General features: G+C 48.0%; 37 protein-coding genes and 1 pseudogene (1 of these 38 running past the window's edge). All 38 read left to right on the top strand.

What is annotated here, in order from left to right; translation table 11 throughout:
* A partial coding sequence (gene spoIID / locus HMPREF9412_RS23480) for a stage II sporulation protein D (RefSeq protein ID WP_139084066.1) occupies positions 1-1,035 on the top strand: 1,035 nt, incomplete at its 5' end.
* A gap of 204 nt (positions 1,036-1,239) precedes the next feature.
* Positions 1,240-1,980, top strand: a complete 741-nt coding sequence (locus HMPREF9412_RS23475) for a M23 family metallopeptidase (RefSeq protein WP_009594239.1) — start codon at positions 1,240-1,242, stop codon at positions 1,978-1,980.
* Positions 1,981-2,241: 261 nt separating this feature from the next.
* The gene (gene spoIIID, locus HMPREF9412_RS23470) at positions 2,242-2,526 is read left to right on the top strand and encodes a sporulation transcriptional regulator SpoIIID (RefSeq protein WP_009594246.1); all 285 of its coding nucleotides are present in this window, start codon (positions 2,242-2,244) and stop codon (positions 2,524-2,526) included.
* A 196-nt stretch (positions 2,527-2,722) separates the two neighbouring features.
* Positions 2,723-3,721: a rod shape-determining protein gene (locus HMPREF9412_RS23465; RefSeq protein ID WP_036673284.1), complete on the top strand. Its 999-nt coding sequence runs from the start codon at positions 2,723-2,725 to the stop codon at positions 3,719-3,721.
* 50 nt (positions 3,722-3,771) lie between these two features.
* Positions 3,772-4,653: a flagellar hook-basal body protein gene (locus tag HMPREF9412_RS23460; protein WP_036660349.1), complete on the top strand. Its 882-nt coding sequence runs from the start codon at positions 3,772-3,774 to the stop codon at positions 4,651-4,653.
* Between the two features lie 68 nt (positions 4,654-4,721).
* Positions 4,722-5,549, top strand: coding sequence for a flagellar hook-basal body protein (locus HMPREF9412_RS23455; protein WP_009594230.1), 828 nt, complete (start codon positions 4,722-4,724; stop codon positions 5,547-5,549).
* 9 nt (positions 5,550-5,558) lie between these two features.
* Complete coding sequence (locus HMPREF9412_RS23450) at positions 5,559-5,759, top strand: DNA-directed RNA polymerase subunit beta (RefSeq protein ID WP_009594210.1); 201 nt, start codon at positions 5,559-5,561, stop codon at positions 5,757-5,759.
* Between the two features lie 495 nt (positions 5,760-6,254).
* Entirely contained in the window at positions 6,255-6,686 is a 432-nt protein-coding gene (fabZ, locus tag HMPREF9412_RS23445) for a 3-hydroxyacyl-ACP dehydratase FabZ (protein ID WP_007133270.1), read from the top strand.
* 45 nt (positions 6,687-6,731) lie between these two features.
* Positions 6,732-8,450 (top strand): phospho-sugar mutase, encoded by a 1,719-nt coding sequence (locus tag HMPREF9412_RS23440; protein ID WP_009594264.1) that lies wholly within the window; start codon positions 6,732-6,734, stop codon positions 8,448-8,450.
* A 121-nt stretch (positions 8,451-8,571) separates the two neighbouring features.
* A complete protein-coding gene (locus HMPREF9412_RS23435) occupies positions 8,572-10,590 on the top strand; it encodes a DUF5693 family protein (RefSeq protein WP_009594256.1) in 2,019 nt (672 codons plus the stop codon).
* A complete protein-coding gene (csaB, locus tag HMPREF9412_RS23430) occupies positions 10,566-11,804 on the top strand; it encodes a polysaccharide pyruvyl transferase CsaB (protein ID WP_009594261.1) in 1,239 nt (412 codons plus the stop codon). Before HMPREF9412_RS23435 ends, csaB begins: the two co-directional genes overlap by 25 nt.
* A 5-nt stretch (positions 11,805-11,809) precedes the next feature.
* Positions 11,810-12,568: a WecB/TagA/CpsF family glycosyltransferase gene (locus tag HMPREF9412_RS23425; RefSeq protein ID WP_009594258.1), complete on the top strand. Its 759-nt coding sequence runs from the start codon at positions 11,810-11,812 to the stop codon at positions 12,566-12,568.
* Positions 12,569-12,682: 114 nt separating this feature from the next.
* On the top strand, positions 12,683-13,807 hold the full coding sequence (locus HMPREF9412_RS23420; RefSeq protein ID WP_009594254.1) for a glycosyltransferase family 4 protein: 1,125 nt from the start codon (positions 12,683-12,685) through the stop codon (positions 13,805-13,807).
* A gap of 216 nt (positions 13,808-14,023) precedes the next feature.
* On the top strand, positions 14,024-17,662 hold the full coding sequence (locus tag HMPREF9412_RS23415) for an S-layer homology domain-containing protein (RefSeq protein ID WP_009594225.1): 3,639 nt from the start codon (positions 14,024-14,026) through the stop codon (positions 17,660-17,662).
* Positions 17,663-17,914: 252 nt separating this feature from the next.
* Positions 17,915-18,259: a hypothetical protein gene (locus tag HMPREF9412_RS23410; protein ID WP_009594240.1), complete on the top strand. Its 345-nt coding sequence runs from the start codon at positions 17,915-17,917 to the stop codon at positions 18,257-18,259.
* A 368-nt stretch (positions 18,260-18,627) separates the two neighbouring features.
* Positions 18,628-21,585 (top strand): S-layer homology domain-containing protein, encoded by a 2,958-nt coding sequence (locus HMPREF9412_RS23405; protein WP_009594231.1) that lies wholly within the window; start codon positions 18,628-18,630, stop codon positions 21,583-21,585.
* A gap of 79 nt (positions 21,586-21,664) precedes the next feature.
* Positions 21,665-22,165 carry a hypothetical protein gene (locus HMPREF9412_RS23400; protein WP_036673258.1) on the top strand — a complete coding sequence of 167 codons (501 nt, stop codon included), beginning with the start codon at positions 21,665-21,667 and terminating at the stop codon, positions 22,163-22,165.
* A 185-nt stretch (positions 22,166-22,350) separates the two neighbouring features.
* Complete coding sequence (locus tag HMPREF9412_RS23395) at positions 22,351-22,638, top strand: alpha/beta-type small acid-soluble spore protein (RefSeq protein ID WP_009594238.1); 288 nt, start codon at positions 22,351-22,353, stop codon at positions 22,636-22,638.
* Between the two features lie 226 nt (positions 22,639-22,864).
* Positions 22,865-24,070, top strand: a complete 1,206-nt coding sequence (metK, locus tag HMPREF9412_RS23390) for a methionine adenosyltransferase (RefSeq protein ID WP_009594211.1) — start codon at positions 22,865-22,867, stop codon at positions 24,068-24,070.
* 450 nt (positions 24,071-24,520) lie between these two features.
* Complete coding sequence (locus tag HMPREF9412_RS23385; RefSeq protein ID WP_009594276.1) at positions 24,521-27,223, top strand: phosphodiester glycosidase family protein; 2,703 nt, start codon at positions 24,521-24,523, stop codon at positions 27,221-27,223.
* A gap of 45 nt (positions 27,224-27,268) precedes the next feature.
* Positions 27,269-28,423, top strand: a complete 1,155-nt coding sequence (locus HMPREF9412_RS23380; protein ID WP_009594214.1) for a sensor histidine kinase — start codon at positions 27,269-27,271, stop codon at positions 28,421-28,423.
* A 4-nt stretch (positions 28,424-28,427) separates the two neighbouring features.
* Positions 28,428-29,150 (top strand): response regulator, encoded by a 723-nt coding sequence (locus HMPREF9412_RS23375; RefSeq protein ID WP_009594205.1) that lies wholly within the window; start codon positions 28,428-28,430, stop codon positions 29,148-29,150.
* A 342-nt stretch (positions 29,151-29,492) separates the two neighbouring features.
* Positions 29,493-29,915 (top strand): hypothetical protein, encoded by a 423-nt coding sequence (locus HMPREF9412_RS23370; RefSeq protein ID WP_009594266.1) that lies wholly within the window; start codon positions 29,493-29,495, stop codon positions 29,913-29,915.
* Between the two features lie 544 nt (positions 29,916-30,459).
* Positions 30,460-32,361, top strand: coding sequence for a DEAD/DEAH box helicase (locus HMPREF9412_RS23365; RefSeq protein ID WP_036673254.1), 1,902 nt, complete (start codon positions 30,460-30,462; stop codon positions 32,359-32,361).
* A gap of 1,514 nt (positions 32,362-33,875) precedes the next feature.
* The gene (locus HMPREF9412_RS23350; RefSeq protein ID WP_009594229.1) at positions 33,876-34,286 is read left to right on the top strand and encodes a TIGR03826 family flagellar region protein; all 411 of its coding nucleotides are present in this window, start codon (positions 33,876-33,878) and stop codon (positions 34,284-34,286) included.
* 87 nt (positions 34,287-34,373) lie between these two features.
* Entirely contained in the window at positions 34,374-34,670 is a 297-nt protein-coding gene (gene flgM, locus HMPREF9412_RS23345) for a flagellar biosynthesis anti-sigma factor FlgM (protein ID WP_009594284.1), read from the top strand.
* Complete coding sequence (locus HMPREF9412_RS23340) at positions 34,667-35,167, top strand: flagellar protein FlgN (protein WP_009594257.1); 501 nt, start codon at positions 34,667-34,669, stop codon at positions 35,165-35,167. The genes flgM and HMPREF9412_RS23340 overlap by 4 nt, the downstream gene beginning before the upstream one ends.
* An 18-nt stretch (positions 35,168-35,185) precedes the next feature.
* Positions 35,186-36,757 (top strand): flagellar hook-associated protein FlgK, encoded by a 1,572-nt coding sequence (gene flgK, locus HMPREF9412_RS23335; protein ID WP_009594236.1) that lies wholly within the window; start codon positions 35,186-35,188, stop codon positions 36,755-36,757.
* Between the two features lie 12 nt (positions 36,758-36,769).
* A complete protein-coding gene (gene flgL / locus HMPREF9412_RS23330; protein WP_009594233.1) occupies positions 36,770-37,663 on the top strand; it encodes a flagellar hook-associated protein FlgL in 894 nt (297 codons plus the stop codon).
* Between the two features lie 12 nt (positions 37,664-37,675).
* On the top strand, positions 37,676-38,251 hold the full coding sequence (locus HMPREF9412_RS23325) for a DUF6470 family protein (protein WP_009594253.1): 576 nt from the start codon (positions 37,676-37,678) through the stop codon (positions 38,249-38,251).
* A gap of 72 nt (positions 38,252-38,323) precedes the next feature.
* Positions 38,324-38,787: pseudogene (gene fliW, locus HMPREF9412_RS33715) on the top strand (flagellar assembly protein FliW).
* Positions 38,765-39,001, top strand: a complete 237-nt coding sequence (gene csrA, locus HMPREF9412_RS23315) for a carbon storage regulator CsrA (RefSeq protein WP_009594272.1) — start codon at positions 38,765-38,767, stop codon at positions 38,999-39,001. Before fliW ends, csrA begins: the two are co-directional and overlap by 23 nt.
* A gap of 165 nt (positions 39,002-39,166) precedes the next feature.
* Entirely contained in the window at positions 39,167-39,991 is an 825-nt protein-coding gene (locus HMPREF9412_RS23310; protein ID WP_009594208.1) for a flagellin N-terminal helical domain-containing protein, read from the top strand.
* A 69-nt stretch (positions 39,992-40,060) separates the two neighbouring features.
* A complete protein-coding gene (locus tag HMPREF9412_RS23305; protein WP_036673250.1) occupies positions 40,061-40,405 on the top strand; it encodes a flagellar protein FlaG in 345 nt (114 codons plus the stop codon).
* 11 nt (positions 40,406-40,416) lie between these two features.
* On the top strand, positions 40,417-41,901 hold the full coding sequence (fliD, locus tag HMPREF9412_RS23300) for a flagellar filament capping protein FliD (protein WP_009594242.1): 1,485 nt from the start codon (positions 40,417-40,419) through the stop codon (positions 41,899-41,901).
* 38 nt (positions 41,902-41,939) lie between these two features.
* Positions 41,940-42,326 carry a flagellar export chaperone FliS gene (gene fliS / locus HMPREF9412_RS23295; RefSeq protein WP_254664104.1) on the top strand — a complete coding sequence of 129 codons (387 nt, stop codon included), beginning with the start codon at positions 41,940-41,942 and terminating at the stop codon, positions 42,324-42,326.
* Entirely contained in the window at positions 42,323-42,652 is a 330-nt protein-coding gene (locus tag HMPREF9412_RS23290) for a hypothetical protein (RefSeq protein WP_009594267.1), read from the top strand. Before fliS ends, HMPREF9412_RS23290 begins: the two co-directional genes overlap by 4 nt.
* A 36-nt stretch (positions 42,653-42,688) precedes the next feature.
* Positions 42,689-44,782, top strand: the 5' portion of a protein-coding gene (locus HMPREF9412_RS23285) for an IPT/TIG domain-containing protein (protein ID WP_009594245.1). 801 nt of this gene lie beyond the right edge of the window; the window shows 2,094 of its 2,895 coding nt (coding positions 1-2,094); it begins with the start codon at positions 42,689-42,691; its stop codon lies off the right edge, out of view.

The following is a 44,782-nucleotide window of genomic DNA, read 5'->3' as shown; positions in this document are numbered from 1 at the left end:
GCCTTGGCGCTGGCGCTCCCTCTGCTGGTGGTTGCCCCCGGCAACAACGCACCAGAGCCGCTGCCGCCCGGGCCGGCCCCGCTGCCTTCCGCCGAGCCGCAGGCGGCGGAAGAGCCCACGGTATCCGTCTATGTAACCAAGACGGATACCGTGGAAGAGCTGCCGCTGGAACAGTACCTCGTCGGCGTCCTGGCCGCCGAGATGCCGGCGGAGTTCCAGCTGGAGGCGCTCAAGGCCCAGGCCATCGCGGCACGAACCTATATCGTGCAGCGGCTGGCGTCCGGCGACCGCAGCGGCGTGCCGGACGGGAAGGCCCTGGTGACCGACACGGTCAGTCACCAGGCTTATATCGCTCAAGACGAGTTGACGAAGGAATGGCGTCGGCTGGGGAAGGAAGCCGAGCTGACGAAGCTGCGGCAGGCCGTTAAGGAAACGGCGGGTGTGGTGATGACGTATGAAGGTAAGCCGATTACGGCTTCTTTTTTCTCCACCAGCAACGGGTATACCGAAAATTCAGAGGATTATTGGAAGAACGAGATTCCCTACCTGCGCAGCGTGGAGAGTCCATGGGATAAACAGATTTCGCCCAAATACAAGACAACGGTCACGATGCCAAGGTCGGAGTTTATCGGGAAGCTTGGCCTGGCGGATGGAGCCGTACCGGTATCGGCAGGCGGGGATGGGGGTTCTTCTTTTTTGAAAGTACTCTCATATACGCAAGGCCATCGCATTGAGAGCGTACGGGTCGGCGGCAAGAAGTTCACCGGTCGCGAGGTGAGAGAGAAGCTGGGGCTCCGGTCCAGCCAATTCACCCTTCATATGAAAGACGGAGAGATTGAGATTACGACCTACGGCAACGGCCACGGAGTCGGCATGAGCCAATACGGAGCAGAGGGCATGGCCCGCGAGGGATATGAAGCGAAAGCGATCCTGGAGCACTATTATACGAATATTTCTTTTGACAAAACTTCAAATCTTCTCTCTTTAAATACAAGTTCAAAAAATCGGTTTTTCAACACCGAGAAGGTTGAATAAAGCTAGGGACTGAGAAGCGGAGCGTACGTTATGGGTACGTGAGCATTGGAAGGACCGGCTGAATTCAAGATTCGATGCCGAGTTGCCCCTTGATTCACTCCGTGATCAAAAGACGACTTTTGGAACAACCTCTCAAAAAAATAATAGTGAGATAACGTATAAAAGAGTTGACCCCGGTAACAATGGTTACTGAGGTGATTGCAAATGAATGAACAGAACAAAAATAGTAAACCCCACGAAGAAACTCCTAAAACTGTGCAAGGAGATTCGGCGGTAACGTCATCTTCGTGGAAGAAAGCATTATCCAAACGGTGGGTGTTCCCGGCAGCATACTTAGCAGCAGCGGCAATTATACTAACCCTCGTGTGGGTCTACCAGGACGCCAGCCAAAAGACGCTGAACCCACAAGAGGAAGCAACAACCGTATCGGAATCGGTTCAAGGCTCGGAGAAGCCTGCTGCAACCGAAGGCAATGACGGAGAGGCTGTAGAAGTGACGGCCAATGCGCAAGCGATGATCTGGCCGGTAGCGGACGACGTGGCGGTGAGCATCGTCAAACCTTACTTTGACGAGACGAACCCGGAGACCCATCAAGAGGCGATGGTGCAATATAACGACACCTTCACGCCGAATCTGGGAATCGACTTGGCTACCGCCGACGACACGATGTTCGAAGTCAGAGCCGCGCTTACGGGTAAAGTGACCCGGGTCGAGAATCATCCGGTCAACGGCAACGTCGTGGAGATTACCTCCGGCGATACGAAAACCGTGTACCAAAGCTTGAACGAAGTGAAAGTGAAGGAAGGCGCCGAAGTGAAGCAGGGCGATTCCATCGCGACGGCCGGACGCAGCGAGCTTGAGAAGGATCTCGGCAACCACGTGCACTTTGAAGTGTATGAGGGCGGGAAACTGGTCAACCCTGTGAGCGTGCTTCCGCAAAAATAATTTCATTTCTTCGTCATATGCGCCCACCGCGCACTTGAAGAGGCAGGATCTTGGGATCCTGTCTTTTTTTTGCTGCGGGTTCGGATGGCAAGTCCAACCCTTGCTGCGCCTTGATTTATGGAGTTTTTCTGCTTGTCCGCGATTGGCATGTCCAGAAAATAAATGGGTCCAAGTAAGCTTGTCAGCACTTGAAACCGCGAATATCCCGTCAGGCCCCTCATATAATGTACCAAACTATCCACACAGTAGGGAGGCGGGAGCGTGCACGATTACATCAAAGAGCGGACCATTAAGATCGGACGCTGTATCGTGGAAACGAGGCATACGGTTCGAACTATAGCCAAAGAATTTGGCGTGTCGAAGAGCACGGTGCATAAGGACTTAACCGAACGTCTGCCGGAGATCAACCCGGACCTGGCGGATCAGGTAAAGCACATTCTCGAATACCACAAATCCATCCGCCATCTGAGAGGCGGAGAAGCTACCAAGATCAAGTACAAAAAAACCGGCAGCAACCGTGAACCGGTGGCCACGGCAAAATCCTGATTTTTTAGGGCTTTGGTCGCTAGATTGGCGTTGAATCCCTCCCCTAAAGTATGATATGTTAAAAGCTGGTATAGGATCGAAATATGGGACCTGTTTTGCCGAAGATCATCATCGATTGCTAGATTATGTCGAAGGGTGGTACGGTACAGCGAACAGACTCTTTTACCATAAAATGACACTTTGGGGGCTTTTCATGATGTTGAGCAAGGATATTGGAATCGATCTCGGAACGGCGAACGTGCTCATTCACGTAAAGGGGAAGGGGGTAGTGTTAGACGAACCTTCCGTTGTCACTATTGAGACCGACACCAAACGAGTCCTTGCCGTCGGTGAGGAAGCACGGCGCATGGTCGGGCGTACTCCCGGCAACATTACGGCGATCCGCCCGCTGAGGGACGGGGTCATCGCCGACTTCGAAATTACGGAAGCGATGCTGAAGTACTTTATTGATCGCGTGGGCGCGCGCAGTTGGCACAGCCGGCCCCGAATCCTGATCTGTGCACCGACGAACATTACTTCGGTGGAGCAGAAAGCGATCCGGGAAGCGGCTGAGCGCAGCGGCGCAAGGGATGTGTTCCTGGAAGAAGAACCGAAGGCGGCGGCAATCGGCGCAGGAATGGATATTTTCCAACCGAGCGGTAACATGGTCGTGGACATCGGGGGCGGCACCACGGATGTGGCCGTCCTGTCCATGGGCGATGTGGTCACCGCTTCTTCGATTAAAATGGCAGGGGACAAGTTCGACGAGGCGATCACGAAGTACGTGAAGCATAAATATAAATTGCTGATCGGGGAACGGACGGCAGAAGATTTGAAGATGGCGATCGGAACGGTTCGTCCGGGCGGCAGACAAGCTGAGATGGACATTCGCGGACGCGATATGGTATCGGGGTTGCCGTTTACCGTAACGGTGTCGTCAGAGGAAGTGCAGGAAGCCCTGTGGGATCCCGTGTCATCGATCGTGCTCGCAGCCAAATCCGTATTGGAGCGCACTCCGCCTGAGCTGTCGGCGGATATCGTCGATCGCGGCGTCATTCTAACGGGCGGCGGCGCGCTGCTTCACGGATTGGACGAGCTGTTGACGGACGAGCTTCGGGTACCGGTGCTTGTCGCTGAAGATCCGATGCACTGTGTGGTTAAAGGAACGGGAATTATGCTGGATAATTTGGACAAGGTCGTTAAGAAAAAGTTCTAACCTTCCGATATAGATGATAGGACAAGGTTAATGGAAGGGAAGTGCCTTCATTGTTAAGAGGTCTTTATACAGCGGCTTCAGGGATGATGACCCAGGAGCAGCGACATAATACGGTGACGCAGAACATCGCCAACGTTAACACGACAGGCTATAAGGCAACGAACAGCGTACAGCGATCGTTCCCTGAAGTGCTGGTCTCGATGATCGGCGGCAACGAGTCGTCGAATGCGGGACGGAAGCTCGGCAAGTTCAACACCGGCGTATACGCGGAGGAGAGCATTTCGCTATATACGGAAGGCGCGCTCCGTGAAACGAACAAGACAACGGACTTTGCGCTGGTATCCTCGTTCACGGTACAGAATCCGGCAACGGGCCAGGCTTATCCGTTTGATGCTTCGGGCAGATACGTGGATGAGAACGGCGAGGTGATTTACCGGCCGGAAGGATTTTTCACGGTTCAGAACGAGAACGGAGATGTCCGGTACACCCGCAACGGCAGCTTCCGGGTCAGCCCCGAAGGCAACCTGCTGAGCGAGAGCGGCTATCAGGTTCTGGATAACAATAACAGACCGATTGTATTGACAGGTCCGGCGAGTGACTTTACAGTGAATGAGCAAGGAGAAATCATGGACGCCGCTGGCAGAGGGACAGGCATCATCCTCGGCGTCAGCATCGTGAGCCAGCCTCATGGACTGATTCGAGAAGGGCATGGCGTGTTCCGCATGGCTGATCCGGACGGTGAAGTGCGTTTTATGACGCCGGCCGATAACGGAGTGGTCCGTCAGGGATTCATCGAAGGATCCAACGTGGATCCAACGCAATCGATGGTGGAATTGACCGCTGCGCTGCGCGCGTATGAAACGAATCAGAAAATCGTTCAATATTACGACAGAACGCTGGAGAAGGCGGTCAATGAGATTGGCCGCGTCTAAGCTAACGTCTGTAAGCAGGTAGGCAGCACACTGCTGCCCGAATAATGGGAGCCCACGGGAGGTAAGTAATGAACAACTCGATGATTAGCGCCATGGTGTCGATGAATGCCCTCCAGCAGCGATTGGATGTCATTGCGGACAATATGGCAAACGTCAACACGGCTGGTTATAAGAAAAAGGAGGCATCCTTTGAGGATGTGCTGACTCAGGTTCAGGGCCATCACAAGGATTTCGACCGGACGGGCCGTGCGACGCCGCTTGGCTATACACTCGGGTACGGCATGAGATTATCTTCCGTTGTGCCAAACATGGAGCAGGGCGCCATGAAGGAAACCGGCAACCCGCTCGATCTGATGATTGACGGGCAAGCCATGTTTGCGGTTCAGGGTGACGGCGCGATCGGATATACCCGCGAAGGCGGATTCCATGTATCCCCGGACGCCCGTAATCCGAACAACCTGCTGCTGGTCAATTCACAAGGCTATCCTGTGCTTGACGTGAACGATAACCCGATCTCTCTTCCGGCCAAAGGGAAAGTTGCCATCAATGAGAGTGGTCAGATTATCGTGGAGACCCCAACGGGTGGCCGTACGGCTCCTTATGCCACCTTGAAGCTGGTTGAGCTTGAGCGTCCGGAGGGACTGGTCGCTGTAGGGGATAACCTGTTTGTCTTAGGGAACGGCTTAGCGGAAGGCGACGTATTCGATACGACGCCGCCTGCTCCGGGCGAGCCTCCTAAATCCAAGGTGCTTTCCGGATTTGTGGAGCAATCCAACGTGAACCTGACCGATGAATTGACCAAGATGATGGAAGTTCAGCGGGCCTACCAGCTGACGGCACGCGCGCTTAGTTCCAGCGATACCATGATGAACCTTGCCAACACAATGCGAGGGTAGGTGGGCATCATGAGTGAATCAAACGCCAAAAAACGCTCCAAGACATCCGGATGGAAAATCGCCGTCCGTATCATGATTCCTGTATTGCTCGTACTGGCATTATTCGGGGGCATGGTCTTCGGATATGTTGTCCTGGGGGATCAGGAGCTTAGTGAAGTGTTTGAATGGGGCACATGGAAGCATGTTTTTGATTTGATTTTCGCACCGTGACGAAGGTCGGGGTGACATACAACGTTGTTGATAAGATGCCAAACTCCCTGCAAGGGAGTTTTCTTTTTTTAGGGTTAAACGGTATAATGGGATGGGACTTGCGTATTAACTTTGTCATTTCATGACATTGGACGGATGTATATAAAATAACCCCACAAAGTGGAGCCTATGCTGCGATGCTTATTCCAAATACTTTGCACCCCAAAAAACTTATAAAAGGGCCCTCTCCTCGTACACGGAATGTCCGAAGGAGAAAGCCCCTTATCTGAAACCTTCACTTCTGCAGCGGTGAAGGATATCCATCATTTTTTCCGCAGATCCCTCTTTTTATGCAAATGATCTGAAATTCGTTAAAGAACCTCGAAGATGAAGCATGATACAACCATCAGCAATACCTTCCGCTGCTGAGAAAGCGGCATAGCGGCGCAACTGGAACGAACTCCCCTTTTCAATCGCTATGCTTGGCGGGTACGTACATAAGGAGGATTTAATACTATGTTGAACATCAAACAGATCCAAGAGATTATTCCGCATCGTCCCCCGTTTTTGCTCGTCGATAAGATCGTGGAGATCGAGGATGGCAAACGGGCGGTCGGTATCAAGAACGTGACGATCAACGAACCGTTTTTTGTCGGGCATTTCCCTGAATATGCCGTTATGCCGGGAGTCCTGATTGTAGAAGCTTTGGCGCAAGTCGGCGCTGTGGCGATTCTCAACGTAGAGAGCAATCGGGGCAAGCTCGGCTTTTTGGCGGGCATTGACGGTTTCCGTTTCCGTGGACAAGTGGTGCCGGGAGACACGCTGCGCCTGGAAGTTGAGATCATTCGCCTGAAGGGCATGATCGGCAAAGGGAAGGCGACCGCAACGGTGGATGGACGCGTAGTGGCCGAGGGAGAAATTATGTTTGCTCTCGCGGATAAGGAGTAATTTTCAGACTATTCTTGTTTGGATGAGGAAGGGAGACTTTTTTTCATGTCAGAGATGAGTCAGAGAACAATCGATACGGTACAGCGTTGGTTGAATGATCCTTATGTAGATGAGGAGACGAAACAGGAGCTGCGTTCACTCGAGCACGATGCCAAAGAGCTGGAGGAGCGTTTTTATCGTGATCTGGAATTTGGAACGGGCGGTCTGCGCGGTGTCATCGGTGCAGGCAGCAACCGGATTAATAAATATACGGTAGGTCGCGCAACGCAAGGCTTTGCGCAATATATTCTGGAGGCTCACGGCGATGCGGAAGGCAAGCCTTCCGTTGTCATTGCCCATGATTCCCGGCATTTCTCGCCGGAGTTTGCGTTGGAGGCTGCTTTGGTTCTGGCCGGCAATGGGATTGTAGCCAAGCTTTATCCTTCCTTGCGTTCTACGCCGCAACTGTCATTCAGCGTGCGCCACTTGGGCGCTACCGGCGGGATTGTCATCACGGCAAGCCATAATCCGCCGGAATATAACGGCTATAAGGTGTACAACCGTGAAGGCGGCCAGCTGGTGCCGGACGAAGCGGAGAACGTGATTGCCCGGATTCAGGAGGTGGATTCTTTCTCCGCCGTGAAAAGGCTGTCGCAGGCGGATGCCGAGGCTCAGGGTCTGCTGGTTTGGCTGGGCGAAGCGGAGGACCAGGCTTTTGTGGATACGGTGACCGATGTCAGCGTGAATCGGGAGCTTATCGCGTCCAAGCTTGGCGAGGATTTTAGAATCGTATTCACGCCGCTGCACGGAACAGGGCAAGCCCCGGTCGAACGGGTGCTTCGGAGCATCGGCTTTAAGCATATCCATGTCGTTCCTGAGCAAGCCCAGCCGGACGGCAACTTCTCCACCGTGAAATCTCCGAATCCGGAGGAACGGGAAGCGTTCACGCTTGCGATGAAGCTTGGCGAGGAAGTGGGAGCCGACATTTTGATCGGGACGGATCCGGACGCAGACCGCATGGGGGCCGTCGTGAAGAACGCTCAGGGCGAATACGTCGTGCTGACAGGCAATCAATCCGGCGCGATTATGATCCACTATTTGCTGGGTCAATTGAAAGCAGCGGGCAAGCTGCCTCATAACGGTGCCGTCATCAAGACCATCGTTACGAGCGAGATGGGAGCGGCGATTGCCGAGCATTATGGTGCCGCCGTGTTGAATACATTGACGGGCTTCAAGTACATTGGCGAGAAAATGACCCAGTTCGAGGAGTCCGGCAGCCATACGTATCTGTTCGGCTACGAGGAGAGTTACGGCTATTTGGCAGGCAACTATGCGCGCGATAAGGATGCCGTGCTGGCCTCGATGCTGATATGCGAAGCCGCCGCCTACTATAAAGGACAAGGCAAGACGCTGTACGATGTGCTACAGGAGCTTTACGAGCAGTTCGGTTATTTCCTCGAGACGCTGGAATCCCGGACGCTCAAAGGCAAGGATGGCGTTGCCCAGATTCAAGCCAAGATGTCCGATTGGCGCGACAATCCGCCCCAGAAGGTCGGAGGCCAATCGGTTAAGCAGGTCCTTGACTATGCAGAGGGCTTGGACGGATTGCCGAATGAAAACGTGTTAAAATATTTGCTGGAAGACGGTTCATGGTTCTGCCTGAGACCTTCGGGCACCGAGCCGAAGATCAAAGTATATTTTGCCGTGCGCGGTGAATCTCTCGCCGATGCGAAGGCCAAAATTCAATCGCTCTCGGATCAAGTCATGGCCCGGGTAGACGCTTAACCATAGATATATTTTAATGAGAGAAGAGAACGAAGGGGATTTACGATGGTTGCTGCAAGGCATCAATGTAGCTGTTGCCCTCCATCGTAAATTCCCGCAGGTTCGATGAGGAGGTACTTTCGTGGTTCAGAAATGGAAACGCTGGAACACGGCAGCCCGCAAGTGGCTGTGGATTCTGGTTGTTCTTGGCGTTGCAGCGGCCCTGCCTGTAGGTTATGACCGACTGCAAACAGAATCAACATCAAAGAACGTTGAGTTGGTGTTTGATTATCGGGATTTGTTGGATGTCGCGGTGTATCAATCCAAGCCGCAGGATTTTATATCCGAGCAGCTGGATCGCCTGAAAGAGGCCGGCGTGATCAGTATGGCGCTTTATGAAAGCACGCTGGACGAGCTGGCGAAATCGCGGCGGATATCGGTATATGACGGGCAGCAGGTCGCCGATCTGACAGGTACGACGGTCTCCCCGAACGAGAATTTTACGTATGTTGCATTCCTAAACGAGGAAAGCGCAGCTTTAATTAAACCCATCATTCAAGACACGTTCACGAGACTGGGGATTCCGGTAAGATCATGGCAGTTCGATCGCGCAGTGGACGGATTGGTGCTGGAAACCCCGCGTTCCAATGCCGTCATTAAACCGTTGTCTCCAGACCCGATTACGATCAGCATGCTGCGGGAGAAGGGCTTTAACATTGTGCCGCGTCTGTCGGACAGTCTTCCGTATGACCAGGCTTACATGGAGAAGCTGATGGCGTACTTCGCGGATAACGGCGTGAAACGCATTCTGTTTGAAGGGGATTCCGCCAGAGGTTTTAATGATCAAGCCGACATGAAAAGCCTGGATTCCTTTGGCCAGCTGTTGAACCAACATGGTATCGGCCTAGTGGCGATTGAGAATATCAAGCGTCCGCAAAAAGGCTTTACGAAACTTGCCTATTTAACGGATTACAACGTAACCCGTATTTATTCCTTAAGCGAGCGGGATGCTAATCTGGAGCCCGAGGTTATCGGGGACCGCTTTGCCCTGGCCTCCAAAGACCGTAACATTCGTATGTTCTATTTGAATGCAGAGCCGAGCCGGGATATGACCAAGGCTACCGTTACTCATCCGCTCGACAATCTGATTGACAGTTTGACCGGATCGGGCCAAGCCATCAAGCAGATCGAGGACAATGGATTTACCATGGGTCCTGCAGAGCCGTTTAAGGTAACCGACTCGTCCTTGCAGCGTTACTTCAAGCTTGGGGCAGTCGTCGGAGCCATCGCGTTGATTTCGCTCATGATTTCCTATTACATTCCGTTCTTGACGATTGCAGCCTTCCTGATCGGCCTCGTGGGTAGCGCGGGATTGTATGTTTTGAAGCCGACATTGCTTGAGCAGGCCTTGGCTTTATTTGCTGCGATCAGTGCCCCAACGGTTGCCGTCATATTGGCCATTCGCAAAGTTAATGAAACGCAGAAGAGCATTCCGGACATGAGCTCTGGCAGAAGAGTGACTCATTCGATCGTATTGCTGGTCAAGACCTCAATCCTGTCGCTTGCGGCCGTACCGATCGTTGTTGCGTTATTGAACAATGTGACCTATATGCTCGTGCTGGATCAGTTCCGTGGCGTGAGCTTGCTGGCCGCAGCTCCGATTGGGCTTATTGCGATTTACGTGGTTCTGTATCGCGGTGGGTCGACTTACAGCGCAATTCTGAAGTTGCTTAAAGCACCGATCTCACTGACATGGGTCATAGCAGCCGGTATTGTGGCCATCGTTGGCTGGTACTATCTCACCCGTACTGGTAATGCAGGCTCCGTATCTTCGATCGAAATGGCATTCCGTACATTCCTGGAAAATACGTTTGGCGTACGTCCGCGTAACAAGGAATTCTTGCTTGCTCATCCGATGATGGTACTCGGCGTGTTCCTGTCATTTAAATACCGTCATGCCGTATACCTTCTCATTATCGGCGTGATGGGACAGCTGTCGATGGTCGGAACATTCACGCATATTCACACGCCTCTCTATATTTCGGCGATTCGGGTGGTATTGGGCCTTGGACTCGGCCTGATCATCGGATTGATCGCGATATTGGTATGGCAAGTGGCAGAAAGGATCTGGAAACGATGGTCTCCACTTCTAAGACAATAGTCATTTCCGGATATTACGGATTTAAAAATAGCGGTGACGAAGCGGTGCTGAAATCGATTCTGACCGCATTAGAGCAGGAAGGACAGGCGGCGGGGGTCGATATCAACCCCGTTGTGCTTTCCATTGACCCGGAATGGACTTCGGCTGCCTACGGGGTTAAATCCGTTCATCGGATGAAGCTGGGCGAGGTTCGACAGGCGATCAAGGACAGCGACGGTTTGATCAGCGGCGGGGGAAGCCTGCTGCAGGATGCTACCAGTCCGAAGACCATCCCTTATTATCTGGGCGTTCTCAAGATCGCGCAGTGGCTCGGTAAACCGACGTTTATTTATGCCCAGGGCGTTGGCCCGGTGAACCGTAAACTGTTTTATCCGATGATTCGCTCGATCTTCCGTAAATGCACGTATATCTCGGTGCGGGACATCCAGTCGGGCGAACTGCTTCAGTCCATGGGAATATCGGGGGAAGCCGTGCACGTCGTGCCGGACCCGGTGATGGGGTTGCCGCTGCCGGCCGGAGAGGGTATCCACAGGGATTCCCACCCGGGATCAGCATTGAAAGAGAATGAAGCTGCACCAGTTTCTTCTATAGAAGAGCAGCGCGAATCATTCGAAGAACCTGTAAAGCCATCCTCGTTATTAAGCGGAGACACGAAAGGCTCTCTGCCAGTCATCGGCATTTCGGTTCGGTATTGGCATCCGGAACGAAAAGAACTGAAGGCTGTAGCGGAAGGTTTAAAGGCATTGGCCGAACAACGACCGGTGCATCTTCGCTTTCTTCCTTTTCATCAGCCGGATGATATTGAGGCTTCGCAGTTTATAGCGGATGCCATGGGTAATGTTTCCAAGAATGGCTCTGTCTTGAGTTTTTACCGCGATGAGAAACAGCCGCAGGACATGCTGCGCGAGGTTAGCCGTTGTGATATGATATTGGGCATGCGTCTGCATAGCCTGATCTATGCAGCGAATCAGAGCGTGCCGCTGCTCGGAATTTCTTATGATCCGAAAATCAACCACTTCTTGAAGCGGCTTGGCAGCGAGCCTGTCGGAAGCACTGAATCCCTTGATCCGAGCGTACTAAAGGATCAGATGCTGAAGCTGTTGGACGATGCAGCGGCATGGAAGGCGGAGCATGGCGAGCAGATTGCCGTGCTGAAACGCGAGGCTGCCATGCCTGCACGCCACATTGCCCAATATTTACGCCATAGAGGATGATAAACATGAAACAGACCTATCCATTTCCTACCGTATCGGTATTCGACATTCCGTTTTCCAAGCTAAGCATGAAAGATACGGTGAAATACCTGACCGAGGCTGTGCAGTCGGGGCAGCCCCACCATGTCATCACGGCGAATCCGATCATGGTGATGACGGCCGTCAACAATCCGGAGTATAAACGGATGATGCAAGGCGCCGAAATCATCGTTCCGGACGGCACCGGAATCGTCTGGGCCGCCGGTGTTGGCGGCGATCCGTTGGAGGGACGCGTAACCGGCTTCGAGCTTTTACATGAATTGTTGAAGGTCGGGGAAACCTATAGATGGAAGTTCTTTCTGCTGGGAACTACCGCCGAAGTGATTCAGGAAGCTGCCGAAAGGTTACAAATGCAATATCCGGCTGCAATTATATGCGGCTGCCGGGACGGTTTTTTTGGGCCTGATGAGGATGCTGCCGTCATCGAACAGATACGGGCGGCTTCACCGGATATTTTGTTTGTGGCGCGCGGTGCGGATAACCAGGAGCCTTGGATTGCCCAGCATAAACAGGCGCTCCAGGTTCCGGTGGTGATGGGCGTCGGGGGATCGTTCGATATTATCTCCGGCAAACTGAAGCGGGCACCGAAGGTGTTCCAAAAGCTGCGTCTCGAATGGTTTTATCGCCTTCTGAAGGAGCCTACCCGTTACAAAAGAATGCTTGCGCTGCCGAAATTCGTAGTGAAAGTGCTGCGCGAGAAAGAAAACGTAACGAAATCGAGCTAAATGGCTCATTTCTGTGGGTAAAATCCGGGAAATCACCGGAAATTGGCATTGGTTTTCGGACCCGAAGGGAGTATAATTCAACCGGTAGACTTTTATTGGGGGTCGAATGATTACATGTTAATGATATACATCATCGGGTTTATCGTATCGCTGGCGCTCGCTCTGCTCTTAACCCCGCTTGTAAAGAAGTTTGCGGTTAAGATTGGTGCCGTTGACGTTCCTAATGCCCGCAAGGTTCATACCCGGATCATGCCCCGACTCGGGGGACTCGGCATTTATCTGGCTTTTATTCTTGGACTGATTGCGGTTCTTCCTTTTTTGCCGGATAGCCTGTCGCCTCGTGATGCCAACTTCATGAAGGCATTTCTGATCGGCGGTTCCATGATCGTATTGATCGGAGCCTTGGATGATCGATTTGAACTTTCGGCCAAAGTGAAGTTTTTGGCTCAGATTGCAGCTGCCTGCGTGGTTGTATTCGGATTTAATATTACCGTGGACTTTGTAAATATACCGTTCCAGGACCGTTACTCCATGCTGGAGAGCTGGGTATCGATTCCGCTTACGATCTTCTGGATTGTCGGCGTAACGAACGCGATTAATTTGATTGACGGGCTTGACGGACTTGCAGCCGGCGTATCCGGCATTGCGATCGGCACGATCCTGGTCATGGCCGTCCTGATGGGCAACACGACCGTAGCCCTGCTCTGCCTGCTGCTCCTCGGCAGCATTATCGGTTTCCTGTTTTTCAACTTTCACCCGGCGAAGATTTTCATGGGGGATACGGGGTCATTATTCCTTGGATTCAGTTTGGCCATGCTGTCCCTGCTTGGATTTAAGCAGATTGCGATTGTATCCTTTATTACGCCGCTGATCATTATCGGCGTTCCGCTGTCGGATACGTTCTTCGCGATCATTCGCCGCAAAATCCAGAAGAAACCGATCTTTGCTCCGGACAAGGGGCATCTGCATCACTGCCTGCGCGAGCTTGGATTCAGCCATCGCCAGACCGTGTTGATCATTTACGTCATTGCCGCGTTTTTCGGCGTATTGGCCGTCATTCAATCGTCGGCTGCCATGTATGAAGCGAACTGGGTGACGTTTGTGGTCATCTGCGTCATGATGTGCTTCATGCAGATCGGTGCCGAAGTCATCGGGCTGGTCGGCAAGACCAAACGGCCGATTCTCGGGCTGATTAACCGGATGCGGATGAAGGCAAATCCCGAAAGCCGCACTAAATAGAACTCATTCTTTTTCATTATGAGTCCGTATGGACATGCCAGCCTCGCCCAAAAAGGGTGAGGCTTTTTTGTGATTTTTTCTAAATAATTGAATGTCTGGGACCGATATATGAACTATGCGCAAGTACCAATCTGTCAGTGAAAGCGAGGGGACCCAGTGAACGACGCAACACCCAAAACGGACGCCAACGTCCGAATGATCAAGGAGGCACAACCGTTGAAGAAAAATTTCCGTACAATAGCAAGCCTGTTATTGGCCATTGCTATGTTCTTTTCCCTTATTCCGGCATTACCGGCTTCAGCTGCAAACGGAGCCTTGTTTTTTCACTTTTCCAATCTAAGTACGGATCCGAATTCTCCAACGCCGGAGAACCGGAGCTCGATTTCGGTTACGGGTACCTACAACGGCATTAACCCGAATACCATCTCGTATGAAATCAAACGGTTCGATGACACGACCACAGGCGGCACCGGCGTCAAGCCGATCCTGGACGAAGCAGCGAATACGTTCGAGTTCCTGAATGTGCAGTTGAATCAGGGAGTGAACAAAATCATCGTGTCCGGTATGAGCACGCAAGGCCAGCAGATGAGTGCTACGGCCTATGTGAAGTTCTCCGATGTACCGGCTGTTTACGAAGTAGCGCTCAGTGATGGACGCGTTCTGGAAGAGAATGCTTCCAAGCCGGTTGTCGTTACTACGCAGACCATCAGCATTTCCGTCAAAGCGACGAATGGATCCAAGGGTGTTACCGTCAATGGGCAGAGTATGTATGCCGGCGGCGGCGATACGTATTACTCCGCAGGGATCCTGCTGCAGAAGGGTGTCAACGATCTGGTGATCGTCGTGAACTCCGAATCGAAATCCCAGACCATCAATAGACAGGTCGTTTATCATCCGACAGGTTCCATAACTGTCAATCAACTGAAGATTGGCGGCACAAATATCGATGGACAGGCGGTTGTAACCGGTACGGTTAACGGCGTCATCTCCGGTTATGTGATCGTGGATGCTCCTCTGGCTGGTACCCCAGCGGTTCCCCCGATTCTTGAAGTTTCCGTATTTCAGGTAGGAGCCACAAATCCGATCACGACCTCGCCGGCAACCGTAGGTGCGGCAAGCTTGCTGGGCAATACCTTGATGTATCCTTTTACAACGACCGGCACTACCAGCATCACTCAGAGTGGGGATTATTTTGTACTCACTAAGGATTCTACCACGGGCTTTGATGTAAAGAATTCTTTTACTTACCGCGATGTCAATGCGCCTACCATCAAGCAGGTGTATCAATTGTACGGCGTAACGGAGAGCGGAGGAACAGTATCGGCTACCTCCCAATCTATTTTCCCAAGCAGTAACAACACCGTCCTGAATGAACTGCCGATCTATTTGATGGTCGATCAAGTGAACGCAGGCAATGTGGAGATTGAGTCCAGCAAGGGCGGCGGCACGATCGCCCAGAAGTTTACCTACAACGGCAACACGGTTTTCAAAATCACGAACCTGCCGACAGGTCAGCAAAATCTGATCATCAAGGTCAGCAATGGGTCGGGCGTTTCCGATACCAAAGTCATCCCGGTGACGTTCTTATCTTCTTCTTATATTGATATTTTCAATTTGTACAACAACCAGGTATTTAAGAACAGCTCAGATTTCAACCAAGTGACAGGACGCATTGTCAACTACACAGGGACTACAGGACTTACGATTTCCCTGAACGGTAACACTCGCGATCTGAACGTGAACGGCAACGGAGAATTCAGCTTTACGGATACGACGTTCCTGCAGCTGATTCCAGGTCCGAATACGTTGGTGGTCGCCGACAAGAGCGGGAAAATCTCGACGAAGCTGACCCTGCTTTATTTTAGCGATACCCGTTCGGTTATCAAAAACATGATCCCATTCCCGGTTGGCTCCGCAACGGAATCCGATCCGGACGGATTGTTCAGAGAAACGGCTGAGAATGCTTACAACACATATGAAAAAGCTTTGGGTCTTCGCTTTGAAGTGGAATACACGGATGAGATTACGGTGAACCTCAGTCATCCGACGCCAACCATCTTTGCAGTCTTTACCAAAAACAACCAAAGTACCTGGACTCTCTCGGGCGGTGCCCTGAAGACCCAATTGGATCCCATTAATCCGGCGGATTACGACCGGTACTTTACCATTGTCAATGGCGCAAACTCCAGCTCGGCCCGCGTGGTGTTCAAAGAGCTCGCACTTCCAGAGGTTGGATTACAGGCAATCAGCATCGGTTCGCGTTATCAGTCGGTTACAACAACCGATACCATCGAAATCACGCGCGAACGTGCACCTTATCAAGTGCTGTCTCCTAAGCTGCCGAACGAAGGCGTGCTGAAACAGAACTTTGTAGAGGTAAGCATCAAGGCTGAAGGCGCCGACGCCATTCTGATTGGCAAAACGCCAATGGTGAAATCCGAAATCAGCGACATTTTCCGTCTTGAGGTAAAGAACCTGAAAAACGGAAAAAACACCATCAAGTTCACGATCGAACAAGGCACCAAAAAGACAAACGGCCAATTCGTCGTAACGTACACAGACGATGCAACGGAAGGCTCCCAGTATAAAACGAATATTTCGAAGTCCGGCAAAGTGTCCGTATTTAAAGGCGGCGTTTCGCTGTCCTTGCCGAAAGGCACCGTGCTTCAGCAGGCGAAATCAAGCCCTACGGCTGAAGTGCCAACGATCAACCTGCTCGGCGAGCATGACATCCTGTTCGGCATTGCCAACCAGATCGATGGTCGTACGATTAAAGCCTATAACCGGATCGGCGAAATCGAGAACGGCGTGGAAATGGACGGACGCCTGTCCCTGATTCCAGGGGATAACAACAATGCGTTCCGTTTCACGCCGGCTGCGCATTTCGGATATTCTTCGCCTCTTTACTGGCTGGACGCAGGTTCGCTTAATGCCTACAGCAGCAACGTGGAAGACTTTAATGTAAAAGCGGCAATGCATCCGTACGCAAAAGGGCACGAATTCCATCAACGTTTGATTCCGCAGAACTGGATGGAGCTCTCCCAAAAAGGTACGATTACCTTGAAATACGATTCCGCGCTGGTGAATTCGGCTTCCAGCAACCTGGGCATCTGGTGGTACAACCCGTCCCAAGGAACCTGGATCAACATCGGCGGAAAAGTAGATGCCAAGAAGAAAACCGTTACCGCTCCATTCAAGGGCTTCGGTTACTACGCCGTTAAATCCTTGCGTTACAGCTATTCCGATGCGATCTCGCATAAGACTGCCCGCAACGATATCGAATTGATGCTGGCCAGAGGATACATGAAAGCGTCCAAGCAGGATGCGTTCGGCGTGTACGATCCGATGACTCGCGGCGAATTTGCTACGATTATCGTGAAGCTGCTGGATATTCCGCTAGATTACGACACCGACAAGAACAAGCTGACCTTTGATGACATTTATCAGGAAAGTGTCGTCAACAGCATGCAGTGGGATTATCGTTACATCGAGACGGCAGCCAGAAAAGGAATCATCCGCGGCATTGCGCCTCGAAGCTTTGCTCCGAATATGGAGCTAACCCGCGAGGAAGCGGCCAACATGATCGCACGCGCGCTGAACCTGAAGATGGGTGAAATCGAAAAAGATAAAGCAGCGCTTCAGAAGCAATTCGAAGATGTGGGCAATATCAAGTCGAACTACTCCTACCCAGCCATTCTTGCCGTAAGCAAGGCCGGCATTCTGACCGGCGTGGCGAACAGCTTGAAGGAAGGCGAGAGAAAGCCGACTTACAACTTCAACCCGGATGCGGTGCTGAATCGCGCGGATACGGCAACCGTCGTTAAACGCATGATGAGTAAGCTGAAAATGCTGTAAGCCATTATTCATAAGTTAGGATTTGCATGACAAAAGGAACGAGAGCCGATGCCCAATTTCTATTGGCATTGCTCTCGTTTTTTCCTGGGCAGCTTTTAATGAACAGGTTATATATGTCATAATTAACAAGATCTTATGGGCGTTATATGCCCCGCGGAAACCGTTTACCAATATCTATTGTTTTGTAATTTCATGTAGAATACGCTACAATAGCGGAAGCACATACTATTTTTAGAGGGTGAAGATGAATTTATGAAGCCGATATTATCAAAAGCGCAGCTCGACTACATGAAGGCGAAGACCAAGTTCGAGGAAAAAGCCAAAGTGATGGAGAAGAAGATTGAGCTGGCTCGTGCCACTCATGATGAGATAACTCAGGAAGTCATGGAGGGACTCGTTGTTGAGACAGGCTTTCATGATTCATTTAACGAAATGACAGCGGCTGAGAATGCGTTGATCCAATGGTCACATACTACAATTAAACATGATAAGACATATCGTACGAATAAAGCGGAGATCGATCAGATGTACAGCACGCTGCACAGCAATCCAGAAATGCGCGCGCGGATTATCCAGCTCGCTATGAAGATTCGCTAGCATTCTACAAAGGACGCCGATGAGGCGTCTTTTTTTGTTGTCGCAATATGTAAATGGAGGGCTGTTATATGAAGCTGGGGGACTTTGAAAAAAATTTTAAAAAAACTTTGCAACTGCCGCAACTTTTTGGAAAATCAAACGTTTATAATGTAGAGCCCAACGAAGTAACCAAGATTATCCGATGCAAGAAGATTGTCTATTAATTAGAAAAATGTTCTTTACGGTGTTGGGGACTCGTTGTATAATACCTAGGTAGGATTAGGAATCTATTCTAGTATGTAGTGTTCTCTCGTTAACAAGATTCTGTGATATCGTCACAGACATCATTTATGATTTATGCTCAACTCGGGAAAGGAGGTGCAGGACAAATGAGTGATAAGAGCTACCAAATTAAAGAAAATAATCAAGTGATGATTCAAGGAGGAGAAAAAAAGGTTATGAAGAAAATTTTATCCGTAGCACTGTCTACAGCAATGGCATTCTCCATGTTTGCTTCTGTTGCATTCGGTGACGACGCACTCAACACTCAACAGAAATTTGATGTACTGAAAGAAAAAGGGATCTTCACTGGTTATCCAGACGGAACTGCTGGCCTGGACAAAGAAATGACTCGCGCTGAGTTCGCTAAAGTCCTGGTTGGTATCATGGGTCTTGAGCCAATCGAAGGCAAAGCATCTTTCAAAGACAAAAACTACAAAGCTGACAAATGGCCAGCTCCTTACGTAGAAGCAGTTTACGCTGCAGGTCTGATGGAAGGTAAAAACACAACGAAAATGATCTTCGACTTCAACGGTAAAATCACCGTTCAAGAAATGGCGAAGGTTCTCGTTACAGCACAAAAACTTGAAATCCCAACTGAAACGAACAACAACGCTTCTGACTGGGCTAAAGGTTATGTGCAAGCAGCAATCAACGCTGGTCTGGTAGACGCTAAAGCGAACCCTAAAGCGAACGCTTCCCGTTCCCAACTGGTTGACGTTGCTTACTCCATCTACCTGGCTCAACAAAAACCAGCTGTAGTTTCTTATGAAGTTAAAGAAGACGGCAAAGTAGTTGAGTTCAAACTTGCTAACAACGAAGTTGTTAAAGTAACTCTGGAAACTGCTTTGAAAGCTAACACAGCTACAGAAGTTAAGTTCTCCCACAACAACTACGACTACACTGAAAGCGTAACTTGGGTTGTAACTGCAGCTACTAAGATCGATTCCGTATCTGCTACCAACTACAAAGAGCTTACTGTTAAGTTCGATGGTGAAGTTGAAGCTAAATCTGCAGAGAACGAAGATAACTACAAAGTTACTGGCGTGACTTTTGAGTCTGCAACTTTGTCTGCTGACAAACGTAGCGTATCTTTGCTGGTTGCCCAAAACTCCTTGCAAGATTTGCCAGTACAAAAAGACGCTAAAGTTGAAATCAAAGGTGTTAAAAACTCCGATGGCTCCAAAACTTTCAACGAAACAGTTACATTCAGAGCGGTTGATACTCAACTTCCAGAAGTAACTGAGGTTAAAGGCCTTGGAACAAAAGCTTTCAAAGTAGTGTTCTCTGAGCCGGTTAAATCCACAACAGCTTCCAACATCTCTAACTACAAGATCGATGGTCAGGCAGTAAGTGGCTGGGTGAAATTTACTTATCCGAATGTTGCCTTCATCACAACTAACATCGCTGTTGGCGAGCACACGCTGAGCCTTCAAGGTGTAGAGGACTACGCTGGTTTCAAAGTTAGCCCAACTGATGTGAAGTTTACCGTAGCTGAAGATACAACAGCTCCAGAAGTGGTATCCGTTAAAACTAAAGACTTGACGAAGGTTGAAGTTGAATTCAACGAATCCGTGAAGTCCGTTGATAAGGTTTACCACACTTCTTCCAGCAAAACGGCTGATAAAGTTGAAATCAAAGATAACGTTGTTGTCTTGACTTTCAGCACTGAGAGCAAGCGCCTGAGCGTTGGTGAAAACACGATTTACCTTGAAGGTGTAAGAGATTACAGTGATAACTCTGCTAACCGTGAAGCTAAGGTAACTCCTGTTCTTGACACTGAGCGTCCAACTGTAAACGGTGTGGATGTTGAAGTTAAAGCTAACAGCACAGCATTGACTCTTAACTTCTCTGAAGATGTTAACGCTGATGACATCAAAAACCGCGACAACTATATCCTGAAAAACTCTAAAGGTGAAGTAGTTACGGATAAAGGCTTCAACAAAGGTAAGCCTGTTAATACCCCAGTATGGGCTAAAAACAAACAAAACCAAGATGTATATAGCCGTGTAGTAATCGAGTCCATCGGTAAACTGCCAGCTGGTAAATATACTCTTGAAGTATCGAACATTCGCGACAGAGCAGCGATCGGTAACACGATGATTCCACAAACTCTCAGCATCGATGTAACTAATACTGATGAGCTGAAACTTGTAAGAGCTTGGTATGATGACACTGATCGTGATGATCTCTACATTGATATTCAATTCAACAGAGCTGTTGCAACGAGCGGTAATGGTTCTGCACTTGATATCAACAAATACAGTTATGTAACTGTATCTGGAAATGTTTATAAAGTATTCCCGACTAAAAATGCTCCACAACCAACATTGAGAAACGCTGATACAGTTCGTCTTACTATTCCGAAAGCAGACTTCGAGAACTATAAGACAGAGCTTACAGGTGCAGACATTCGCGTGACTAATGTTGCCGACCAAAACGGTAACTACTTGTCCGCATTGCAAACTGAAATTAAAAACAGTGTTGAAATTCCTGTAGAGAGCGCTAAAGCTACTGCAGCTAATAAAGTTACTGTAGAATTTAAAGGCAATATCACTTCCGTGGTGTCTAGTGACTTTACATTCGCAGGTATCCGTGCTGTAGCTGGAGAACCTACATTCAGTGATGGTAAAACTAAAGTTGTATTTACTTTGAATAATGACCTGAATCTTGCAGCTCTGGGTAACCTCACTATTGATCCTAAACCGCAAACTGCCGATTACCTTGGTCACAAAATAGAAGCTGGTCAAACAGTAGCTATTAATGACGGAATTGCACCTAAAGCAGTTAGTGCTTCCACAGTAACAGGTAGCGTATATGTAGACGTTAAATTCAATGAGGCTATCAAAGTTTACTATACTCCAGATGCATTTAAAGTATTTGTGAATGGAACCTCGGTGAAAGTTAAGGGTGCTATCCTTAAGGATGGTACTACTGACACTGCACAAATCTGGCTTGAGGAAGCAATCCCAGCTGGTGCGAAGGCTCAAGTTTCCATTCCTTCTGGCAAGTCCATTGTAGACACTGAAGATAATGCTGCTGAAGAAGTTTTCGAAACCATTCAGTAATTCAGTATTTATTCTTAAACCAAAACTGTCCGGATTAATTCCGGGCAGTTTTTTTATTAAAAAAAAGGAGTTAATCAATTTGAAAAAGGAATATAAAATTACAGCCGGAGTAATAATATTAAGTGGTTCTGTTTTGTTAGGTTCTCTATTGGATCTCCAAGTAACTGGCGCTGGCACAACCCCCGGCACCACTGACGACCCGGTCGTCACCAAAAGCTACGTAGACCAACAAATCCAGCAAGCACTGAATGGCGGTGGTGGGGGTAATACCAACCCAACCAATCCTACCCAACCATCCCAAGGTGCCGATGAAGTCAAGAACGTTGCACTGAAGCCAGGCAAGATTCTAATCGCCGACGCAGGAACGGAGTTCATCGTGCGTTCAGGCAATGCTGTGATCTACACAGAAGTCGCTAGCGGCGTTGCGGATCTTACCGATGGTAAAGACCTGTTAAACGGTGAAACGGCGCCTAAGAACCATCTTCTTTCCTTCCCGCGTGAAGGCCGCGGTATCCAGGTGAAAGAAGGCCAGACAAGCAATCTGATTGTCATGGTACGCGGCGGTTACACCATTAAATAGTGTCAGCAACTAGGGGCGTTAGCCCCTGATAAAATTGCCTCTTCGACCAACGGCATTGCGAATAACTTTAGTTGAGTATAATCCTCTTATAATTATTGCCAGTTGTGACAACGTTTTATACGTGTGAGTGCTTTGAAATCGACTCATACTACTTCTGTAAAAACCAATACAGGAGGTGTATTTTCATGGCACGCAGCAGTCGTAATCGTCAAGTGGTTCCGGAGAGTCGTGAAATGCTGAAGCAAATGAAATACGAAATCGCAGCAGAGTTTGGATTACCGGTGGGATATGGTAACAGCTCGTACGGAGCGGATACGGAATTCGGTTCAGAGCTTGGAGCCATCGGGGGAGGTTCCTCCAGCCGTCGTGCTGGATGGGGGCATCTGACATCCCGCGAGAACGGATCCGTTGGCGGAGAGATCACGAAGCGTTTGGTTCAAAACGCCGAGCAAAGCCTCTTCGGCAGACTGTAGTCATTTTTCAATTGTATAGGGAACTTATTCTTGATTAACATCCGATTGAAAAACCCAAGAAAATCCTTGAAAAACAGCTCACTAACTGGATTGACACCTGGTAACAAATAAGTTAATATGCATGTTGAGGATTGTACATTTCAAACCTTTTCCTGTCGGAAAAGGTTCATTTTTTGTGTAGGACCTCTTGATATATCACATACTATTCATATGGGAGGTTGATCTCATGTCTTTAACAGGGCGACGTTTATTTACATCTGAGTCCGTAACTGAAGGACATCCGGATAAAATCTGTGACCAGATTTCTGATGCGGTACTCGATGCTTTTTTGGCTAACGATCCGAACGCACGCGTAGCTTGTGAAGTTTCCGTTGCGACTGGTCTTGTTTTGGTCATTGGTGAAATTAGCACTAAATCTGAATACGTGGATATTCCATCCATCGTACGCAATACCGTGAAGGAAATCGGGTATACCCGTGCTAAATACGGTTTTGATTCCAATACATGCGCGGTGCTGACATCGCTGAATGAGCAATCGGCCGATATTGCACAGGGGGTAAACGCTGCACTGGAGAATCGTGATCCTTCCCAAGTGGACAAGGAAACCGAGAACATCGGTGCTGGTGACCAAGGTCTGATGTTTGGTTTTGCAACCAACGAGACGCCAGAACTGATGCCTCTTCCAATTGCATTGTCTCACCGTATCGCTCGTCGTTTGTCCGAAGTTCGTAAAGACGGTACGCTGGATTACCTGCGTCCGGACGGTAAAACTCAGGTGACGATCGAGTATGACGGCAATACGCCGGTCCGCGTGGATACAATCGTGGTATCGACTCAACATGCCGAAGAAGCAACATTGGAGCAAATCCAGAAGGACATTAAAGAACAAGTCATTCTTCCTGTCGTGCCGGCTGAATTGCTGGACGCAGAAACCAAATACTTCATCAACCCTACCGGACGTTTCGTCATCGGCGGTCCTCAAGGCGATGCTGGTCTGACTGGCCGCAAAATCATCGTGGACACCTATGGCGGCTACGCTCGTCATGGCGGCGGTGCATTCTCCGGTAAGGATCCTACAAAAGTCGACCGTTCCGCTGCTTACGCGGCGCGCTACGTGGCTAAAAACCTGGTTGCCGCAGGACTCGCGGACAAGTGCGAAATCCAATTGGCTTACGCCATCGGTGTCGCTAACCCGGTGTCGATCAGTGTCGACACATATGGTACAGGTAAAGTAAGCGAAGAGAAGCTGGTTGAGCTTGTGCGCAACAACTTTGACCTGCGTCCGGCTGGAATCATCCGTATGCTGGATCTTCGTCGTCCGATCTACAAGCAAACGGCGGCGTACGGACATTTTGGACGTACCGACCTGGATCTGCCTTGGGAACGGGTTGACAAAGCCGAAGCGCTGAAAGAACAAGCTGGCGTAAACTAAGGTAATTTTAGGATATGTTCCGGATATAAAGTTTAGGCATGTGCCATTCCATTTTTCTTTTGAAAAAAGGCACATGCCTTTTTGTGTTTAAAATCCTCTCAAGATGTAGTGATGAAACTGGAGATGGAATTAGAATTTATGACAAAAATGCAATAATTATAAAGCCGATGCCTAGTATAGGCGCCGGCTTTTTTAATTAATAAATGGTAATAAAGGAATATACTTTATGACAAACTAGTTACTTTTGGATGAAAATATAGTAACATAGGATTGATTTACATAGACTCCTAAAAAATGCCGCTACAATTTTGCTAAGACTTGGTGTACGATACGCGAAAGTGTTTTTTTTATAACAAATTCGTAACTTTTCCTCAAAAATGAAGTCTATTAAATAGAGACTTTATATGTTCGGCATCCGTGTTGAACGAGAGATGGGAGAGTTACGATTACATGGTTAGTCAGGGGAAAACACTGAAGTCTGCAAAATCAGGCGTGGGCAAGAAATGGTTGATTATCACATTGGCCGGGGTCATCTGGGTGGGCCCTGTGCTGAGCAGCGGTATACCAGTGATAGGGAATCTATCAACATCTTCGGTAGCATACGCGGCAACCACATCAGCGAAGAAGCTGGGTGAGGAAATCATTACGTCCGGCGCGGTTTTGATGAAGTATCAGTATATCAACAGTGCCGGCGCGAAATCGCTGGCGAATGTCATCCGGGTGGATCTCAACAACAAATATGTGAAGCTGGATGTCATGACAGGGCAAGGCAATCAATTTACTACAAGACAAAGCACGGGCGGAATGGCGAAGGAAAACGGCGCGGTAGCAGCGATCAACGGGGATTTCTTTAACACCGGCAGAGAAGGAGCGCCGATGGGCGCGCAAGTCTCGAATGGTCTTTTGATGTCTTCGCCTTCTGATCTTAAGGGCATGTACGCTTTTGCCGTAACGAATGATGGAAAGCCGATCCTGGACGAGTTTGCCTTTTCGGGAAGCATTACCGCTGAGAACGGAACCACATTCCCGCTGGCAGGCATGAACAAAACAGCATATACACCCGAAGGTACCGGATCGAATTACAGCCATGTGAACGCAGCTTATATATACACAAGTGCATGGAAAGCTCTGGAGCGTCCGAAAAACAGCTCAAGCACACCGACCGAAGTGATGGTGACCGACGGGATCATAACGGATATTTCGGTGATGGCCGGAATACCTACGGCAGTTCCGGAAGGAAGCTACATTCTTCGTACGCATGGCGCCGCAGCCGAGTTCGTGAAGAACAACCTGGCCGTAGGCCAGAGGTTAGAAGCGGATTATGCGCTCGTATCGAAAAAGACCGGTCAAAAGCTGGATCCTACGAATCTGCAGATGATGATTGGCGGACATACGATACTGGTGGATAACGGCAAAGCGACGTCCTTTTCAAGAAACGTGAATGATCTTGGAGGCAATCGTGCGCGTACGGCGGTGGGTTACTCCAAAGACGGACGTTACGCCTACCTGATCGCTACGGAGAGCAACGATAACAGCAAAGGCATGACGCTGCAGCAGCTTCAGGATTTCATGACAAAGGTTGGCGTTTGGAAGGGAATGAACCTCGACGGTGGCGGATCGACAACGATGGTTAACCGACCGTTAGCCGAGATGAATACCCAGCTGACCTTCAACACGGAGTACGGAACGACGCAGCGAAGCATCGTTAATGCACTCGGCGTGTTCTCGACGGCACCTCAAGGCAGCTTGAAGGGCTTGAAGGTAAGCGGCAGCAACACACTGCTGATTGGGCAAATCGGCACGTATGAACTCAAGGGCTATGATACCTACTATAATCCCATTGAGGCTGGCTCGATTAAACCGACCTGGAAATCCAGCAATGGCAACCTTGCGGTTAACGGTCAGAGCATAAAAGCGACAAAGCCGGGCACATCGACCCTGACGGCGGTAAGCGGCAGCACGAAGGCAACGATGCAAGTGAAGGTGCTGGGTGCAGATGATCTCGTTGCCTTGACTACAGGCGTTTCCAGTGCACCGCTGCAGGCTGGAACGAGCGTTTCCGTACCGGTAACCGCCGTAACGAGCAGCGGCCAAAGCTTGGAGGTTCCGAGCAGCGCGCTGAAATGGGAGTTTATCGGCTTCAAAGGCAGCGTCAAAGACGGCCGCCTGACCGTATCCTCCGTGAACAGCAATACGAAAGTCGGTTATGCCATCGCACGATATGACGGATTTAGCACAGTCGTTATTTTGTCGGCAGCAGGCGAGAGCACGTGGGAGAACTTCGAGAATGTGAATTACCCGGTGAAGTTCACGACCAACGTGCCTGCAGTTACCGGGACGGCAGCGATCCAAAATGGCAGCGGAACAAAGGCAACCTCCAAAGTCTTGAACCTAACCTATGATATGACAGGCGGGCTGGGACAAAAAATGTACGCTTATGCCGAGCTGAATGGCACGACAGGCAAAACGATTCCTGCACAGGCAACGTCGATGACGATTGACGTGGAGGGAGATAACAGCCTGAATTGGCTGCGTGCGGAGCTCAAGGACAATAACGGGAAAACCGTGTATGTCGATCTGGCTAAGGCCATTGATTGGAGCGGCTGGAAGACGCTGAGCATCGATTTGAGCGGATATAACATTGCGTTCCCGGCTCAGATGAAGCGGCTTTATGTCGTGAACGTGGAAGAGGGTCAGGACGAGCGTGCATTGACTGGAGCCGTGTCTTTTGACGATATTCGCTTCACGATGCCGTCTCTTTCAGGAAATGAAGGACTTCCAACGGGTAAAGCGGTCATGACCATTGGGCAAAAATCGCTCATGCTGAATGGTTCGAAAGTGGCAATCGATTCGGCACCAATCCTGAAGAATGGAACGACCTATGTTCCGATTAAGCATGTGCTCGACGCCTTCGGCGGGCAAGCGACCTGGAACCAATCCGCGCAGCGGGTAGGCGTCCTGAGAGGCGGCATGCTCATGGAATTGACGGTAGGCAAAAAGGAATTCATCCTCAACGGTAAACGCAGTTCGGCGGCTGTGGCACCTATGGTTCAAGGCGGTAGGACTTTGGTCCCTCTTCGTCTCGTTTCCGAGCAATTAGGCCTTAAAGTAAAATGGGACAAGAACACGAAGACCGTTACGATCGAATCATGATATGGTATGATATGTATATGAAACGTTAGAAATGGAGTAGAGTGCGTGGATTATCAAGCCGATGCCATCGACCGTGTCATAAAAAATGCCATCAAAGTGATGGAGGACAGCAAATACCAAATGTTCGAAATATTGGAGGCGTCGCGGCAGGAGCTCGCGTCTCTCAATCATGAACTGCAGCGGACATTAAAAGAAACGACGGAAACCTTAGAAAAGGTGGATCAGCTGGAGCTGAACTACCGCCGATCCCGGATCCGGCTGACCGAGGTCAGCCGAGATTTCGTCCGGTACAAGGAAGAGGACATCAAGCAGGCGTATGAGAAAGCAACGCAGCTTCAGCTTGACCTCATGATCTACCGGGAGAAGGAAATGTATCTGAAGGCAAGACGAGATGAGCTGCAGAAGCGGGTTCGCAATGTCGAGAACTCGGTGGAGCGCGCGGAATCGATCGGATCTCAGATGGGCGTGGTGTTGGAATACTTGTCCGGCGAGCTGGGCCAGGTATCCCGAATCATCGAATCTGCGAAGAACAGACAGGTCATTGGACTCAAAATTATTCTGGCGCAGGAAGAGGAACGGAAGCGCATATCCAGAGAGATTCATGATGGACCTGCGCAATTGCTGGCGAATCTGGTTCTTAGGACGGAAATTGTAGAAAGAATGCTTGCAAAGCAGGAATTTAAGATGGTGCAGGACGAAATAGTAGATTTGAAGGGCCAGGTGCGTTCGAGCCTGGAGGAAATGCGAAAAGTCATCTTCAATCTGCGTCCAATGGCACTCGATGATCTAGGATTAATCCCCACACTGCGTAAATATGTGCATGATTATGAAGAGAAATCGAAAATCCGCACGATCTTCGAGACACGGGGGAAAGAGCATCGTCTCTCTTCTGCGATGGAGGCGGCCATCTACCGGTTGGTGCAGGAAGCACTTTCGAATGCTGCAAAACATGCTTACCCGACTTATGTGCTTGTTGAAATCACCTACCAGGCGCAATTGGTCAAAATCGTGGTACAGGACAATGGCCTGGGATTCAATGTCGATTTGCTGGAGCAGAAAAGCAAGGACCACTTTGGGTTAATTGGCATGCGGGAGAGGGTTGAGCTGCTCGAAGGGAGAATGGAGATCGATTCAGCCGAGAATCAAGGAACCAAGATCGTGATTCATATCCCGACGAACGTAGAAAAGAGAAAGGAGTAATCGGATGGAACATTTGGAGAAAGAGAACACGATTATCAAAGTATTATTAGCGGATGACCACCAGCTGTTTAGGGAGGGTCTGAAACGCATACTGAATATGGAGGACGACATTGACGTAATCGGCGAATGCGGCGATGGCATTCAAGTGCTTGAGTTCTGCAACGAAGTGAAGCCGGATATCGTGCTGATGGATATCAACATGCCGACCGAAAACGGCGTTCAAGCGACCGAGAAACTACGTGAAATGTTTCCTGAGATCAAAGTTATTATTCTGTCGATTCATGACGACGAAAGTTATGTGTTTGAAACGCTCCGTAAGGGAGCGAACGGTTACCTCCTGAAGGATATGGAAGCCGAGTCACTGATTAATGCGATTCGTTCGGTACATGAGGGATATGCATTTATCCATCCGAAAGTAACGGGCAAGCTGATCCACCAGCTCCGCCGGATGACGTATGTAAACGAAGCAGGCGCGATGGCGGAGAGCGGTTCGCGTGAAGCTGGAGTCAAGTTTGTGGCAGGCGAGAACAACCCATTGACAAGGCGCGAAGCGGAAGTGCTTAGACTAATGGCCGAAGGCAAGAGCAACAAGATGATTGGGGAATACCTGTTCATTAGTGAAAAAACTGTAAAAAACCACGTCAGCAGCATCCTGCAGAAGATGGAAGTGGACGACCGTACGCAAGCGGTTATCAACTCGATCAAATATGGCTGGGTGACGTTGTAATCGCCGATCCGAATGCACGGACGCGTCTTACATAGGGAGGGAACTGCCAAGGGCGGTTCCTTTTTGTTATGATCATTAGGGATTTACAGCATGGCTGAACTCTTTCGGTAACTAGCATACATAATGAACAACTGCTTATACCGCTGTCTGTTATTGATTAAAGTGCGAGGGCTTTATTGGTATCGCAAGAACGGCGGCCTATCTTGTAGAGGGAATGTCGAAACGTCTTCCTTATGGCAAATAAGCCGTTCCCGACAAGTTCCGTGTGGGCACCGGTTACATAACTGTCACCGTCCTTTCCTGGTCAGCATATATTGTTGATAAGAGAAGGAGGTGAGTCTCATGGTTGCCCAATTGCTGTGGATACTCGCGGTGTACGGGATCGCTGTTGCTCTGGTTCATATCGTGCATGCCCGTCATCTCCGAAGAGCTAGTGAAGGCACGGGGCGGCGCAGGCATTATGTGCTGATCACGTCCAACCATGAGCGGCAGGTGGAATGGTATTTGAGAGCCCTTTCCTGGTATGCCCTGCTGAGCGGGACGCGCGTGCGCGTCACCGTCCTTGATGACCAGTCGTATGATGATACGTTAAAGATTGTCAAGAGATTGACTCATTTGTCCGGAATTGAACTGGTATACGGGACTTGGAGATCCGGTGATCCGTCATCACAAGAAACGGATGTCGACCCAAATGAAGATGAAGTTATACGGGTCGATCTGAGAAACCCGATGGAGGCTGTTCAGATTCCATATGTACAGGGATAAACATCGGCAAGTTGTTTTGGTTCCCGGGATGATACTCATATTGTTGAAGGCGTGAAGCACACTCCGAGCGTATAGCGAGGGCTGTGCTTTTTGCGTTTATTGGCGTATTGGGGTGGAAGATGTAGAGATCAGATGCTAATAAATCGTAGCTGTGACAGTAATCGACAAAAGTTGTTGTGCAATGGAGATGTTTTGGTTTGGGTGATCTGGGCGTTGAGGTGAGAAACAAATATGAAATGGAAGTCACTGCAGTTAGATCAGGACGATGGTGCATCTATATTGATTGAGAACTAACTAGAACTCGGGTTTGAGTTGTTGAAGATGAGGAAGCTAGGTATTTGAGAAAGAAGCCCAATTAAATAGCTATTCACGGAGCTCTATCGAATCTTTCATACAATGCTTCCCCGACTGGTATTAGATTCACCAGTTTTTTTATGAAAGGAGGATCTGAAAAGCAACTGAAGCATGTTGTAAACTACCAAGTTCCAGTACCCATAAATGATCTTTTGAGCTGTTTATACGTCTCAATATTGGAGTTGATGTCATGCAGATTGCCATTTATGCCATTCGAGAAGCAGAGAAATGGAATTGCTATCTCTCGCTGGATATGAGGGTGGATCTTCAATGGTGGTATGGAAGAATGAGAAAGGCGGACGAAAGGGCCGGTACACCGTTATTGGTGCTGCTGTCCTCTCGAGTACCACTGGGATGGGCCGTTGAAATCCAAGAGAGATTTCAGCCGATTCCAGACATGGATCGATGGGAGAGGCCAGATTGGCAGAGATATATGTATCAGGCATTAAGCCCGCTTTTACTGCAAGAGCCGGAGGGAAATAGGTCGAAATGGAGCGCCTTGTTGCAGGAAACCCAACTGTTGGATGGGACTTATCTAAGTTCCCTGATCGAGAAGGGAGCCGTGCTAGTGGGCTGGGATGCACTGGTGCAGCAGGCTGAGCTGCTGATCGAGTGCATGGCCGGACGAGCATTGCTTGCCGGCGAGGTCGAGGCATTGCTAGGGGAGGTCGCCGTGGGCACGAGCGACTGGTGCGCTGCGGCCCAGCTCGGCGTCCTGCTGGGCCGCCTGCGTTTGGAAGCGGGGCTGGCACAGCCCGCCCCGCGCAGAGGGCCCGGCTGGCTCTGCCGCCGGGCCATGGCCCCCCGCTGCCGGCGCTGCGGCAGCGAGGCCAAGAGCCGCACGGCATGCGCCGCGTGCGGCTCGGCGGTTTGCGCCTATTGCGAGGCCTGCCTCGCGATGGGGCGCAGCCGCGCTTGTGCCCTGCTGCTGCATGGCTCAGCAGGGTCGGCCGTGCGGGGCACGGCCGGGGGTTCCCCCACCGCGGCCTTGGGCCGGTGGGGGCTTAGCGCAGCGCAGAGCGCCGCCGCTGGCGCTGCGCTGCGGTTTTTGGCGGACCCGCCCGCAGGGGGCTCCGCGGGGGCTGCCGCCCGGTTTCTCATCTGGGCGGTGACTGGTGCCGGAAAGACCGAAATGATCTTTCCGCTGCTGCAGTCCATTCTGGATGCGGACGGACGCGTCTTGGTCGCCGCGCCAAGGCGGGATGTGGTGCTGGAGTTGGCACCTCGGTTATCGAAGGCTTTTCCCGAGGAGACGGTGGTCACGTTATATGGCGGAAGTCCGGAGCGTTGGAAGCGGGGGAGCATCACGCTGGCAACGACGCATCAGCTGCTGCGATTCAGGGGAGCTTTTGATCTGGTCGTGATCGACGAGATTGATGCCTTTCCCTATCATAACGATCCGATGCTGGATTACGCGGCCAAGGGTGCTTGCAAACCAGGGGGGAAATATATCTATCTGTCAGCTACCCCGCCAACGCCTCTACAGCGCGAAGCAGCTGCTGGCCGATTGCCACATGCGAAAGTTCCCGCACGCTTCCATGGTCATCCGTTACCCGTTCCTCAGAAACTGAAAATGTTTGCGGTGAGCCGCTGTCTTCAAGAAAAAAAGCTTTCCCCACTCCTGGTTCGCAGCCTGAGTGCCTCTCTGAGACGCGGAGCTCAAGTGTTCCTGTTCGTTTCCCGGATCAAGCATATTGATCCTATTCTGGAACTGCTCCGCAAGGCGATTGCCCATATGCCGATTGAAGGGACTTCATCCATCGACCCGGAGCGGGCGGGCAAAGTGATGTCCTTCCGAAACCGCGAGATTCGCTTGCTGGTGACAACAACCATTCTTGAACGCGGGGTAACGGTTCCCAAGAGTGATGTTTTTATTTTGGATGCAGATAGCGAGCTATTTGATGAAGCGGCCTTGATACAGATGGCTGGACGTGCGGGCCGATCCAAGGATGATCCGGCAGGACGGGTAGTGTTTGCTGCGCCGCAATGGACCAGGTGCCAAAGCTCGGCAGTTCGGCAAATCAAGGCTATGAATCGAATCGCTGGTAAGGGCGGATATTTACGACAAGTTCAAGAATTGTCGGGTAAATAAGGGGGTGACTGTGAGCCAGCGTATGAGCGTTAATAAGAGTTCTCGTCCTCCTGATATAATCTCATGGTACCTTATGGAATCTAATAGATTCACATAGATACTTTTAGTTCCCATACACTCTCATCTCTCACAGATACTCGCAGTCTTCCATAGATTCTTATAGTCTATTGGATTTCTTAGATTCTCTTAGGTCCCCAATGTCTCTCATAGTTCTCAGATTCTTTTAACTCCAAACCATCCTTACATAACGAGGATAATAGATGACCGAGATGACTGTTGTTGACATGGTAATGGATCGAGGGCTTCAACAGCTTCTGCGAATGGAGGTTTAGTGACTGATTTTCATCCGAATCGAGGGTTCGCGGCCAAAGCGCAAGTAGATATTAATCCCGAATCATTTAACACATTCAATATAAGCGAAATAAAAGGTTATATCAGTGGCTGCAATGGCGATATGTACGTACTGTATATCCACTCTGTAGTCTTTTATCCCAGAGTGGCATTCTTTTTTCAATCTAACCAAGAAAGGAAGGTTTGTATTTGATATCCAACGTCTTAAGCCAACTCCTCGGGCACATGCATCGTTTGCTAAAACCGATGGACGAGATCTGCCTCACTTGCGGAAAAATAGGCTCATGTAACCAGGAACTTCCGGGGATATGCCATGCCTGTTATCGGCAGATCCCATGGATTTTCAAACCCCGATGCTTGCGATGTGGGCGGGGAATCGGTTGTCCCGACTGTACTCGATTAGGCGTGAACGATCGGAGCTTTGTTTCGAATCGGAGTGCGGTAACCTATGACGCGCAGATGAGGGAGTGGCTGGCCCAATATAAATATAGGGGGAATGAGCGGTACGCGCCTCTTTTGGTCGAGATGATGCTGAGAGCCTTTACGATGTTCCATCGAGAGGCGAACGTCCGTCTGGGTGATCATCGTTTGCGGAACGCGCATAGTGTACCCTGGAGCATACATGCGGTTACTTCGGTTCCGGTTAGCCAGGAAAGGCTGCGGGAGAGGGGCTTCAATCAAGCGGAAGTGCTGGCAAAGGGGCTTGCGGCTAGCATAAAAACTCCTTATGTTCCGTTGCTGGAACGTAACCGTCACACGAATAAACAGAGTTTTAAGAGCCGGATGGACCGGCTAAAGGATATGGAGGGTGTTTTTGGCGCGTTACAGCATGCACCCGAAGTGTTGAGGTCTATAAGTAAGCTGGGCGCAGCGAATATTGGTTCTCCAGAGGAGATATTACCGATCATGGGGCCACTTCGTATATTACTCGTCGATGATATTTATACCACCGGGAGTACGATTAACGCTTGCGCGCAGGTTTTGCGAGGATACGAATCCTTCTTGAAAATGCCTATCGAGATTTATAGTTTAACCTGGGCCCGCTCATAAACAACCGAAATAGGAAAAATATGTGGATTCTCCTTTCGAATGATAGACGTAAGCCCTCAGATAATGTAATCTAGGGGTATCAAAGGTTCTATGTGGCATGGAGGTTGTTGAGCATGAATTTGGGGAATTGCCCTCGGTGCGGCAAGTTATATACGGTGAATATTCGGGAAATGTGTCCTGAATGCATGAAAGTGATTGAGAAGGAATACGAGAAATGCGCAACCTTCCTGCGTGAGCAAAAAGGCGCAACCATCCATGAGGTATCTGAGGCTACGGAAGTATCCGTGCGGCAGATTACGAAGTTTATCAAGGAAGGCCGGATCTCGATTGCGAACGCGCCGAACCTGGCGTATCCTTGCGAAGTGTGCGGAACGTTGATTCGCGAGAGCAATATGTGCGAGTCCTGCCGGACGCGATTAACGAGGGAGCTAAGGCAGGCGGCTGCCGGCGACCAGGAACATCAGCCTGGGTCCCGCAAAGACAGAGAGACTTATAGTGCAGTCGATAAACTGCGCAAATACTAACTTTTGAACTATTAACAATGTTTCATATCCGGCCGATAAACTTAGTAAAGCTTATCGGTCTTTTATTTTAAGTGAGGTGAATAGGGCGTGAAGATTAACGAATCGGGACGTGTGAACGGCATCAATTCGTATCAACGGAATATTGAATCTCGGGAGATGCAGCATATCGATAAGAAGAAACGCCGCAAGGATGAAGTATCAATCTCCCCGGAGGCGATGGAACTGAGTGCACAGAGTAAAGTACAGGATCCGGAACGCGCGGAGAAGATCCAGCGTTTGAAGGAAGCTGTAACCAACGGCACATATGAAGTGCCGGTTGATCGTTTGGCAGACAAATTACTCCCGTATTTTCAATCCTACAATAGATCAGGTGAGTCCAAGTGAGTGCTAGATCCATAATCGAATATATGAAGCGTCAGGATGAGCTGCATCAGCAGCTCATAGAGGCAGGGAAAGATAAAAGGCAAGCCATTCTGGATAACGATGTGGAACGTCTTACAGCGGTCATGACCAAGGAGAACCGCCTGCTGAAGCAGGTGGCGGAAACGGAAGCGCTGCGTCAAGGTGCCGCAGATGATTTTTTGCGTGAGAAGGGCATCCGCTCCCAGCTTCAGCTGACGGTTACTGAAATGACTCGTCTTGTATTTAACCCGGATGAAAAAACAGAGCTGCAGAATGTGCAGCAGCAATTGATGGACAGGCTTATGGAGCTCAAAGAACTGAATGCCATGAACCGGGAATTGATTGAGCAGTCTCTGGCATTCATAGATTATAGTTTGAATTTATTAGTCAGCCGTCCGGAGGATGATATGCTTTACCAGCATCCGCAACATCAGAATCCGGCGGGCAAAGGCCGAAGCATGTTTGATACCAGGGCATAAGCAGAAAGGAAAATGTAGATGAGATCCACATTTCATTTGCTCGAAATCGGAAAGAGGGGCTTGATTGCCCAGCAAGCTGCACTTAACACAGCTGGTCATAACGTTACGAACGCGAATACGCCGGGATATTCCCGACAGACAACCCGCCTGGTTGCAGCTAATCCGATCGCTTTTCCGGGATTGCAGCGTTCTCAAGCGGCCGGTCAGCTCGGGATGGGCGTAGAAGCGGAGAGTATTCAGCGGGTTCGGGATTTCCTGCTGGATATCGAATACCGCAATCAGAACACGAATTTGTCGACATGGAGCGTTCAGCAAGAGACGCTTTCAAATATTGAGGGGATTTTTAACGAGCCTTCGGACAGCAGCCTGAGCGCAAGTATTGCAGAGTTCTGGACGGCTTGGCAGACGCTGAGCAAGAATCCAAGTGACACCGATTTGTCTGCTCGTATGGCAGTTCAACAGAAAGCGATCGCTTTGACGGAGACGTTTAACCATATTTACTCCCAATTGGATACGCTCAGCAACAACTTGACATCCCGCATCGACACCAAGGTAGCGGAAGCTAATAACTATATTGAGCAAGTGGCTGAATTGACGCAAAGCATTAAACGGATTGAGGGTCTTGGCGATAACGCCAACGATCTGCGCGATAAGCGGGATCTGCTCGTTGATCAGCTATCATTGCTCGGAAACGTCAATGTCACGGAGACCGGGGACGTTTATCAAGTGACGTTTGGCAACCAGGTCGTGGTTGACGATATGACGTTCACCCCAATTACTAACGCTATTGCCGGCGCATTGACCGGCGGGGAGATTGCTGGTTATGTGACCTCTCGAGATGTACATGTTCAAGGGTATATTACCCAGTTGAACATTATGGCCAATACACTGGCTACAGGAAAGGTGGAAGTGACACTGCCCGCTGGAACTATTCTTCCTCCAGGTGTCAACATACCGAATGCGGTTATGGATGCGAATAATCCACGTAAGCTCGCTGAGGATACCAAGCATACGGTTGATGGCCTTAACGGATTACATAAGTTAGGTTATACCCTCAATGAGCCGGCCACAACTGGTGGCGACTTCTTTGTCTCTGCTAACGGCGGGCCAATTACGGCTGGTAATATGAGATTAAGCCAGACGATCCAATCTGATCTGAAGAACATCGGGGCTTCCCTGCGGACCGAAATGAAAACCAATCCGGATGGAACAACCTCTGAGGTCGTTCTCAAAGGTAACGGCGGCATGGCGCTTCTGATCGCCGGATTGTCCGAACGTACGTTTAGTTTCAATCCGAACAACAGTAACGGTGCGGTAACGGATATTACGAACTTTGAAGGATACCTGCAGTCCGTCATCTCCAAATTAGGCACGGACAGCAGTAACGCCATCAAGATGGTGGAGAACGGCACGCTGTTGGTTGAGCATGCAGACACACTGCGTCTATCCATTAGCAGTGTATCGCTTGATGAAGAGATGTCGGATCTTATCCGCTTCCAGCATGCTTACAGCGCATCATCACGTGTGGTTACTACCATTGATGAGATGCTGGACAAATTAATTAACGGTACCGGCGTTGTCGGCAGATAGGAGGAATAAATTATGCGCATAACCCAATCCATGATGACTAGTTCCATGATGAGTGGTTTGCAAGGTAACTATCGCAGACTGGATAAGTATCAGGAACAAATGATGACCCAGCGCAGAATCAATCGTCCTTCCGACGATCCCGTTGGTGTAGCCAGTGCGCTCCAGTATCGTGGCCAGATTACTGCTACGACGCAGTTTGAGCAAAATGCGGAGGATGCGGATTCGTGGTTGAAATACGGAGATACAGTCATGACCGAGGTCACACAAATTATTCAAAAACTTTCAGAATTAGCAGTTCAAGGTGGTACGGATACAGTTCCAGCGGATGCACGGGAAAACATAGCAGCAGAAGTGGATCAGTTATTTCAGCAACTTGTTTCTCTTGGTAACTCACAATTCAAAGGAAAGTATATTTTTAATGGTGAGAGAACCGATGAGAGACCATTCCCAGATGATCCAACGCAAACTGCATATGCCCTGGATAATGGCGAAGTAAGGTATCAAGTTGGTGCTGGAATCACGGTATCTGTGAATACGTTGGGCGAAAAAGTATTTGGAGCCTACGGAGACGCCTCGGGAATATTTGCTGTGGTAGACAATTTTAAAAAGGCATTACTGGCGGACGATACAGCAGGTATACAAAGTGCCATTCCTTCACTGCAAAAGAATTTGGAGACGACAATTACGTCTCAAGCCGAGATGGGGGGGAAACAAAATCGTCTGGAGTTTACTCTTAATAGACTTGGCGATTTAAACATTAACTACATGGATTTACAATCGAAAGTGGAAGATGCGGATATTTCCAAAGTCATTATTGATCTCAAGACATCGGAGAGTGTTTATCAGGCTTCTTTAGATACTATGGCTAGAATCATTCGTCCAAGTTTGTTGGATTTCCTAAGATAAAGGAGGATATATATGAATATCCCCCAGATACAAATTCAGCAAGGATACTCACAAATTGGTCTTCAAATAACGAAGGGCCAACAGAGTATAGAACAGCCTAGACCATCCATAAATATGACCCAGAAGAAGGCCATCCTAGAGGTGGAGCAAGCTAAGGGAACATTGGAGATTGATTCACGCAAGGCGTGGTCAGCTTTAGGCAAGGCTCGCTTTGAAGAGGTTACAGATAGAATAGCACAGTCTTCTCTTCAGATTTCAATGCAGAACATTGGAAAGATAGCCCAGAATGGGGACCGTATGATGGCTACTCATGAGGGTGGTAATGTATTTGCGGAAATCGCGAGAAATAATGTGTTCGAAGAACGACCAAGGGTCGAGATAACAGGTGATCCGGGGTATGATAATGTGGATATTACTTATATTCCGGGTCAAGTACAAACCAACTATATTCCTGGGGGGGTTAGCTTTAACCCGGATACGTTTAAACCTGTTATAGACTACTACCCAGGTAAGGTAAACCCATATTTAATTAATCAAAACTTTATATTTATGTCGGCGACGGGTAAACAGCTTGATGCAGTTGTCTAGTTGTAGATATACAATAGCTATAATGAAACTAGTTTCATTATAGCTATTGTTTTTAATGAAGGAGGAACAACGATGGTTGTTAACACAAAGAGATTCGGTCAAATCGAGATAGAAAGCAATCAAATGATAGTATTTGAGAGTCCAATATTAGGATTCGGGGATTTGAAGAATTATGTCTTACTGCCATCTGAAGATAAGAATGGTCCATTTGAATTTTTGCAGTCGGTAGAAAATGAAAATTTGAGTTTTATTGTTACGGATCCTTTTGTTTTTTTCCTGAATATGAATTTCGGCTTGAACCACAATGGATAGAAACATTAGCCGCTTCTGATGAATCTGATATAATCGTGATGGTTATTGTTACAGTCCGATCTGCAGATGATATATCCTGCAATTTAAAAGCGCCTATTGTCATCAATAAGTCTAATAATAGTGCAGCACAAATTGTTTTAGATCAGGTAGGTTACATGACACAGCAGCCATTGTTAAGAGAGAAGAAAGGGGCTGATTTTGATGCTGATTCTGTCAAGAAATAAAGGTCAGAAGATCATGATTAATGATAACATTGTTCTTTCAGTTATCGAAGTGAACGGTGATCAGGTCAGAATTGGCATTGAGGCCCCTGCGAATGTAACTATTTATCGTGAAGAAATTTATGAAGCTATCAAGCAACAGAATCAAAATGCGGTTGAATTCAATGAAAACATTTCAGATATATTACAGACTATCATTCCAAGAAAAAAGAAATAAATATTTTAAGAAATTAATATTCTGCTATAAACAATAGAGCAAACTTTCCGATAAATATAATATGGGTCGAAAGACATGGCAGTGACGGCCGAACGCCATGTCCCGATCACAATAGGGTGAAGCAAGGATGCTGATCACCAACACATTCCAAGGAGGAATTATATCATGCGTATTAATCACAATATTGCTTCTTACAACACACAACGTCAATTGGCTACAAACAACACACAACAAAGCAAATCTTTAGAGAAATTATCTTCTGGATATCGCATTAACCGTGCAGCTGATGATGCTGCTGGTCTGGCAATCTCGGAGAAAATGCGTAACCAAATCCGTGGTCTTGAGCAAGCTTCTAAAAATGCTTTGGACGGTATTTCTATGATCCAAACAGCTGAAGGTGCTTTGAATGAAACTCATGCAATGCTTCAACGTATGGGCGAACTTTATACACAAGCAGCTAACGAAACATTGACTAGTGCTGATAGTGCTAAAATCGATACGGAAATCACTCAATTGTCTGCACAAATTGATTCGATCTCTGAGCAAACTCAATTCAATACAAAGAAATTGCTTAACGGAGATACTACTGATGTTGTATTCCAAGTTGGTGCCAACGCTGACGAAACAATTACTGTGACATTTGAAGCTGCTGATGCTCTTACTCTTAAAGTGGATGCTACAAGTTTAACAGCACTTGATGGAACGAACGCTACGGCTAAAGCGAATATGACAAAAGTTACAGAGGCAATCAATACTGTTTCTGAATTGAGATCGAACTTGGGTGCTGTTCAAAACCGTTTGGAACACACCATTAACAACTTGGGGACAACTTCGGAGAACTTGCAAGCTGCTGAATCCCGTATTCGTGATGTAGACATGGCTAAAGAAATGAGCGAATTCACTAAGACAGGAATTCTTCAACAAGCAGCAACTGCTATGTTGGCTCAAGCGAATCAACAACCGCAAGGTGTGCTTCAATTACTTCGTTAATTGGTTTAGAGAACCGGCCGGATACCCGGTCGGTTTTTTTTATATAAAATTGTATGGGAGTAGATTGTGATGAGGATTGAGAGTCTTTCTCAAATGCCTTCTAACTTCCCTGAACTTGGACGAAACAAACAGAGTGTTGTGTCTAGTGAAGGGCAGAATACATACAATGGGATTCTACAGCAGGTTAATGAAAAGAAATTAGGCGCGCTCATTGAACGTGGGAATCAAGTGCTTGAAAAAACTGAGACGCGATTAGAGGTCTCATTTCACGAGTTAACAAATCAAATGATGGTTAAGCTTGTTGACACGCAGACCAATGAAGTTGTTAAGGAAATCCCACCGGAAAAGTGGTTGGATCTAGTATATAACTTATGTGAACAAATGGGTTTGTTTATTGACACAAAACTCGGATAAGGAGGGGTTATATGGCTATTAATACCAGCACAATAAAATTTACAGGAATGGCATCAGGTTTAGACACAGATTCAATTATTAAAGATTTAATGAGAGTAGAGCAACTTCCACTTACTAAATTACAGCAATCCAAACAGCTACTTATGTGGAAAAGAGAACAGTATAAGGAAATTAATACATTATACTCATCATTAAGAAATTTGACCGATGGATTAAGATTTGAATCTTCGTTTAATAAGAAGGCTGCTACTTCAAATAATTCAAGTGTTGTTACAGCGCAGGCCAATAATGGGGCTATAGATGGCAGCTATTCTGTCAAAGTTAATAGCCTTGCATCTTCGGCAATTGTTGTAGGTGAACCGCTATCAGCGAATGAGAGCCTGACAGATGTAGTATCTACTCCAGGAGATTTCACTATCACAGGTCCAGATGGAACCAAGACGATTACAGTTACAGCTACTTCAACAAGACAATCAATTTTGGATGATATCAATAAATCGGGCACTGGAATTATTGCAAGCTATGATGAAGCAAATAAGCGACTCATGCTCTCTACTAAGCAAGTAGGGAAATCCTCAGCTATTACTATTACAGATGATTCAGATGCTTTAAAGAATAGTTTAGGAGTGGGAACGACCGCTGTTACGTATGGCAAAGATGCTTCAGTTGAGATTAATGGAACAACGATGTCAATGGCTAGTAATTCATTTACCTTTAATGGCGTCACATTCTCTCTCAAAGGAGTTTCAAATACGGCTGTTTCTGTAGACGTGGCACAGGATAAGAGCACTATTGTTAATAAAATAACGGATTTTGTTAATAAGTATAACGAAATTATCGACACGGTTAATTCAAAATTAGTTGAGAAAAAAAGCCGGGACTATAAGCCTTTAACGGATGAACAAAAAGAAGCAATGAAAGAGAGCGAAATTACGGCATGGGAGAAGAAAGCTAAATCTGGTTTGTTGAGTAATGATGATATGCTGAAAGCCACCTTGACAACCTTGAGACACTCCTTCATGAATGCAATTGAGGGTTTACCTCAGGGTAAAAACACGCTTAGTTACATTGGAATAACTACAGCCAGTGGCAAGGATGCGTATAAAGAGAACGGTAAGCTTCATATTGATGTGGCTAAACTGGAAGAGGTTCTCCAAAACGATCCGGAAGGAGTTAAAGCTTTATTTACGGCGACATCGACTAGCGATCCTAAACTTAAATCTGAGATGGGTTTTGCAGAGCGTATTAAACTTGATCTAGATCAAGCGATTTCTAAAATGGGATCCAAGATAGGGGCAAGTTCACTATCGGATACAGTTGACTCTAGTACCATTGGACAGAACCTGAAATACTTAAATTCAAGCATCTACACGATGAATGAGCGACTAAGTAGAGTTCAAACTAGATACGAAAAACAGTTTGCGGCAATGGAAAAGGCAATGCAGAACTTAAATAATCAAAGCTCGTGGATAAGTTCACAATTAAGTTCACTTTAATTTATTGGTTAGACATTACAAGGTTAGAGGGGATATACATGTCCATACAAGACTATCAGTTAAACTATCTTAAAGTCCGAGTTGAAACGGCAAGTCCAGGAGAACTTACGTTGATATTGTATGAAGAGTTTTGCAAGAAACTTATGATATCAAAAAATCTTCTATCCAAAGGACTTGTTGATGAAATGAGGATACAAGTCTTTAAAGCAAAAGATATTTTAAATGAACTCATTATTACTCTCAATATGGATTATGATATATCTAAAAATCTTTATGAATTGTACTGGTACTATAATAATAGATTAGCTAATTTTTTGATTTCAAAAGATGTAGCAATATTAGATGAAGTTCTGGAATTCGGCCAATCGATGGTTGACACGTGGAAATTGGCAATACAATCATTGAAACCGGGGGACTCCTTATGATCAGTCTCAGTCCGATAGATGCTAAGGAATTAGAATATCTTCAAAGGATTCATAAAATTTACCGGGATATTCTGGCGAAAAGAGACGTGGATTATTTTCTTTCTATAGAGGTGGAAGTAGATCAGCTATTTTCATCTATTTACGCGTTAGAAAGGAATGCACCATCTTATTCAGAACGTAATCAGATATTAAGGGAACTGCAAAGTATGAACTTACGCATTTCAGAGTTTGTAGAACTAGAAAAAGACAAATTAGAAGGACAAGAAAAAATAGTAGTTCAACAACCTTCTTCACACGAGTCTATTTTTTTTGATCAAAAGGCTTGATACTGAAGGAATTTAAATAAGAAAGAAGGTATGAGTATGCGAAAAAACTTTAAACTACTAGTTTTATCATTTTTATTGGTGTTTACAGGCATGTTTGGATTTCTCACCATGTCAGAAGCTGCAGTTGCAGATTATGTATCCGTGACAAAGGTTGTTAATCCAACAACTATTACAGTTGAGGAAGAAGCAGAAGTATCATTAAATATCAAGGGAACGCCTCCTTCTAATGTAATCATGCCAAACGATGTTATTTTGATTATTGATAAATCTGGAAGTATGCAAACAGATAACCGAATTAATGCAGCAAAGAATGCAGCCAAAGGATTCATAGACTTGATGGATATGACTAAGCATCAGGTGGGGATCGTTGGATATAGTTCTGTAGCAGAGACTAGCAGCCTTCCATTAACAACTGATACAGCTGCTGCTAAACAATTTATTGATCCAATTGTAGCTTCAGGTGGAACTGAAACGGGTTATGCTATTGACCAAGCGATTACATTATTAAGTAGCCATAGACCTGAGGCACAGCCTGTCATCGTGATTATGACAGATGGTGAAGCTAATTCATCTCAAGCGGCTCTGGAAAGAGCGCAAGCTGCAAAGGATGCAGGTATTGTTTTTTACACGATTGCTTTATTGGGACCTAATGATAATCCTGACACAAGTGCACCGAATGAGTTGCTTAAGCAGATGGCAACGACAAACTCGCATCATCACTTTGTATTAGGTTCCACTGGTTTAGCAGAAATATATGCTGCCATTGTTGCTGAGATCGGGGTAGCAAGTGCATATAACGTTGTTGTATCAGATATAGTCTCGGAGGACTTTGAGATTGTACCAGGAAGCTATGATAATAATATTCCGCAACCTGTACAAAACGGCAATACTTTAACATGGAGCTTTTTGGAGTTGAAAAACAATGATTTAGTGTTTAAATACAAGATTCGGCCGGTAGATAAGAAAAAATATGGTAGTTTATCTGTTTCCTCATCTGCCTCAGCAATTACCTACAATGACTACGCAGGCGCCGCAAGAAGTAAAGCAATACCAAGTGCAAAGCTAAATGTAAAGCTTCTTCCACCGTCTATAACTTCAATTGAGAAAAGCACTGGCCATCCGCTCGGTGGAGAAACGGTCACTATCAACGGTACTAACTTCCAGCCTAATCCAACCGTTATGATGGGAAATAAAACAGTAGCCGACGTACAATACATTAATGAGAACCAGCTTGTTATCAAGACAGTTGCAGGTAATCAAGGCCCTGCTACGGTAAAGGTTATTAATACTGATGGACAGTTTGCTACGGGAGATTACACATATCTTGCTGATCCTGTAGTTTCAAGTTATACACCTAATTCCGGGCCTTATGTAGGTGGAACGTCAGTATTTTTATATGGCGATTATTTCATGAATGGTATAAGGGTCAAATTTGGTGATAATTATGCCACTAGTTCCAAATACTATAATAAAGGATATGTGGTGGTGGTTGCGCCACCTGCTACAGTGGCCGGTCCGGTAGATATGGCTCTAGAAAATCCAGATGGTACTAGTCTGGTTATTCCAGCAGGATACACATACGATGAACCAATTGTTGAGAAGTTGAGCATCACTTCAATATCTCCTAATAGTGGGAAATTAGCAGGAGGAGAAGTTGTCTATATCGAAGGAACACTGCTAGAAACTACCTCAAAGGTGTTATTTGGAGATACCGAAGTTCCTATCAATACCTTTTATTCAGATAAGAAAATTAGAGTTGTGGCCCCTTCTTCTACTACTCCAGGGCCTGTCGATATAACAATTATTAATAACAGTGGCGAGACAGCTACAGTTACTGGGGGATATTCATATGAGGCTCCACCTGTTCTCCCAGACCCGACAATTACCGCTATTGCACCTAATAGTGGACAGCTTAAAGGTGGAGAAATAATTTATATCGATGGAACAGGTTTTCAGGATGGAATGCAAGTTTACATTGGAGATGTTGAGGTTCCTGTAAATAAATTATACAGCAGCAGTCGATTCAGGGTAGTTGTGCCTTCCTCAACTGTAGCTGGTTCGGTTGATGTTAAAGTGGTGAATCCAGATGGAAAAGAAGCAATTGCAACTGGAGGTTATACTTATTTAGCA

It is taken from the genome of Paenibacillus sp. HGF5 (assembly GCF_000204455.1).
GTDB lineage: Bacteria > Bacillota > Bacilli > Paenibacillales > Paenibacillaceae > Paenibacillus_AQ > Paenibacillus_AQ lautus_A.
This window is presented reverse-complemented; position numbering and strand designations above follow the sequence as displayed.

Coding starts and splice junctions, on each gene's coding strand:
- HMPREF9412_RS23475 (WP_009594239.1), top strand. CDS start 1,240: ATGAATGAACAGAACAAAAATAGTAAACCCCACGAAGAAACTCCTAAA.
- HMPREF9412_RS23465 (WP_036673284.1), top strand. CDS start 2,723: ATGTTGAGCAAGGATATTGGAATCGATCTCGGAACGGCGAACGTGCTC.
- HMPREF9412_RS23455 (WP_009594230.1), top strand. CDS start 4,722: ATGAACAACTCGATGATTAGCGCCATGGTGTCGATGAATGCCCTCCAG.
- HMPREF9412_RS23450 (WP_009594210.1), top strand. CDS start 5,559: ATGAGTGAATCAAACGCCAAAAAACGCTCCAAGACATCCGGATGGAAA.
- fabZ (WP_007133270.1), top strand. CDS start 6,255: ATGTTGAACATCAAACAGATCCAAGAGATTATTCCGCATCGTCCCCCG.
- HMPREF9412_RS23440 (WP_009594264.1), top strand. CDS start 6,732: ATGTCAGAGATGAGTCAGAGAACAATCGATACGGTACAGCGTTGGTTG.
- csaB (WP_009594261.1), top strand. CDS start 10,566: ATGGTCTCCACTTCTAAGACAATAGTCATTTCCGGATATTACGGATTT.
- HMPREF9412_RS23425 (WP_009594258.1), top strand. CDS start 11,810: ATGAAACAGACCTATCCATTTCCTACCGTATCGGTATTCGACATTCCG.
- HMPREF9412_RS23420 (WP_009594254.1), top strand. CDS start 12,683: ATGTTAATGATATACATCATCGGGTTTATCGTATCGCTGGCGCTCGCT.
- HMPREF9412_RS23410 (WP_009594240.1), top strand. CDS start 17,915: ATGAAGCCGATATTATCAAAAGCGCAGCTCGACTACATGAAGGCGAAG.
- HMPREF9412_RS23405 (WP_009594231.1), top strand. CDS start 18,628: ATGAGTGATAAGAGCTACCAAATTAAAGAAAATAATCAAGTGATGATT.
- HMPREF9412_RS23395 (WP_009594238.1), top strand. CDS start 22,351: ATGGCACGCAGCAGTCGTAATCGTCAAGTGGTTCCGGAGAGTCGTGAA.
- metK (WP_009594211.1), top strand. CDS start 22,865: ATGTCTTTAACAGGGCGACGTTTATTTACATCTGAGTCCGTAACTGAA.
- HMPREF9412_RS23385 (WP_009594276.1), top strand. CDS start 24,521: ATGGTTAGTCAGGGGAAAACACTGAAGTCTGCAAAATCAGGCGTGGGC.
- HMPREF9412_RS23375 (WP_009594205.1), top strand. CDS start 28,428: ATGGAACATTTGGAGAAAGAGAACACGATTATCAAAGTATTATTAGCG.
- HMPREF9412_RS23370 (WP_009594266.1), top strand. CDS start 29,493: ATGGTTGCCCAATTGCTGTGGATACTCGCGGTGTACGGGATCGCTGTT.
- HMPREF9412_RS23365 (WP_036673254.1), top strand. CDS start 30,460: ATGCAGATTGCCATTTATGCCATTCGAGAAGCAGAGAAATGGAATTGC.
- HMPREF9412_RS23350 (WP_009594229.1), top strand. CDS start 33,876: ATGAATTTGGGGAATTGCCCTCGGTGCGGCAAGTTATATACGGTGAAT.
- flgK (WP_009594236.1), top strand. CDS start 35,186: ATGAGATCCACATTTCATTTGCTCGAAATCGGAAAGAGGGGCTTGATT.
- flgL (WP_009594233.1), top strand. CDS start 36,770: ATGCGCATAACCCAATCCATGATGACTAGTTCCATGATGAGTGGTTTG.
- HMPREF9412_RS23325 (WP_009594253.1), top strand. CDS start 37,676: ATGAATATCCCCCAGATACAAATTCAGCAAGGATACTCACAAATTGGT.
- csrA (WP_009594272.1), top strand. CDS start 38,765: ATGCTGATTCTGTCAAGAAATAAAGGTCAGAAGATCATGATTAATGAT.
- HMPREF9412_RS23310 (WP_009594208.1), top strand. CDS start 39,167: ATGCGTATTAATCACAATATTGCTTCTTACAACACACAACGTCAATTG.
- HMPREF9412_RS23305 (WP_036673250.1), top strand. CDS start 40,061: ATGAGGATTGAGAGTCTTTCTCAAATGCCTTCTAACTTCCCTGAACTT.
- fliD (WP_009594242.1), top strand. CDS start 40,417: ATGGCTATTAATACCAGCACAATAAAATTTACAGGAATGGCATCAGGT.
- fliS (WP_254664104.1), top strand. CDS start 41,940: ATGTCCATACAAGACTATCAGTTAAACTATCTTAAAGTCCGAGTTGAA.
- HMPREF9412_RS23290 (WP_009594267.1), top strand. CDS start 42,323: ATGATCAGTCTCAGTCCGATAGATGCTAAGGAATTAGAATATCTTCAA.